At 66.4% G+C, this 57671-nt stretch carries 50 protein-coding genes, 1 tRNA gene and 1 pseudogene (1 of these 52 cut by a window edge); 10 read left to right on the forward strand and 42 right to left on the reverse strand.

Going from position 1 to position 57671, the window contains the following annotated elements; genetic code table 11:
- The 3 genes in view from F1193_RS07620 to F1193_RS07630 are tightly spaced (at most 10 nt apart) and all read left to right on the forward strand, a layout consistent with a single transcriptional unit that may run on beyond the window.
- Positions 1-236: the end of a type I secretion system permease/ATPase gene (locus tag F1193_RS07620; RefSeq protein ID WP_150097083.1), read on the forward strand. Its footprint begins 1753 nt before the window's first position; 236 of the gene's 1989 nt are visible here — the last part of the coding sequence; its start codon lies beyond the left edge, outside the window; its stop codon occupies positions 234-236.
- A gap of 10 nt (positions 237-246) precedes the next feature.
- Positions 247-1599, forward strand: a complete 1353-nt coding sequence (locus F1193_RS07625) for an HlyD family type I secretion periplasmic adaptor subunit (RefSeq protein ID WP_150097084.1) — start codon at positions 247-249, stop codon at positions 1597-1599.
- Positions 1600-1603: 4 nt separating this feature from the next.
- On the forward strand, positions 1604-3514 hold the full coding sequence (locus F1193_RS07630; protein ID WP_150097085.1) for a GNAT family N-acetyltransferase: 1911 nt from the start codon (positions 1604-1606) through the stop codon (positions 3512-3514).
- Between the two features lie 21 nt (positions 3515-3535).
- Here the strand turns inward: F1193_RS07630 and F1193_RS07635 are convergent, their stop codons facing one another.
- From F1193_RS07635 to F1193_RS07675, 8 genes are all read right to left on the reverse strand, one after another.
- Positions 3536-5464: a GH39 family glycosyl hydrolase gene (locus F1193_RS07635; RefSeq protein WP_150097086.1), complete on the reverse strand. Its 1929-nt coding sequence runs from the start codon at positions 5462-5464 to the stop codon at positions 3536-3538.
- Complete coding sequence (locus F1193_RS07640; RefSeq protein ID WP_150097087.1) at positions 5461-7320, reverse strand: GH39 family glycosyl hydrolase; 1860 nt, start codon at positions 7318-7320, stop codon at positions 5461-5463. Before F1193_RS07640 ends, F1193_RS07635 begins: the two co-directional genes overlap by 4 nt.
- 585 nt (positions 7321-7905) lie before the next feature.
- Complete coding sequence (scpB, locus tag F1193_RS07650) at positions 7906-8661, reverse strand: SMC-Scp complex subunit ScpB (protein ID WP_246164203.1); 756 nt, start codon at positions 8659-8661, stop codon at positions 7906-7908.
- Positions 8662-8696: 35 nt separating this feature from the next.
- Complete coding sequence (locus F1193_RS07655) at positions 8697-9506, reverse strand: segregation and condensation protein A (protein WP_150097089.1); 810 nt, start codon at positions 9504-9506, stop codon at positions 8697-8699.
- The gene (gene nagZ / locus F1193_RS07660) at positions 9487-10518 is read right to left on the reverse strand and encodes a beta-N-acetylhexosaminidase (protein ID WP_150097090.1); all 1032 of its coding nucleotides are present in this window, start codon (positions 10516-10518) and stop codon (positions 9487-9489) included. Before nagZ ends, F1193_RS07655 begins: the two co-directional genes overlap by 20 nt.
- Positions 10519-10612: 94 nt before the next feature.
- Positions 10613-12100 (reverse strand): SPOR domain-containing protein, encoded by a 1488-nt coding sequence (locus F1193_RS07665; RefSeq protein ID WP_150097091.1) that lies wholly within the window; start codon positions 12098-12100, stop codon positions 10613-10615.
- A gap of 83 nt (positions 12101-12183) precedes the next feature.
- A complete protein-coding gene (argS, locus tag F1193_RS07670; protein WP_150097092.1) occupies positions 12184-13944 on the reverse strand; it encodes an arginine--tRNA ligase in 1761 nt (586 codons plus the stop codon).
- Positions 13945-14080: 136 nt separating this feature from the next.
- A complete protein-coding gene (locus tag F1193_RS07675) occupies positions 14081-15259 on the reverse strand; it encodes a deoxyguanosinetriphosphate triphosphohydrolase (protein ID WP_150097093.1) in 1179 nt (392 codons plus the stop codon).
- A gap of 99 nt (positions 15260-15358) precedes the next feature.
- Between F1193_RS07675 and erpA the strand changes: the two genes are divergently transcribed.
- Both erpA and F1193_RS07685 read left to right on the forward strand, forming a co-directional pair.
- A complete protein-coding gene (gene erpA / locus F1193_RS07680) occupies positions 15359-15688 on the forward strand; it encodes an iron-sulfur cluster insertion protein ErpA (RefSeq protein ID WP_150097094.1) in 330 nt (109 codons plus the stop codon).
- A gap of 62 nt (positions 15689-15750) precedes the next feature.
- Positions 15751-16539, forward strand: coding sequence for an exodeoxyribonuclease III (locus tag F1193_RS07685; RefSeq protein ID WP_150097143.1), 789 nt, complete (start codon positions 15751-15753; stop codon positions 16537-16539).
- A 40-nt stretch (positions 16540-16579) separates the two neighbouring features.
- On the opposite strand, the gene F1193_RS07690 is transcribed toward F1193_RS07685, so the two are convergent.
- Both F1193_RS07690 and F1193_RS07695 read right to left on the reverse strand, forming a co-directional pair.
- Positions 16580-17428, reverse strand: a complete 849-nt coding sequence (locus F1193_RS07690) for a tetratricopeptide repeat protein (protein ID WP_150097095.1) — start codon at positions 17426-17428, stop codon at positions 16580-16582.
- Positions 17415-17816: a hypothetical protein gene (locus F1193_RS07695; RefSeq protein WP_150097096.1), complete on the reverse strand. Its 402-nt coding sequence runs from the start codon at positions 17814-17816 to the stop codon at positions 17415-17417. The genes F1193_RS07690 and F1193_RS07695 overlap by 14 nt, the downstream gene beginning before the upstream one ends.
- A 342-nt stretch (positions 17817-18158) precedes the next feature.
- Here F1193_RS07695 and F1193_RS07700 point away from each other — a divergent pair.
- A pseudogene (locus F1193_RS07700) lies at positions 18159-18724 on the forward strand (DNA-3-methyladenine glycosylase).
- A gap of 59 nt (positions 18725-18783) precedes the next feature.
- Here the strand turns inward: F1193_RS07700 and F1193_RS07705 are convergent.
- The 4 genes from F1193_RS07705 to F1193_RS07720 all read right to left on the reverse strand — a co-directional run bounded on the left by F1193_RS07705 (position 18784) and on the right by F1193_RS07720 (position 25087).
- On the reverse strand, positions 18784-21555 hold the full coding sequence (locus F1193_RS07705) for a valine--tRNA ligase (RefSeq protein WP_150097097.1): 2772 nt from the start codon (positions 21553-21555) through the stop codon (positions 18784-18786).
- Positions 21556-21679: 124 nt separating this feature from the next.
- Positions 21680-22324, reverse strand: coding sequence for a PopZ family protein (locus tag F1193_RS07710; protein ID WP_150097098.1), 645 nt, complete (start codon positions 22322-22324; stop codon positions 21680-21682).
- A 541-nt stretch (positions 22325-22865) separates the two neighbouring features.
- A complete protein-coding gene (locus F1193_RS07715; protein ID WP_150097099.1) occupies positions 22866-24263 on the reverse strand; it encodes a TolC family outer membrane protein in 1398 nt (465 codons plus the stop codon).
- A 164-nt stretch (positions 24264-24427) separates the two neighbouring features.
- Positions 24428-25087, reverse strand: a complete 660-nt coding sequence (locus F1193_RS07720) for a protein-L-isoaspartate O-methyltransferase family protein (RefSeq protein ID WP_150097100.1) — start codon at positions 25085-25087, stop codon at positions 24428-24430.
- A 533-nt stretch (positions 25088-25620) separates the two neighbouring features.
- Between F1193_RS07720 and F1193_RS07725 the strand changes: the two genes are divergently transcribed.
- Positions 25621-25695: transfer RNA gene (locus F1193_RS07725), tRNA-Asn, on the forward strand.
- 260 nt (positions 25696-25955) lie between these two features.
- Here F1193_RS07725 and F1193_RS07730 read toward each other — a convergent pair.
- Positions 25956-26972: a P63C domain-containing protein gene (locus F1193_RS07730; RefSeq protein WP_170263449.1), complete on the reverse strand. Its 1017-nt coding sequence runs from the start codon at positions 26970-26972 to the stop codon at positions 25956-25958.
- 821 nt (positions 26973-27793) lie between these two features.
- Here F1193_RS07730 and F1193_RS07735 point away from each other — a divergent pair.
- Positions 27794-28558 carry a L,D-transpeptidase gene (locus F1193_RS07735; RefSeq protein ID WP_150097102.1) on the forward strand — a complete coding sequence of 255 codons (765 nt, stop codon included), beginning with the start codon at positions 27794-27796 and terminating at the stop codon, positions 28556-28558.
- A gap of 110 nt (positions 28559-28668) precedes the next feature.
- Here the strand turns inward: F1193_RS07735 and F1193_RS07740 are convergent, their stop codons facing one another.
- The 20 genes from F1193_RS07740 to nifH all read right to left on the reverse strand — a co-directional run bounded on the left by F1193_RS07740 (position 28669) and on the right by nifH (position 47836).
- Positions 28669-29853, reverse strand: a complete 1185-nt coding sequence (locus F1193_RS07740; RefSeq protein ID WP_150097103.1) for a 4-hydroxybenzoate 3-monooxygenase — start codon at positions 29851-29853, stop codon at positions 28669-28671.
- 127 nt (positions 29854-29980) lie between these two features.
- Positions 29981-30286: a ferredoxin family protein gene (locus F1193_RS07745; protein WP_150097104.1), complete on the reverse strand. Its 306-nt coding sequence runs from the start codon at positions 30284-30286 to the stop codon at positions 29981-29983.
- Positions 30287-30617: 331 nt separating this feature from the next.
- Complete coding sequence (locus F1193_RS07750) at positions 30618-31925, reverse strand: FAD-dependent oxidoreductase (protein ID WP_150097105.1); 1308 nt, start codon at positions 31923-31925, stop codon at positions 30618-30620.
- An 11-nt stretch (positions 31926-31936) separates the two neighbouring features.
- Complete coding sequence (locus F1193_RS07755; RefSeq protein WP_150097106.1) at positions 31937-33043, reverse strand: electron transfer flavoprotein subunit alpha/FixB family protein; 1107 nt, start codon at positions 33041-33043, stop codon at positions 31937-31939.
- 22 nt (positions 33044-33065) lie between these two features.
- Entirely contained in the window at positions 33066-33911 is an 846-nt protein-coding gene (locus F1193_RS07760) for an electron transfer flavoprotein subunit beta/FixA family protein (protein WP_150097107.1), read from the reverse strand.
- 29 nt (positions 33912-33940) lie between these two features.
- The gene (locus F1193_RS07765) at positions 33941-34135 is read right to left on the reverse strand and encodes a hypothetical protein (RefSeq protein ID WP_150097108.1); all 195 of its coding nucleotides are present in this window, start codon (positions 34133-34135) and stop codon (positions 33941-33943) included.
- 101 nt (positions 34136-34236) lie between these two features.
- On the reverse strand, positions 34237-34587 hold the full coding sequence (nifW, locus tag F1193_RS07770) for a nitrogenase stabilizing/protective protein NifW (RefSeq protein WP_150097109.1): 351 nt from the start codon (positions 34585-34587) through the stop codon (positions 34237-34239).
- 14 nt (positions 34588-34601) lie between these two features.
- Positions 34602-35759 carry a homocitrate synthase gene (gene nifV, locus F1193_RS07775; RefSeq protein ID WP_150097110.1) on the reverse strand — a complete coding sequence of 386 codons (1158 nt, stop codon included), beginning with the start codon at positions 35757-35759 and terminating at the stop codon, positions 34602-34604.
- On the reverse strand, positions 35752-36954 hold the full coding sequence (locus F1193_RS07780; RefSeq protein ID WP_150097111.1) for an aminotransferase class V-fold PLP-dependent enzyme: 1203 nt from the start codon (positions 36952-36954) through the stop codon (positions 35752-35754). The genes nifV and F1193_RS07780 overlap by 8 nt, the downstream gene beginning before the upstream one ends.
- A gap of 17 nt (positions 36955-36971) precedes the next feature.
- Positions 36972-37310, reverse strand: coding sequence for a NifU family protein (locus tag F1193_RS07785; protein ID WP_150097112.1), 339 nt, complete (start codon positions 37308-37310; stop codon positions 36972-36974).
- An 11-nt stretch (positions 37311-37321) separates the two neighbouring features.
- Entirely contained in the window at positions 37322-37642 is a 321-nt protein-coding gene (locus F1193_RS07790; protein WP_150097113.1) for a HesB/IscA family protein, read from the reverse strand.
- A gap of 639 nt (positions 37643-38281) precedes the next feature.
- Entirely contained in the window at positions 38282-38986 is a 705-nt protein-coding gene (locus F1193_RS07795) for a nitrogen fixation protein NifQ (RefSeq protein ID WP_150097114.1), read from the reverse strand.
- A 5-nt stretch (positions 38987-38991) separates the two neighbouring features.
- Entirely contained in the window at positions 38992-39303 is a 312-nt protein-coding gene (gene fdxB, locus F1193_RS07800) for a ferredoxin III, nif-specific (RefSeq protein WP_150097115.1), read from the reverse strand.
- Between the two features lie 27 nt (positions 39304-39330).
- Entirely contained in the window at positions 39331-39810 is a 480-nt protein-coding gene (locus F1193_RS07805; RefSeq protein ID WP_150097116.1) for a NifX-associated nitrogen fixation protein, read from the reverse strand.
- Between the two features lie 167 nt (positions 39811-39977).
- Positions 39978-40475 (reverse strand): nitrogen fixation protein NifX, encoded by a 498-nt coding sequence (gene nifX, locus F1193_RS07810; RefSeq protein ID WP_150097117.1) that lies wholly within the window; start codon positions 40473-40475, stop codon positions 39978-39980.
- Positions 40444-41823 (reverse strand): nitrogenase iron-molybdenum cofactor biosynthesis protein NifN, encoded by a 1380-nt coding sequence (nifN, locus tag F1193_RS07815; RefSeq protein ID WP_425457220.1) that lies wholly within the window; start codon positions 41821-41823, stop codon positions 40444-40446. Before nifN ends, nifX begins: the two co-directional genes overlap by 32 nt.
- A gap of 15 nt (positions 41824-41838) precedes the next feature.
- Positions 41839-43410, reverse strand: a complete 1572-nt coding sequence (gene nifE / locus F1193_RS07820) for a nitrogenase iron-molybdenum cofactor biosynthesis protein NifE (RefSeq protein WP_150097119.1) — start codon at positions 43408-43410, stop codon at positions 41839-41841.
- 230 nt (positions 43411-43640) lie between these two features.
- Positions 43641-45176, reverse strand: coding sequence for a nitrogenase molybdenum-iron protein subunit beta (gene nifK / locus F1193_RS07825; RefSeq protein WP_150097120.1), 1536 nt, complete (start codon positions 45174-45176; stop codon positions 43641-43643).
- A gap of 193 nt (positions 45177-45369) precedes the next feature.
- Entirely contained in the window at positions 45370-46872 is a 1503-nt protein-coding gene (gene nifD, locus F1193_RS07830; protein ID WP_150097121.1) for a nitrogenase molybdenum-iron protein alpha chain, read from the reverse strand.
- A 67-nt stretch (positions 46873-46939) separates the two neighbouring features.
- Positions 46940-47836: a nitrogenase iron protein gene (gene nifH / locus F1193_RS07835; protein WP_150097122.1), complete on the reverse strand. Its 897-nt coding sequence runs from the start codon at positions 47834-47836 to the stop codon at positions 46940-46942.
- Positions 47837-48304: 468 nt separating this feature from the next.
- On the opposite strand from nifH, the gene F1193_RS07840 reads away from it, so the two are divergent.
- Entirely contained in the window at positions 48305-48670 is a 366-nt protein-coding gene (locus F1193_RS07840; protein WP_150097123.1) for a 2Fe-2S iron-sulfur cluster-binding protein, read from the forward strand.
- Positions 48671-49064: 394 nt separating this feature from the next.
- On the opposite strand, the gene F1193_RS07845 is transcribed toward F1193_RS07840, so the two are convergent.
- From F1193_RS07845 to nifB, 6 genes are all read right to left on the reverse strand, one after another.
- Complete coding sequence (locus tag F1193_RS07845) at positions 49065-49901, reverse strand: SIR2 family NAD-dependent protein deacylase (RefSeq protein ID WP_150097124.1); 837 nt, start codon at positions 49899-49901, stop codon at positions 49065-49067.
- A 402-nt stretch (positions 49902-50303) separates the two neighbouring features.
- Positions 50304-50510 (reverse strand): putative nitrogen fixation protein NifT, encoded by a 207-nt coding sequence (nifT, locus tag F1193_RS07850; protein ID WP_150097125.1) that lies wholly within the window; start codon positions 50508-50510, stop codon positions 50304-50306.
- On the reverse strand, positions 50507-50806 hold the full coding sequence (locus F1193_RS07855) for a nitrogen fixation protein NifZ (RefSeq protein WP_150097126.1): 300 nt from the start codon (positions 50804-50806) through the stop codon (positions 50507-50509). Before F1193_RS07855 ends, nifT begins: the two co-directional genes overlap by 4 nt.
- A complete protein-coding gene (locus F1193_RS07860; RefSeq protein WP_150097127.1) occupies positions 50803-51579 on the reverse strand; it encodes a 4Fe4S-binding leucine-rich repeat protein in 777 nt (258 codons plus the stop codon). The genes F1193_RS07855 and F1193_RS07860 overlap by 4 nt, the downstream gene beginning before the upstream one ends.
- Positions 51576-51767: a 4Fe-4S dicluster domain-containing protein gene (locus F1193_RS07865; RefSeq protein ID WP_150097128.1), complete on the reverse strand. Its 192-nt coding sequence runs from the start codon at positions 51765-51767 to the stop codon at positions 51576-51578. Before F1193_RS07865 ends, F1193_RS07860 begins: the two co-directional genes overlap by 4 nt.
- A 27-nt stretch (positions 51768-51794) precedes the next feature.
- Entirely contained in the window at positions 51795-53273 is a 1479-nt protein-coding gene (gene nifB, locus F1193_RS07870) for a nitrogenase cofactor biosynthesis protein NifB (RefSeq protein WP_425457217.1), read from the reverse strand.
- A gap of 292 nt (positions 53274-53565) precedes the next feature.
- On the opposite strand from nifB, the gene F1193_RS07875 reads away from it, so the two are divergent.
- Positions 53566-55722, forward strand: a complete 2157-nt coding sequence (locus tag F1193_RS07875) for a KAP family P-loop NTPase fold protein (protein ID WP_150097130.1) — start codon at positions 53566-53568, stop codon at positions 55720-55722.
- A gap of 51 nt (positions 55723-55773) precedes the next feature.
- Here the strand turns inward: F1193_RS07875 and nifA are convergent, their stop codons facing one another.
- On the reverse strand, positions 55774-57528 hold the full coding sequence (nifA, locus tag F1193_RS07880; RefSeq protein WP_150097131.1) for a nif-specific transcriptional activator NifA: 1755 nt from the start codon (positions 57526-57528) through the stop codon (positions 55774-55776).
- Positions 57529-57671 lie beyond the last annotated feature (143 nt).

Here is a 57671-nt window from a genome sequence, read left to right on the forward strand (position 1 = left end):
CGCTGGCCAACGCGCTGGTGCGCGCCAAGGACTTCCAGATCACCGTCGTCGCCATCACCCAGCGCCCCGCACTGCTGCGCAGCGTCGACAAGATCCTGATCCTGAAGGACGGCGCCGTGCAGGCGATGGGCAAGCGCGACGAGATGCTCGCCGTGTTGGCCGGCAACAAGTCCACCGCCGCCGCCGCGACGACGGCGCGACCTGCGCTCGATTCCTTCGCGATGGCGGAAACCTAAGGAGGGGGATGTGTCAATCGTTGAGTCCGCGCATCAGGCGCGCGAATGGTACTCGGACATCCCCCGACGGACCCGAACCCACACCATATTGGGTTTCAGCGGATTGCTCATCGGCTTTCTCGGTTTCGGCCTGTGGGGCGGCACCGCGCCGATCGCCGGTGCGGTCGTCTCGACCGGCTCGTTCGTCGCCACCGGGCAGAACCGGATCGTGCAGCACCTCGAAGGCGGGGTGATCAGCAAGATCTACGTCAATGAAGGCGACGTCGTCCAACCCGGCCAGACCCTCGTCCTGCTCGACGACACCACGCCGAAGGCGGAGCTGCGCCGCCTCCAACTGCGTCAGGCGCACCTGGTCGCGACGATCGCCCGCCTCCAGGCCACGAGCGAGGGACGCGAGACCTATAGCGAGCCCGAGGAGATCGCCAAAGTCACCGACGACCCGGACATCCTGAAGATCCGGGGAACGCAGCGGCTGCTGTTCGAAGCGCATCACAAGAGCATGGAGAGCGACATCTCCGCACTCAAGGATGGCATCAACGCGCTGCAGGAGCGCATCGACGGCACCACGACCCAGCGGCAATACGTGAAGAAGCAGCTCCAGCTCATCGAGGAGGAGCTTACCGGCAAGCGCAAGCTGCTGGAATCCGGCTTCATCCGCAAGCCGGAGGTGCTGGCCATCGCCCGCGCCCAGGCCAATCTCGAAGGCGAGATCGGCCGGCTGACCGGCGAGATCGGCGACGCCCGCGAGCGCATCGCCCGCTCCCGCGAGCAGATCCAGGGAATCCGCAGCACGGTCATCAAGACCTCGGTCGACCAGATGCACCAGTCGAATGCCGAGCTCTATGACGTGCGCGAGCGCCTGCGCGCCGCCCAGCGCGTGCTGGAGCGCATCGCCATCACCGCGCCGGTGCGCGGCGTCGTGGTGAAGAAGCGCTACCACACCGTCGGCGGCGTCATCGAGCCCGGAAAGAACATCCTGGAGATCGTGCCGCTCGACGAGGAGCTGGTCATCGAGGTGCGGGTGCGGCCGCAGGATATCGACCACGTCAAGCTCGGCCAGCCTGCCTCGGTGCGCCTGACATCGCTCAACCGGCGCACGACGCCCATGGTGGCCGGAGAAGTGGTCTACATCTCCGCCGACGCGGTCCAGGACGAGACGCGCGGCCAAACGCCGCTTTCGACCGCCGACGTCTACGTCGCCCGCGTGCGGCTCGACGCGGTCGAGGCTGCGGCGATCGAGGGCTTCAGCCCCACCCCCGGCATGCCGGCGGAAGTGTTCATCAAGACGGCCGAGCGGACGTTCTTCGAATATCTGGTCCGGCCAATCCACGACAGCCTGCAGCGTGCGTTCCGGGAGTCCTGACGCCATGCACATCGACGTCATCGACAGCGGAGCGGCACTGGCGGAGCTGCGCGAGCAGTGGGAGGACGTCTACGCGGCCGACCCGCAGGCGCATTTCTTCCTCTCGTTCAACTGGCTCAGCGACTGGCTCGATGCCGCCCGCAGCCCATGGTTCGTCCTCGCCGCCCGCCCGAGCGCGGCGCATCCGCGCCACGTCGCCTATCTGCCGCTGCGCTTTTCCAACAAGACGGGCAAGGACGGCAAGCTGCGCCGCGAATTCACCATGGCCGGCAGCCGCCTGTCGGACTACACCGGCTTTCTGTGCCGGCCCGAATATGAGGAGCTTGCGATCCCGGCGTTCGCCCATCACCTGAAGGCGCTCGACTGGTCGACGTTCCAACTGGAGAACATCCGCAACGCGCCGCGCCGGCTCGAACTGTTCACCGCGTGCTTCGAGAGCGACGTCTACGCCTCGAAGAACGTCGAGCACATCGACCGCATCGACGGCACCGACCACAATCTCTGCCCGCTCACCGAACTGCCCGACTCGTGGGATGCGTTTCTCGCCACCAAGCTCAGCGCCAACACGCGCCAGAAGTTGCGGCGCTTCCTGCGCGTCGTCGAGAGCCCGGACTCGGGCTTCCGCTTCACCTTGCCGGACGCCTCCACCATCGACCGCGACCTCGACGTGTTCCTGAAATTCTGGGACACGCGGTGGCGCCCGCGCAAGGGCGCCAAGACCGACGACATCGTGGCCATGAACCGCACGATGCTGAAGCGCTGCTTCGATGCGGGGACGCTGTTCCTGCCCATGCTGTGGCAGGGCGAGCGGCCGCTCGGCGGCCTGGCGAGCTTTCTCGATCCGGTCAAGCGCGCGGTGATGTTCTACATGGCCGGGCGCGACGAGTCGTTCGACACGCCGCCGCCGGGCCTGATGCTGCACGCCTTCAGCATCCGCCGCCTCATCGCCGACGGCTTCAAGATCTACGATTTCCTGCGCGGCAACGAGCCCTACAAATATTCGTTCGGCGTGGTCGAGCACCGCATCGTCCACATCACGCTGAGCCGGCAGAGCCTGGACGAGCGGGCCCGCGCCGCCGAGTTCGCCGCGATGTTCAAGGCGGCGACCGAGCACCATCAGCAGGGCCGCCTCGTCGAGGCCGAAAGTGGATACCGCCGCATCCTCGATGCCAATCCGCGCCACAGCGGCGCGCTCTACGGCCTGGGGCAGATGCTGGCCGCGCGCGGCGACCATGGCGCCGCCGAGCAGATCTTCAGCGTCTTCGTGTCGATCGACAAGAACTCGGCCAAGGGATGGCTTCGCCTGGCCGCGGCCCTGCAGGCGCGCGAGAAGTTCCAGGCGGCGGCCGACGCCTATCGCGAATCCATCCAGCACCGGCCCGATCTGGTCGAGGCGCACAACGGCCTGGGCAATGTGCTGGCGCGTCTCGGCCAGCGCGAGGACGCCGTCGTCGCGTTCGAGACCGCGCTGCGCCTGAAGCCGGATTTCCTGGAGGCCGAGGTCAGCCTCGGCAATGTTCTGGAATCGATGGAGCGGCTGACGCCGGTCAGCCGGGCCCAGTTCGCGCGCGCCAATCTCGCCCTCGCCGATCGCCGGCGCGCGGCCGGCGCCACCCGCCCGGCCGCCGTGCTCTATCGCCGCGCCATCGCCTTCGATCCGGCATCGGCCGCGGCCCATCACGGCCTCGGCCTGATGCTGCAGACGCTGGGCGAAGCGGGCCAGGCCGCGCAGTGCTATCGGCGGGCGCTCGAACTCGATCCGAACCACGCCGAGGCGCGCACGCTGCTGGCGATCGTCGATCCCGGCCGCGGCAAGCGCTTCAAGGCGCGCCCGCAGGTCGGCGCGGCGGCACGGGAGCCGTCCCCGCCCTGGGCCGTGCCGCCGTCCGAGACCGGCGCACCGCGGCTGAACTGACCGCGCCGCTGGCCGCGCGTTTCACTCGACGATGAAGACCGGCGCCACCGTCAGGGCGACGCTATTGCCCGTGATCGGGTGGAACGTGCCGGCGAGATCCTGGTAGCGGGTGAACCGGGGATCGACCGCGAGCGTCGAGCCGGCGGAGTTCGAATCCCAGGCCAGCATCAGCGCGGTGCCGTCCGCCTTGGTGTAGGTTCCCGTCCATTGCGTGCCGTCGTCGAGGCGCGGCGCGCTGAGGCGCAGCGTGATGTCGAACGGCTTTCCCGGCTCGTAGAGGAAGGCGAGGCCCGGCGTCACCGAGGCGCAGCCGGCGAACCGCGTCCGCGTCATCAGCAGGTTGCGCTGCCGGCGATGATCCAGCGCCGTCGCCGGCACGGTCTGCGCGCCGCCATGGCCGAGCGTGCGGCCGTCCTCGGCATATTCGACCACGCCGGCATGCACCGTCACGTGTTGGTAGGAGCCGGCGATCAGGCTCTGGTGGAAGCTGCCGAACCACTGCCGGTCCGGGCCGGAGCGGATGGCGCCGGCCGTCTCGAACTCCAGCCGCGTCATGCCGTTGGCGCCGGCGGCCGGCGTGCCCCACACCCGGATGTCGATATAGCCCGGCCCGGCGGCGATGCTGGTGTTGACGCCCCTGCCGGCATCGGGCGCGATCAGCGACCAGCCATCGGGCGGCGCGCCCGGCGTACCGGAGACGGCGCCCGCGGCCAGCGGATTGCGGATGCGGTTGGCGGTCTCCTGCCGCGCCACCGGCGCCACCGGCGTCGCGCCGATGAACTGCGTGGCCATCAGCCTGTAGGTGAGGCCGGCCGGATTGAGGCCGGTCCCCTGCCCGTCATCCGACCATTGCCACAGCATGCCGTGCCCCCGGTTGTCGTAGGAGTACCAGTAGGACCGCCCGACCCCGCCGGCCTGCATCAGCATGGTGGCCTTCACCGCAAACTGCCCCGTCAGCTCCCAGTTCTTGGGCGTGGACTGGTCCAGAACATCCTCGCGGGAGGTGCCCTTCACCGACCACACCGCAAGCCCGCCCTCAGTGTTCCACACCCCTTCGAGGCCGAAGGTGGCGGCGATGTTCCAGTATTTCTGGATGTCGATGATCGTCTGCTCGCCGAGCAGCTCGTAGCGCTGCGGATCGACCACCCCGCCCTCCATCAGGGTCTTGTAGTCGCCGAGCGAGAACCAGTGGAACGGATAGCCGTGGTAGGCGACGATGTCGGCGCAGGGGTCGCCGGTGCTGCAGCGGGAGAGAAAGTCGATCGTCCACTCCACGCCATCGTTCTCGTTGCCCCACGGCCCGGAATAGACGCCGGGGGTGAGAATTTTGGCGCTGGGGTCCGCCGCCTTGATGATGCGGTAGGCGCGGCGGGCGAGATCGACCATGGTCGCCATGTCGCCGCGCCAGAAGCCGTTATCGTTCGGCTCGTTCCAGATCTCCCAGTATTTCACCCGGCCGGCCGCCTGCCGCACGACGGCGGAGACCCAGGCCTCCCAGTCGGCCATGTCGCGCGGCGGATAGCAGGTGCCGTAATTGCCGTCCGGGCAGAACACGTCCGGCCGGCTGGAGGCCCAGCGCGGCATATAGAGGCCGAGATTGAGCAGCAGATCGGCGTCATGCGCCTGGAGGCGGGCCAGCCACGCCTCCAGGCCCCGCCAGTCGAACACGCCCTTGCGCGGATTGAGCGCGAACCAGTTCGGACCCGGATTGCCGCGATGGGAACCTACCGGCAGGTCCGGCCACTCCTTCGCATGGCCCTGGTTGTGCATGCCGAAGAACGCACGCGGGATTGGCGCCAGGGAGATTGACGACTGCGGGCTCGGCGCAGGTGGAGTCGGCGCAGGTGGGGTCGGCGCTTGCGCCGCCGCCGGCATGCACGCCCAGGCGAGGAGAAGCGGAACGGTCCAGCGAAGCGTCGTCCAGCGAAGCGTCGTCCAGCGAAGCGTCATGGCGCCCCCGCAATGATGAATACCGGCGACAAGGTGAGCGGAACGCTGTTGCCGGACACCGGATGGAACGCTCCGGCCAGATCCTGATACTGGGTGTAGGCAGGATCGACCGTCAGCGTCGAGGTTGCACCGCTGCTGTCCCAGGCCAGGATGAGCGATGAATTGTCCGGCTTGCTATAGGTGCCGATCCACCGGGTGCCGTCATCGAAATGCGGCGAGCTCAGCCGCAGCGTGATGTCGAACGCCTGACCCGCGACCTGCTGAAACGCCACGACCGGGGCCAGAGAGGCCGTCGCCGGATATCGCGTGGGCGTCATGAAGAGGTTGCGCTGCAGAGTGTGGTCGAGCGTCGTCGGCGGAACGGTCTGGGCACCGGAATAGGTCAGCGGTCCGCCGGGAGAAAACTCATAGACGCCGACATGGACCTGGACATTGTCGAGCGACCCGCCGACCAGACGCTGGTTGAAGCTGCCGAACCACTGCTTGCCGAGACTGGAGGCAATGACGCCCGCCTCCTCGAACAGAACATAGGTCAGGCCATTGTAGCTGGGCGTCCCCCACACCCGGACATCGACGTATCCCGACCCGGCCTCGACCACGGCCGTGTTGACACCGGAGTCGGTCTTGTAGACGGACCAATGCGTGGGCATCGTGCCGGGCTGCCCGACGACGGCGCCCGAAGCCGTGGGATTGCGGATGGCATTGGCCATTTCCTGCCGCGCCACCGGCGAGACCGGCGTGGCACCATTGAAATGTGCGGCCATCAGACCATAAGCGACACCAGCCGGGTTGAGGGCGGTTCCTTGCAGATCGTCCGACCACTGCCACAACAAACCGGTGAGCCGGTTGTCATAGGCGTACCAATAGGATCGCTCGACTCCCCCGGCCTGCATCAGCATCGTCGCTTTGACGGCGTACTGGGCCATGAGATCCCAGTTCTTGACGGTCTGGGGATCAGCCACATCGTAAATTGTCGCATTTGGAATGTTGGTCCAAACACTGAGTCCGCCTTCGGTGTTCCACACCGCTTCGAGCCCGAAGGTGGCGGCAATGTTCTTGTACTTCTGGGGATCGATTATGCTCTGCTCCGCCATCAGCGGAAAAGCCTGCGGGTCGATCACACCCTGCGCAATCAGTGCTCCAGCATCGCCAAATGAAAAATCATAGCTTGGATAGGCATGAAAGGCGACAATATCGGCGCAGGGATCGCCCGTGCTGCAAGCAGACAGGAAGTCGATCGTCCACTTGGCGCCGTCATAGGAGCCTCCCCAGGGCGCCGAATAAACCCCGGGCGTGACAATCTTGGCGCTGGGGTCCGCGGCCTTGATGATGCGGTAGGCGCGGCGGGCGAGATCGACCATGGTCGCCATATCGCCCCTCCACCAGCCCAGGTCATTAGGCTCGTTCCAAAGCTCCCAATATTTGATCCGTCCGGGCGCTCCCGGCGCGAGCCCCTCACGGACGTGCGCAACAATCGCGCTGACCCAAGTCTCCCAGGTCTGCATGTCCTTCGGCGGGTAACAGGTTCCATAATTCCCGTCCGGACAGTATACCCCCGGCTGGCTCGATGCCCAATTCGGCATATAGATGCCGAGATTGAACAATAGATCGGCATTGCGGGTTTCAAGAGCCGACAACAAGTTGTCGAGCTTTTGCCAGTTGTACGTACCCTCCGCCGGATTGATACCTCCCCAATTCGGGCCAACGATACTACGCCGCGAACCGACATGGAAAGTCGGCCACTCCAGGGCATAGTTGTGATGCATACCAAAATAGTGGGAGGGAATCGGTGATTGCGCCACCGCCGGAACAGGCAAGAGAGACAAACAGAACACAATCGATGCACGCAGATTCATTGTACACCTCCGTGTAAATATTACGTTCAATCGGCGTTACTTGGCCGAATTGACGATATTTTCACATATGAATGAGATACATGACACGCGCTGCAACGAACCAAATACACAGGAGAACGTAGGCGAAGAGCTCACACGCTCCCCCAAAGAAGAGGTATGAGACCACTTCCTTCGAGCGCATAAGACTTCGCGTGTTTGAACAATAGCCCGCGGCGATGTCCGGCGGATGACACCCCTAGAGCATTTCCCGCAAAAGTGGATACCGGTTTTGCGAAAGAAAATGCGACAAGCCAGAAACTTAGAGCGGCTTTCGTGGATCGGGATCTGTGGAACCAGGCGCCATGGCCGGAACAATCCCGGTCATCGCCGGGCTTGTCCCGGCGATCCCGACACCCTGGTCACCCCGCCCGCCGCCCTCTTGTCCGACACCGCCGCGGTCCGATCGAGATCGCCGGGACAAGCCCGGCGATGACCACGGCGACAGCGCGCAAGCATGCCGTGACAAGCACACCACAAGCACAGCATGCCCGGTTCGCCCTCGTGCAAAGGCAGCCGCGTCATGGCGCGGCGATACAGCCGCGGCCCTCAGGGCGCCGGCGCTGTCCCGGCCTCGCCGTCGTCGCTCTCGCCGTCGTCTCCGGCCTCGGCCTCGGGTTCGCGCGGCAGCATGCCGAGGTCGAGCTCGGCGGCCTCGCTGCCGTCCAGCGGATCCTCGTCCGGCCGCAGCGCCGGATCGTCGGAGGGCACCGGCACGGTGAAGCTGGCCGGCAGGCGGGCATCGAGGAAGCCCGCCCCCTTCAGCTCCTCCAGGCCCGGCAGGTCGCCGATCGACTCCAGGCCGAAATGGATCAGGAAGGTTTCCGTCGTGCCATAGGTCACCGGCCGGCCGGGGGTGCGCCGCCGGCCGCGCAGCCGCACCCAGCCGGTCTCCATCAGCACGTCGAGCGTGCCCTTGCTGGTCGAGACGCCGCGGACCTCCTCGATCTCGGCGCGGGTGACCGGCTGGTGATAGGCGATGATGGCCAGCGTCTCCAGCGCCGCCCGCGACAGCTTCCGGGGCTCCGGCGCGCCGCGCGACAGCAGGTAGCCGAGGTCCGGCGCGGTGCGGAACATCCATTTGCCGGCCACCCGCACCAGATGGACGCCCCGCGTGGCGTAGTCCTCGGCCAGCCGCGCCAGCAGCCCCGGCACGTCGGCGCCCGCCGGCAGGCGCTCGGCCAGCGCCGCCTCGGCCACCGGCTCGGACGCGGCGAACAGCAGCGCTTCCAGGATGCGCAGCGATTGCTCGCGCGGCGCCGGCCCGGTTGCTTCGGCGGCGGTCTCGTCGTCGTCGGTCGTCAAGGCTGTCGATACCATTCGCTGCACGGCCGGCCCCGTCATGGCGTATCCGCCGGGCGCCGCCGCACCCACACCGGGGCGAACGGGCGCTCCTGCGCGATGTCGATGGCGCCCTCGCGCACCAGCTCCAGGCTGGCGGCGAGGCTCGACGCCCGCACCGTCGCCCGCGCCTCGGGCGCCACGGTCCACTGGATCAGGTATGCGTCGAGGCAGGTCCAATCCTCCGCCACCCCGGCGAGGCGCTGCAGCAGCCCGCGCGCCTCGGCCAGCGACCACACCTGCCGCTTGGCCACGGTGACGCGGGCCTGCACCCGCTTCTGCCGCTCGGCGGCATAGGCCGCGAGCAGGTCGTAGAGCGTGGCGGTGAAGCCGGGCTTGGGCGTCACCATCGGCTCGGGCAGGCCGCGCGCGAACACCTCGTGGCCCAGCCGGTCGCGGGTGGCGAGGCTCGCCGCCGCGGCGCGGATCGCCTCCAGCCGCTTCAGCCGCAGCGCCAGGCCCGCGGCCATGTCCTCGGCGCTCGGCTCCTCGCCCTTGGGCGGCTCGGGCAGCAGCAGGCGCGACTTGAGATAAGCCAGCCACGCCGCCATCACCAGATAGTCGGCAGCCAGCTCGATGCGGAGCTGGCGCGCCCGCTCGACGAAGCCGAGATACTGGTTGGCCAGCGCCAGGATGGAGATCTTGGCCAGATCCACCTTCTGGGTGCGGGCGAGACTGAGCAGCAGGTCGAGCGGACCCTCGAAGCCGTCGACCTCGACGACGAGCGCCGCCTCCCCGTCCGCATCCACGGCCGGCGGGCTCTCGAACTCGGCATCGAGCGTCGTCAAATCAGGTCTCCGCGCCGCCATCTCCCCCGGCCATCATAGCCGAGAATGCCGCGCGTGCGCCGCCCGCGTCGAACGGCGCAGGCGGTCTTGCACAGGCCAGTGCGCGCGCCGCCCGCTCGCCCGCCCGCCCGGCAAGCGGCGGCGCGGCGGCCGCCACCTCCGCCATCTCCGCCATCTCGCCATTGCAGTGCAAAACGATGTCGCAGCCGGCCTCAATGGACGCCTGCACCCGGTCGCGGAAGCTGCCGCCGAGCGCCTTCATCGACAGATCGTCGGTGACCAGGAGGCCGTCGAAGCCGATCGTGCCGCGCACCACCTCGCCGATCACCCTGGGCGAGGTCGTCGCCGGTGCATCCGGGTCGATGTCGGCATAGACGACATGCGCGGTCATCGCCATCGGCAGGTCGGCAAGCTTGCGGAAGGCCGCGAAATCGGTCGCCTCCAGGGTGGCGCGCGCCACCGTCACCACCGGCAGTTCGAGGTGGCTGTCGGCGCTGGCGCGACCGTGGCCGGGAATGTGCTTGACGATCGGCAGCACCCCGCCCTCGATCAGGCCATCGGCCGCGGCGCGGGCCAGGGTCGCCACCGTTTCGGGATCGGAGCCGTACGCGCGGTCGCCGATCACCGCGTGGGTCTCGGGCAGCGAGAGATCGGCGCACGGCACGCAGTCGACGCTGATGCCGAGGTCGGCGAGATCGGCGGCGATCAGCCGCGCACCGAGCCGCGCCGCCGCCGCAGCGTCGTCCGGCGCCGCCGCAAAGCGCCGTCCGAACGCCGCAGCGGGGGGATAGACCGGCCAGTGCGGCGGCCTCAAACGCGCCACCCGCCCGCCTTCCTGGTCGATCAGCACCGGCGCATCCGCCCGCCCGACCGCCTCGCGCAGCTCGCCGACCAGCGCGCGAACCTGATTCGGCGTCTCAATATTCCGGGCGAACAGGATGAATCCCCACGGCTTTGCGTCGCGGAAGAACTCCCGCTCCGGCGCCGTGAGGCGGCAGCCGGCGAGACCGGCGATGAAGGCGCGCGCAGGCATCGATCAGATCCGGATGGAACAAACAAGGGAGTTCCGGGACCACCCCATGGCGGTCCCGGCTACAGGATCAAAGCGACATAGGCGAAGCAATTCGTCAGTTGCGCTGCTGCACGATGCAGTCGCCGCCGGCCGAGCGCAAATTGCTGCACAGGTCGTTGGCTTGGTCTCGCGTGGCAAACGGGCCGATATGGGCGCGGTAGAACGTGCCGCGGTCACCCAGATTGACCTTGCGCACGCTGGTCGGCTGCCCTGCCAGGACGTCGCTATACTTGCTCTGCACGGAGCGCAGCGCCGCCTGGGCTTCGGCCTGCGAACGGGCAGCCGACACCTGCACCACGAACCCGCCATTGGCGGGAATCGCGGCCGTGCGCTGCGGCTGGACCGGCGCCGGCGTGACCGGACGCGGGGTCGGCGGCTGCGGCTGCACCGCCATCGGCTGAACGGGCGCGACCTGGACCGGCGCCGCCGGTGCCACCGGCGTAGTGATCGGCCGGGCCGGCGTGGCGGTGGCGACGGGGCCCGGCGCGCTCGGCACCAAGGTTCCGTCGGCGCGCACGGTCATCGTACGGACCTTGCGCGGCTCGTTGACGGCGGGATCGACGCCGCCCGGCAGCACCACGCGCGGCTGGCCGGGACGTCCCAGTTCCACCGGCTGCTCCTCCCGCGACACCAGATTCTCGTTGCCGGAGCTGGCGGCGCCCCCGACCCGGTCATAGATCAGCTTCTGATTGATCGAATCTTGCGTCCCGGACGGCGCCACCTTGTTCGGGCCCGCCTCCGCCTTGATCGTCGGCGGTTCGCCGCCGCCGACCAGCGCGCGATAGCCGAACACGGCGCCGGTTCCCACCGCCGCCAGGCCGATGACACTGCCGACCAGCATGATTATCAGACGCGAGCGGCTGCGCTGGGGCAGTTCACCGAGCCCCTCCCCGTGCGGCGGCATGTTGCCGTCCTCGGAGTAATAGGGATCGTAGGCCGGCTCCTCGGCCCCGTAGTCGCGATCGTACTCGGCGACGTCCTCGTGCCGGCGGTACGGATCCTCGCGGTAATAGCTCGCCTCGGCCGCAGCCTGGCGCGGCGCGGGCGCTACGGGCGCCGAATAGGCCGGGGTGGACGGCGTGTAGGCCGGCGCAGCGCTCATGTCGGGGGCGGCCGGCGCACTCCTCTCCTGGGTGGCGTAGGCACCGGCACCCTGGCCGGCGGCCTTCGCGCCCGCACCATACGCTTGGCTACCCGCGCCATAGTCGTAGCGCTCGTACTCGCTCCGGCCAGAGTCGGGCTTGGCATAGTCGGGCCTGGAATAATCGGGTCTGGCGGCCTCGGTCTTGCCGAGCACCTGCGACGGGCGCGACAGCCGCTCGAACGCCTGTGCGGCGGCGGCAGCCGCCCGCGACGGCTCCTCCGCCACCGGCGGCGGCGCGGGTTCCGTCTTGTCGAAATCCTTGAACGGATCTTCCTGTCCGATCAGCCGGGCGAGTTCGGCCAACGGATCCTCGACGCGGTCCGGCCGGCCCGTTCCCGAGCCGGCGCGTTGCGCATCGTCATGGCCTTCGGCCGGATAGCGATAGCGAGATTCGGCCATATGCACGCGACCCTTCTCTCCCGGCATCCGCACCCTCGGTCTCGCGACAGGCGCAAGAACAGATACGAAGGCCGGACCGTCGATCAGCGCATCTCCTCGACAGGCTCGACACCGAGGATTTGCAGGCCGGCACCGAGAACCGCGACCACACCTCGGACGAGCGCCAAGCGCGCCCCTGTTATTAAGGTATCATTTTCAATAATAAAGCGTAAATGTGGCGTGTCCTTGCCTTTGTTCCATTGGGCGTGCAAGGCGCTGGCCAGATCGTACAGATAGAACGCTATACGATGCGGCTCGTGATGCATAGCCGCCTGCTCGACGATGCGCGGCCAGATCGCGATCTGCTTGATGATGTCGATCTCACCAGAATCGGTGAGTTTGCTCAAGTCGACTCCACTCATACCCTGCGGCGAAACATCCAGCGACGGCATTGCTGCCTGGGTATTACGAAAAACCGAGTAGCAGCGCGCGTTGGCATACTGGACATAAAAGACAGGGTTGTCGCGCGACTGCTCGATCACCTTGGCCAGATCGAAATCCAGCACCGCATCATTCTTGCGGTATAGCATCATGAAGCGGACGGCATCCCGCCCAACCTCATCGACGACCTCGCGCAACGTAACGAAATCACCGGAGCGCTTCGACATCCGTACCGGCTCACCGCCGCGGAACAGCCGCACGAGCTGGCACAACTTGACGTCGAGCGACGCCTTCCCGCCGGTGATCGCCGCCACGGCCGCCTGCATGCGCTTGACGTAGCCGCCATGGTCGGCGCCCCACACATCCACCAGATCGGCGAAGCCGCGGGTGAACTTGTCGTAGTGGTAGGCGATGTCGGATGCGAAATAAGTGTAGCTGCCATCCGACTTCTTCAAGGGGCGGTCGACATCGTCGCCGAACGCGGTGGAGCGGAACAGGGTCTGTTCCCGGTCCTCCCAGTCCTCGGGCGGCGCGCCCTTGGGCGGCGGCAGCCGGCCCTGATAGATGTGCCCGGCGCTCTCCAGCGCGGCGATGGCCTCGGCCACCCGGTCGGTGGCGCCGGTGGTCAGCGTCCGCTCCGAGAAGAACACGTCATGGCGGATGTTGAGGGCAGCGAGATCCTCGCGGATCGCCGCCATCATGGCGTCGATGGTCTCGGCCCGCACGATCGGCAGCCACTCGGCCTCCGGCAGATCGCGCAGCGCGGTGCCGTGGCCGGCTGCCAGCGCCTGGCCGACCGGCACCAGATAGTCGCCGGGATAAAGCCCTTCGGGGATCGCGCCGATGTCCTCGCCCAGCGCCTCGCGGTAGCGCAGGAAGGCCGAGCGCGCCAGCACGTCGACCTGGGCGCCGGCATCGTTGATGTAATATTCGCGGGTCACGTCATAACCCACGAATTCCATGAGGCTTGCCAGCGCGTCGCCGAACACCGCGCCGCGGCAATGGCCGACATGCATCGGCCCGGTCGGATTGGCCGACACGTATTCGACATTGACCTTGTGGCCACGGCCGAGATCGGCGGCGCCGAACCGCGTGCCGGCCGCCACCGCCGCCGCCAGCACCTCCGGCCAGATCGCCGGTGCCAGCGTCAGATTGATGAAGCCGGGCCCGGCCACGTCGACCTTGGCGACGTGCGGCGCCTTGCGCAGTTCCTCCGCCAGCCTCTCGGCGAGGTCGCGCGGCTTGGCCTTGGCCTCCTTCGCCAGCACCATCGCGGCGTTGGTGGCGAGATCGCCATGACTGGGGTCGCGCGGCGGCTCCACCACCACGCGGTCGAGGTCGAGCCCGACCGGGAGGAAGCCCTGGTCGGCGAGCGCGCGGACGGCAGCCCGCACATGATCGGCATAGGACGCGAAGATGTTCATGGGAGCTTCGGTATCGGAAAATGACGGTGGCGCCTAGAGCGTTTTCCGCAAAAGCGGGAACCGATTTTGCGTAATAAAACGCGATATATCAAAAGCTTAGAGCGCCAGACCTGACGCGCTCAGATCGGATCGCGCTCTAACGCAAGTCGGGGGTCGAGTCAAAGAAGCGGGCGTGCTCGACCATCAGGAACCGGTCGGTCATGCCGGCGATGTAGTCGGCGACGCGCCGTTTCAGCCGGCCCTCCTCCGCCCCCGCCAGCCCGCGCCGCCACTCCTCGGGCATGTCCTGCGGATTGGCGGCGAGATGGCCGAACAGCTCGCGCACCGCGCCGCGCGCCGCCGCCATCGCCTGCTCCACCCGATGGTGGCGGTACATGCGCGGAAACAGGAACGCCTTGATCGCCCGCTCCGCCGCCGCCATCGCCGCAGAGAAGCCGACCGCCGACCGGCCCGCGGCCCGCACCGCCGCAGCCGAATCGGGCGCGATCCCGGCGATCCGGCGGCCGGTCTCGGCCACGACATCGCCGACCAGCTCGGTGATCAGCCGCCGCTCCAGCTCGTGGACGCGCCGGCTGCGCTCCAGGCCGGGATAGTCGCGGTCGATGCCGGCGAAGATCCGCGCCAGCAGCGGCACCTCCAGCAGGTCGTCGGGGTCGAACAGCCTGGCGCGCAGGCCGTCATCGATGTCGTGGGTGTCGTAGGCGATGTCGTCGGCGACCGCGACCGCCTGGGCCTCGGCCGACGCGAAGCTCGCAAGCTCCAGATCCTGCAGCGCCTGATATTCGGCGATCGCCAGCGGAATGGCGCTGCCGGGCGCCAGCGGACCATTGTGCTTGACCACCCCCTCCAGGGTTTCCCAGGTGAGGTTCAGCCCGTCGAAGGTCGGATAGCGCCGCTCCAGCCGGGTGACGACGCGCAGCGACTGGGCATTGTGGTCGAAGCCGCCCCAGGGCGCCATCAGCGCGTCGAGCTCGCGCTCGCCGGCATGACCGAACGGGGTGTGGCCGAGGTCGTGCGCCAGCGCCAGCGCCTCGGCCAGATCCTCGTCGAGACCGAGCGCGCGCGCCAGCGAGCGGGCGATCTGCACCACCTCGATGGTGTGGGTCAGGCGGGTGCGGAAATGGTCGCCCTCGTCGAACACGAACACCTGGGTCTTGTGCTTGAGCCGCCGGAATGCGGTGGAATGGATGATCCGGTCGGCATCGCGCCGGAACGGCGAGCGCGGCGGGCTCTCCGGTTCGGCGTGCAGACGCCCGCGGCTGCGGGCGGGGTCGCTCGCATAGCGGGCGCGCGGAACGGGGGTATCGACGGCCATGGCAGCCTTGCGGATGAAGAGGGTTTGACAGCGTCGCCGCCGCACTTACCTTCAGGCTTCAAGAGGTTGCAACGGCCTCGCGACAGGAACCGCTTCATCATGGCGACAGGCATCACCGTCACCCCCCGCGCCGCCAAGCGCATTCTCAAGGTTCTGGCCAGCGAGCCCGCCGGCTCGGTGCTGCGCGTCAGCGTCGAAGGCGGCGGCTGCACCGGTTTTCAGTACACCTTCGCCTGCGATCAAAAGAAGGCTGCCGATGATATCGTGATCGAGCAGGATGGCGCGGTGGTGGTGATCGATCCCATCTCGCTGCAATACATGAACGGCTCGAATCTCGACTTCGTCGAGGATCTGATCGGCTCGGCCTTCCGGGTCGACAACCCCAACGCCACCGCAAAGTGCGGCTGCGGCACCAGCTTCTCGATCTGACGCGCAGCCGGCGCGTCCTGGCCGGGACGACCGAAACGCCCAACAACGGAAAGGCCCTGCCGGTGCGCGTCGCCACCTGGAACGTCAACTCCATCAAGCAGCGGGTCGACATCGTGCTGGGCTGGCTGGCCGACTGCCGGCCGGACATCGTGGCGCTGCAGGAGATCAAGTGCGTCGACGACGCCTTCCCGCGCGCGGCCTTCGAGGACGCCGGCTACAATGTCGCCGTCCACGGCCAGAAGACGTACAACGGCGTGGCGATTCTCTCGAAGCTGCCGTTCGACGAGACCGTCATCCGGCTGCCCGGCGACGACGCGGACGAGCAGGCCCGCTTCCTGGAGGTGGTGGTGTCGGCCGGCGGCGGCGCGGTGCGCTTCGCCTCGCTCTACCTGCCCAACGGCAACCCGCCCGACACCGACAAATACCGCTACAAGCTGGCCTGGTTCGACCGGCTGATCGCCCATGCCCGCGCGCGTCTGGAACTCGAAGAACCGTTCATACTGGCCGGCGACTACAATGTGATTCCGACTGCGGCGGACGCTCGCGATCCGGCCCAGTGGGTCGGCGACGCCCTCTATCTGCCGCAGACGCGCACCCGCTTCCAGGGACTGGCCGGGCTCGGCTTCACCGACGCCATCCGCGCCGCGTCCGACGAGCCGGAACTCTACACCTTCTGGGACTATCAGGCCGGCGCGTGGCAGAAGAACAACGGCATCCGCATCGACCATTTGATGCTGTCGCCCGAAGCCGCCGACCGCCTTCAGGCCTGCGGCATCGACAAGCAGGTCCGCGCGCTCGACAAGCCCTCGGACCACGTGCCGGTGTGGGCCGACCTGCGTTTGGAAGGTTGACTCGCCGAAAACTGAATCGCCAGGGACTCAGCGCACGGACTCAGCGATAGATCTTCAGCCACTGCTGGAGATAGCTGAGGGCCACCGCCCGCTCGTCCTCGGTGGCGACCTTGAAGGCGTTGTCGTAGGTATCGACGATCCAGCCGTCGTCCGCGGTGGCCGCCGCCTCGCGGGCCAGCGTGAGCCACATCAGACCGCGCGCCGCCTGGCGCGGCACGCCCTCGCCCTTGAACAGCAGGGCGCCCAGCAGCGCCTGCGCCTGATACTGGCCCTTCTGCGCCGCGAGCCCGAGCCAGCGGGCCGCCGTCAACGGCTCGCGCTCGGTGCCAACCCCCTCCAGATAGAGGCGGGCGAGGTGATACTGCGCGTCCGCGTCGCCGAACCATGACGCCGCATAGTGGAACATCTCGCGGGCGCGGCCGGGATCGCGCACCACCGCGGTATTGGGGATGCCGCGCAGGAAGAACCCGCCGAGCTCGACGAACGCATTGGCGACGAACGGCGCCTGCGGGCTGCCGGGCGCGTCGTCGGCGTGCAGATTGGCGATGCGGCGGAAGTATTCATACGCCTTGAGCTCGTCGCGGCGCACGCCGTCGCCGTCGGCATACATCCGCCCGAGCTTCCAGGTCGCCCCGGTGTGGCCCTGGTTGGCAGCGTACTGCAGCGACTTCAGCGCCTCGCCCTTGTCGCCGGCCATGTAGGACTTGGTGCCGGCGCGGAACGCCTCGATCGTCGAGCGCTCCCCGGTCCGGCCCGGCTCGATGGCGAGCACAGGGGCAACCGACGCCGACCGCTCGCCCAGTCCGGCGCTGGGATCGAGGGCGAACGCCACCGGCGCCGTCAGAGCGACGGCGAACAAGGCCGAGATCACGCCGTCAGATATCCGCATGGCAGTTCTTTTCGCCCTGTCCGCGAAGATGGCCGGCCGCGCCTTGGCGCCCAGAGCCGACCGTTCGCGCGAACATCACATGGGCCCCCGAACCAAGTTCAGCCTGGAGCCGGTTCTCGATTTTTCTGCGGCGCGCACCGCCCTGAATTCGGGCGCAGCCATTCAAATTCGTGTGTGTCGGATCTGCGAAAACGTCCGCGTCCGACGCCGCCTTGCCCACCCCGCCGAGGGCGGAGGCCATTTGCAGCCGATGATCGCCCGCCAGCGGCGTGACGCGAAAATCCTGGACGGGACCAAAGACGGGACCAAACCCGCGGCAATGCGCTCGCGCCGGCCGCATGGCCACGCCCATCACGCTCGCCCGATTGTCGATCATCCCGCCGCCCATGTCGTCTTCCCTGCCCCCGCTCCAGCGCCTCCCGTGGCCACGTCATCCGCGCGGAAGAGAGAAAAACGCCACCGTCCTGCAGCCACGCAGCCGTGCCCTCATTTTGTGGCGGGATCGCGGCCCGGAAAACCGGCTAATCTTGGAGTCTCTTGAAATGGTGAAGATGTTGCGAAAGAGCAACAACTGTGTTCCCTCCCTGCCCGCGGCAAGAACAATTCAATCGCCGAGTTTTCGTTCCATCCGGCGCAGTGCGCACCACCCCGCGCGCCCGTCCGACCGGCCACAGGCGAGCTGCCCTTCGTGAGCACACCGAAATCCGCCAGCGAACCGGGTCCGCAGACGCTGGACGCCGCCTTCTTCGCCCGCAGCGTCCATCGCGTGGCACCTGCCCTGATCGGCGCGACGCTCATCGTCGAGGGCGCGGGCGGCCTGATCGTCGAGGTCGAGGCCTACGACCCCGCCGACCCGGCAAGCCATGGCTATGGCGGGCGCACCGAGCGCAACGCGGCAATGTTCGGCCCGCCGGGCCGCGCCTATGTCTACCGCTCCTACGGCATCCACTGGTGCCTAAACTTCGTGTGCGAGCCGGAGGGTGTCGCCAGCGCCGTGCTGATCCGGGCGATCGAGCCCACGCAGGGCCTGGACGCGATGCGGGCGCGGCGCGGCCTCGACGATCCGCGCCTGCTGTGTGCCGGGCCGGGTCGGCTGTGCCAGGCGCTGGGCCTGACCCGCGCCCACGACCACGCGCCGCTCGACGCCCCGCCCTTCCAACTGCTGCCGGCCCGGCCGGGATGCCGGTCGTGACCGGCCCGCGCATCGGCATCAGCAGGGCCGCCGAGCAGCCCTGGCGCTACGGGCTGGCGGGGTCGAAGTTCCTGTCGAAGCCGTTTCCGAAAAGCCGGACATGAAAAAAGGCCGGCGCACGCAGCACCGGCCTTTCTCGATCCGACCGAACTGGAACGGCGCCCTATGCCGCGCTCTTCACCCGCGCCAGGGCCTCGCGCACCTTGGCCAGCAGCGCCACGTACTCGTCGCGCTTCTCGCGCTGCTCCTCGACCACCTCTTCCGGCGCCCGCTCGACGAAGGCCGGGTTGCCCAGCTTGGCGTCGAGCCGGGAGATCTCGCCGGCCACCCGGCTCTCCTCCTTGGCGAGACGGGCGGACTCCGCCGCGATGTCGATGACGCCGGCGAGCGGCAGCGCCGAGGCCTCACCGCGCACCATGAGTTGCAACGAGCCCTTGGGCGCGGCATCGGCGAAGCTCACGTCCGACAGGCGGGCCAACCGCTTCAGCGTATCCATGTGGCAAACGGCACGCTCGCGGGTGTCGGCGGAGGGCGCCACCAGCACCAGCGGCATCTGGGCGCCCGGCGGCACGTTCATCTCGGCCCGCACCGAGCGGATCTCGGTGACGAGATCGACCAGCCAGCCGATCTCCAGCTCCGCCTCGACGTCGCCGAGCCCATCGAGCTCAGGCCACGGCGCCAGCGCCAGCAGAGTACCGCGCGCCGGGCCGGTCTCGCCGGTGAGCCGCCACAGCTCCTCGGTGACGAACGGCATGAACGGGTGCAAGAGCTTCAGGATGACGTCGAGCGTCCAGGCGGTCACCGCCCGGATCTCATCCTTGGCCTCACCGTCCGGCCCGGTCAGCACCGGCTTGGCCAACTCCAGGTGCCAGTCGCAGAACACGTTCCACACGAAGCGATAGACCGCACCGGCCGCCTCGTTGAAGCGGTAGGCCTCGATCGCCGCCGTGGTCTCGGTGACGGCGCGCGACGCCTCGCCGATGATCCAGCGCGACAGCATCTCTTTCGTCTGCGCCGGGTCGAAGCCGGCGACGCGGGCGCAGCCATTGACCTCGCAGAAGCGGGTGGCGTTCCACAGCTTGGTCGCGAAATTGCGGTAGCCCTCGACGCGGCTGGTGGCGAGCTTGATGTCGCGCCCTTGCGCGGCCATCGCCGACAGGGTGAAGCGAAGCGCGTCGGCGCCGTACTGGTCGATCAGGTCGAGCGGGTCGATGACGTTGCCCTTCGACTTCGACATCTTGGCGCCCTTCTCGTCGCGGACGAGCGCGTGGATGTAGACGGTGCGGAAGGGCACCTCGTCCATGAAGTGAAGGCCCATCATCATCATCCGGGCGACCCAGAAGAAGATGATGTCGAAGCCGGTGACCAGCACGTCGGTCGGATAGTGGCGCTTGAGGATCGCCGTCTCGTCCGGCCAGCCGAGCGTCGAGAACGGCCACAGCGCCGACGAGAACCAGGTGTCGAGCACGTCCTCGTCGCGGGTGAGGAAGGCCGCGCGGCGGTCCGGATCCTCGGCGATGGCGATGCCCTCGCTGGGCTCGATCACTTCCTGCTCGGTGTACCAGGCCAGCGCGTCGGCCAGCGCCTCGTCCTCGGTCTCGGCGACGAACACCTTGCCGTCCGGCCCGTACCACGCCGGGATCTGGTGGCCCCACCACAATTGGCGCGAGATGCACCAGGGCTGGATGTTCTCCAGCCAGTCGAAATAGACCTTCTCCCAGTTCCTGGGCACGAACACCGTGCGCTCGTCGCGCACCGCGGCAAGCGCCCGCTCGGCCAGCGGCTTGACGTCGACATACCATTGGTCGGTCAGCCACGGCTCGATAACGGTGCCAGAGCGGTCGCCGTGCGGCACCATGTGGGTGTGCGGCTCGATCTTCTGGACGAGGCCGCGCGCCTCCATCATCGCGACGATGCGCTTTCGTGCCTCGAACCGGTCGAGGCCATGCAGCCCCAGCACCTCGTCGAGGTCGGCGCCGCCCTCGAGATGGGCCAGGAACTCCTCATTGCCGGCGAGCAGCATCTTCGCTTCGGCATCGAGGATATTGATCATGCGCAAGGAATGGCGCTTGCCGACCTCGAAGTCGTTGAAGTCGTGCGCAGGCGTGATCTTGACCGCGCCCGTGCCCTTCTCGGGGTCGGAATAGCTGTCGGCAATGATCGGAATGCGCCGCCCGGCCAGCGGCAAGAGCACGTCGCGGCCGACCAGATCCTTGTAGCGCTCGTCATCCGGATGCACGGCGACCGCGGTGTCGCCCAGCATGGTCTCCGGCCGGGTGGTGGCGACGGTGATCCTGATTGAGGGGTCGTCGGCCAGCGGATAGTCGAAATACCACAGGTTGCCCCTGATCTCGACCTGCTGGACTTCGAGATCGGAGATGGCCGTGAGCAGCTTGGGATCCCAGTTGACCAGCCGCTTGTCCTTGTAGATCAGCCCGTCGCGATAGAGCGTGACGAACACCTTGAGCACGGCCCGCGACAAGCCCTCGTCCATGGTGAAGCGCTCGCGCGACCAGTCGCAGGAGGCGCCGAGCCGCTTGAGCTGGCCGACGATCGTGCCGCCCGACTGCTCCTTCCACGCCCACACCCGCTTGAGGAACGCCTCGCGTCCCATGTCGCGCCGGCTCGGCTCCTGGCGCTCCAGAAGCTGGCGCTCGACCACCATCTGGGTGGCGATGCCGGCATGGTCGGTGCCGGGCTGCCACAGCACGTCGCGGCCGCGCATGCGCTCGAACCGGCACAGCACGTCCTGCAACGTATTGTTGAGGGCGTGGCCCATATGCAGCGAGCCGGTGACGTTGGGCGGCGGAATCACGATGGTATAGGGGGCCGCCTCTGCCCGGTCCGGCCGGCCTGCCTTGAACACCTCGGCCGCCGTCCAGGCATCGTGGATTCGGGCCTCGACTTCGGCCGGCGTAAACGTCTTTTCCATCATGATCGTGAACCCGTACGCGCTGGAACGGGCGCGACAGAAGCCGACCGCCGCTCCGGCGTCAATCATTAAGCGCGGCCATTCGGCGCGGCGCGCAGCGCCGGCGGCGACCGGTATCGGGTGGGCGTCAGCCCCGCCCGCGCGAGACCCGCTCGATCTCCGCCCGGACGAGCCGCTCGACCACCGTCGGCAGGTTCTCGTCCAGCCACTGCTTCAGCATCGGCCGCAGCATGTCCTGCACGAGATCCTCAAGCGTCCTGGCATTGTTGGACAGGATGGTATGGGTGAGCGAGCCGAAGGCGGCGGAGACAGCGGCACTCGCCGCCTGGGACAGCATCGGCGATCCCGCCGCGACCGCCCCCTGTACCGGAACGGAAGGTAGCGGCACGGACAGCGGCGCGGGCGGCGGCTCGTCCACCTCGCGGAACATCACGTCCTCGCGCGGCTCGATGCGGCTGATGCCGTTCGCCTTGGCCTGCACCGGCAACGGCACGGCATCGGTCAGTTCCAGCACCTGGGAGGAGACAGGCGCGGGCGCCGGCTCGGCGACCTTCTCGTCAAACCCAGACAGCAGCGCGTCGATGTCGTCCTGCCCCATCCCGGAATTGTCCTCCACGGGCGGCGCAGACGGTGGCGGCGACGGCGGGGCAACGCTCTCCGCCCGTGCGGGAGTCGTCGCCGCCTTGGCGGGCTCATCGTCGGCAATAATCCGGCGGATGGAAGCAAGAATTTCTTCCATCGACGGCTCCTGCACACGCGCACTTTGAGTCATGGCCTCTGCCTTCTTCCCGCCATCGACCCGACAGGGTTGCTCTTGGCGCGGCCTGGAGAGAATCGCTGCAATCTCGGGCTCTTACGCAACGAAGTATGTCATCGGAAGGCCCGAAGGCAAGCAACAGCCTGTGGATGGATCGGGATGAACCGGGACCTTGAGCGGTCTGGGCCGACATTTTGCGCAGATATTGGCGAACCTGCTCAGCCCCGCGTCAACCGCCCGGCGATCGAGCGCGCAAATCCCGCGGACGGCGGCCGGCCGCGAACTCCCGCCTGCCGCTCATCCGAACGCGGCCGTCAGTCCTGCTGTCTTGCGGCCCACTCTGTCTTGCGGCCTGTCTCGCCGTTTGTCTTGCCGTTTGCGGCCGACCAAGCCGGAAACCGCGCCCGGATCGCCAGGAATCCCGGTCCGATGATCGGATCTTCCGCGCCCGCAAAGCAAGAACCCGGCCCAATGGGCCGGGTTTCGCGTCAGGCTTGAGGCGCGGAACCGAACGCACGCGCCGTTTTCCCGGCGGCAAGCCCCGGGCGTCGGCGTGTCACTTGCCGTCCGGCGTGCGGACGCCGATCCAGGCATCGCGGACCTGCCGGTAATGGACCGTGTCGTCGTATTCTTGGACATTGAGGCCAAGCTGCTTGGCCGACAGCCGGCCGATGCCGCTGAGCACCGAATAGGATGCCACCACGCGGTCGCGCTGCGCGGTCACCAGGGCGACCTGGGAGTTGACCAGTTCAGTCTGGGCGTTCAGCACGTCGAGCGTGGTCCGCTGCCCGACCCGGGCCTCTTCCCGCACGCCTTCCAGGGCGATCTCGTTGGCGCGAACCTGCGCCTGCTCGGCCTCGATCTGCGCCTTGGCGGCCTGCAACTCGCCCCAGGACTGCACGACCGCCGCCCGCACCTGATCGCGCGACACGTCGACGTCGAGACGCTTCTGGCCGAGCGTTTCCTTGGCCTGACGGATGGTCGAGTACTCGGAGCCGCCCTGATAGATCGGCACGGTCAGACGTCCGACCACCTGCGCCGTCATCGAATCCTCAAGCTGCGACGACCCGTCGAACCGGCGCAGATAATTCGCTTCGAGGGTCACCACCGGCAGCAGGCTGCCCTCGGCGACCTTCACCTGCAGCATCGCCGCATCGGCGCCGTTCTTGGCCGCCTCGATCGCCGGATGGCGGGACAGGCCGGTGGCCACCGCCGCATCCAGGCTGGCCGGCAGCAGCTTGTCGACCGGGCGGCCGGGAACCAGCTTGCCGGGCTCGCTGCCGATGACCTGCCGATACTGGGCGCGCGAGGTCTGCAGCCGGGCATTGGCGGCCAGCAGCAGCGACTGCGACCCGGCCAGGCGGGCCTCGGCCTGCGCCACGTCGGTGCGCGTCACCTCGCCGACCTGAAAGCGGTCGCGGGTGGCGCGCAACTGCTCCTCGAACGACGCGAGAGACTGCTGCCGCAGCTTCACGATCGCGGTGTCGCGCAGCACGTTCATATAGGCGGTGACGCCATCAAGCAGGATGTTCTGCTCGGTATTGCGCAGCGTCTCGCGCGCCTGGATCACCTGCGCTTCGGCCTGACGAACATTGTTGGTCGTCTTGCCGCCATCATAGACCGTCTGCGACAGGCTCACGCCGTAGCCGCTCGGATTGATCGCGTCGCGATTGGTCTGGATCGTCCGCGGCGGCGTGGTGTTGGTCCAGGTCTTCGTCGTCAGGGACTGATTCCCGATATCGGCGGTGGCGTTGATGCGCGGACGATAGCCGGACAGCGCCTGCGGCACGTTCTCGTCCACCGCGCGCAGGGCTGCGCGTTGGGAATTGAGTTCCGGATTGCTCCGATAGGCCTGCGCCAGGGCGCTCTCGAGCGTCTGCGCCTGAACCTCACCCGCCAGAGCGAGCGCCAAAACTCCGAACACGGCAACCCTGATCCCCGTCGCCGTCGGCATGTGAAACCCCTTCTTCGTTCGCCCGAAACGAATCTCGATTGGAAACATGTTCCTCACTACGGGCGGAAAAATAGCCGCAGCGTGAGCGAAAAATAAGCCGGCAGATGCCCGCCCACGCCGTTTCCCGGGCCAGTGAAGCAAAAATGACACACAGACGCAGCGCTCTAAAACGCAAAGCCTTTCGGCTTTTCGAAGCCCGGCAGGGCCGGGATGGCAGCATTGAACAGGGCCTGGGAGGAGATCGTCCCGCCGAGCGAACGATACAACACCGCCCGCCCCGAGCCGCCACATCCCACCACTGCGATCAGCCGGCCATTGTCCTTCAGTTGACCGAACAATGCCTGCGGCACCTGTTCGACGGCCCCCTCGAGCAGAATCGCATCGAACGGCGCGGCCTTCGGCCAGCCGGCCGCCAGCGGGCCGCTTGCCACCGCGGCATTGCCGATCGCCAGCCGGTCGAGCAGGCGGACGGCATCGCCGGAAAGGACGGGATCGGCCTCAAGCGCCACCACCGACTGGGCGAGTCGCGCCACCAGCGCCGCCGAGTACCCGCTGCCGCATCCGACATCGAGCACGCGATCGCCCGGCTGCAGGCCCAGCGCCTGGATCATGCGGGCGAGCGTCAGCGGCTCAAGCAGATAGCGCGGCCCCACGCCGCCGATCGGCAGGTCGTCGTCGCGATAGGCGAGCGCCCGCTGCGACTCGGGCACGAACGCCTCGCGCGGGATCTCCAGCAGCGCCGCGATCAGCGCGGGGTCGGTCACCCCGTTCGTCCGCACCTGCCCGTTCACCATGTTCCGCCTGAGGGTGACGAAATCGATCATGAGAGCCCTGCCCCGCTGCTTCCCGGAAACGGTCTTAGAGCGTCCGCCGATCTGATTGGATCAAGCGGGCGCTCTAAGTTTCTCGTTTATCGCATTCTCTTTCGCAAAACCGGTTCCCACTTTTGCGGAGACTGCGCTAGGGAATTAGGCAGGATCCGGCCGCTGGCGCAACTGGGCGTGGCCTTGGCCATGCCGAATAAGACCGGCGGCCCAGGATGCTGACGCATCGGGCCGGCAGGACTCGCGGAGTCTCGTTGTGGAATTCAGCAATGTGCCCGCGCCTGGGCGGACCCTTCTCGCTCAGGCCCCTCTCGCTCAGGCTGTTGCGTCTGCGCGGGCGGCGGAACGACAGTTTCCACAGGCGGATCGCGCGGGGCGCGGATTCCGGCAGGAAGGGCCCCCGCGCGCGCTGCCGGCAGGCTTGTTTCCGGCAAGCCGGATCTGCCAGGCCGGATTCCGACGGGCTGAATTCCGACAGGTTCTTGGCAACAGCCGAACCGCTTGCTATATGCGCCGCACACCTTGGGTGCCGTTCCCCGGTAGCTCAGTGGTAGAGCAACCGGCTGTTAACCGGTTGGTCGCTGGTTCGAATCCGGCCCGGGGAGCCAACACTTTCAAGCGCTTAGCACAAAAGCTGAGACGTTGCCCAGCGCCTTGGCGCACCCAGGGCGACATCTGGGGCAAAAATCCGCAGAACTCGAAATGAGAGCCGCCCGGAGGCGGCTTCATCATGGCGATGCCGGGCCGGATCAGCGGCGGCGGGCGTAGAAGCCCCGCGGCTCGGGCAGCGTGGCCCGGTGGGCCGGGAACGAGGCTGGAGAATTGGTAACCGTCCTGTCTTAAGCTCTCGCGCCCAGCATCAAGCATTCTATTCAAGGTCGAGCCCGAACTGATGGCCGATGGGAACGGCCTCAGGAAAGGCACGGTAAAAACCGCGCTCGAACTGCCGGATGTTGGTGGACGCGCTGCCAATACCGATGACCTGCCAAAGATGAGCACGCAGTGCGGGAAGCCCGATCTCGTCTGAGAGGAATTGAAATAGTTTGAACCGCCTACCCCCATTTGCATAGACGACAGGGTTCTTCTCATCAAGAATTTCAAGAATTGCACCCCTGCTGTTTGCAAGTGGTGCGTAAATATATTTGCGAGTAAATCTTGAAAAGAATCTTGGGTGGCGCGTCGATTCTGGATTGAATCGCCTAATTCCGTAAAGTCTATATAGCATATCCGGAAACTTATCAGGAAACTCCTTCTCCCACTGAGCAAATTCTTCGCGTATAAACTGCTGAAAAAGCCTTCTGTATTCGTCTTTTGCACGGTCTGTAAACCCAACAGCTTCATCAATAAGCGCTGTTATGCCAACCTTTGCCGCAGATCGTATGATAATCTCAGACTGTATTGCCAGAAAATGCTGCGATTGCGTCAGAAGCCCGTATTTTGCAGCCTCGGTTATTGCAATGCAGACATCAATAAGCACGGTCCCTTCATATCCGTCTACAATTACGGACGTACCCGAATCGGGGGGTAAGCGCTTGAAATTCTGCGGATTCTCAATCTTAACCCACAGATCGTCATCAATCGCCGTCCGAAGCCCCTTGCGGGTCATCGAGCGGAGAAAGGCGTTGCCTCCTTCGGACTTGAGATTGAGAGCGCGAGCCATCGCGGCCTTCGAAATCATTCGCCGCCCGTCTCGAAGACGGTACGCCTCCACAGCCACATCACCTAAATGCAACAAACCTTGATGCGTTGCAGTCGGAAGCGATTCCGGGTCACCAATCTTCTGCCAGCGTGCCTCTGCTGCGCGCTTGGCGATCTCCCGCCGCTCTTCAGGAGATAGCTTTCTGGCGCGCGCATCGCCGCCTTTCTTCTGGGGGGTGTCCGACATTCCGCAGGCTCCATGCTTGCTTGACGGTTGTATATCGCATGCTTGCTTTAGGGCGGCAAGCATGCATCGCTACAACAATCAGCCCCGGCGCATGCTAAGCGGCGGCGCGGGCTCAGAGCCGCACCTCACGTCCTGCATTAAAGAGAACATCCCGGTCGATGTCGCGCCGCACTGGTCGAGACCCCCCGGCGCAAATGGGCATCCGCGCCCAAGGGGCACGGTGCAGTCATTTCCGGTCAAATGCCGTCGCTCTCGAAAACCCCTGATCTGGCGCCGCGGTCCCGGCACGCCGGCGTCGGGGATCGCGACGTGACCCACTGACCGCCCGGCATCCCGCAGGGATCGGCCGGAAACCGTATGGAATCGATCGACGCCCCGGACGCGCGACATCGGCTGTCCTCACATTGCATTAACCAAGACACGATGGCGTTGACGAAGCAGAAACCATCAAAACACATCCGATCTTGAAACAGACTTTGCTAAAAAACTTGAATAATCCAATTAACCACGTGGTTGCGCCTCAACGCTACCCTGCTCGTGCGGCTTGAGAACGACCGGTTTGGCCCCTCTGCCGGTCTTGACTGAGCCAGATGGACGCTCCGGAGCATCCGCCGATCTGATTGAACGGGGCGGACGCTCTAGGTGATTGAGTTAGCGCATTCTCCTTCGCGAAGCGGGCTCCCGCTTCCGTAGAGGAATGCTCCGGGTTCGGCGAAAGCGTATCGAGTACGTCGATGAAAAAATCAGCTTGGATTTGTTGCCTGCTGGCCGTGGCCGGCAGCACATTCGGTTCCGCCCAGCCTGGATGGGCTGGCCCCCTCATGATCTACGCGCCCGAATTGCGGGCCGAGCGGGCGCAGCCCGCCGTCGCGCGCGGCACCGGCCCCGTCCTCGCCACCGCCCCGGTCTACCAGCCGGAGTTCGCGCCGGACGTCATTGAGGTGGCGGCGCGCCAGCAGGAGCGCGCGCCCGGCTACGGCGGCGGCTTCATCGAGTTCCTGTTCACCGGCCGCGGCGACCCCGGCACGATGCAGCGCCCGGCCGCCAACCGCTCCTGGGGCGCGCAATCCTCGCGCAACGACGTCAGCGACCCGCGCTGGAATCGCTCGGGCGGCTATGACAGCCGTGCGTCCTCCGGATTCGATCCGCGCTTCGAGCGCCAGTTCGTCGACTATTCCGGCCCCTACGGCCCTGGCACGGTGGTGATCGATACGGAAAACCGCTTCCTGTTTCTGGTCCAGCCGGGCGGCAAGGCGATTCGCTATGGCGTCGGCGTCGGGCGGCCCGGCTTCCTGTGGCATGGCGTGAAGGAGATCACCGCCAAGCGCGAATGGCCCGATTGGCGGCCGCCGGCGGAGATGCTCAAGCGCCGGCCCGACCTGCCGGTGTTCATGGCGGGCGGACCGGACAATCCGCTTGGCGCCCGCGCCATGTATCTCGGCTCGTCGATGTACCGTATCCACGGTTCGAACGAACCGGAGACCATCGGGCACGCCGTCTCCTCGGGCTGCATCCGCATGCGCAACGAGGACGTCATCGACCTCTACGGGCGGGTGAAGGTCGGCACCAAGGTGGTGGCGCTGTAGGCCTGCCGCGTATGTAGACGTCACGCGAAACGGAATCCGGCCCAATGGGCCGGATTTTCGGTTTCGGCGAGAGAGTTTCCGGCATCCCAAGGGATCGACCGGAAACCGTCTCACGCGTGTTCCAGCGGCCGGCCGACATAGGCCTCGGCCAGGGCCGCCGCCGCGGCGGGCGAGCTGACGAGGCGATCGAGCTCGGCGAGTTGGCGGCGCTGGTCGAACGGCGTGTCGAACGGCCCCCGGTGCAGAAGCCGGGTCATCCACCAGGAGAAGTGCTCCGCCGCCCACACCCGGCGCAGGCAGATCTCCGAATAACGGTCGATCAGGGTCGTCTCGCCGGTCTTGAAGAAGGCGGCGAGCCCACGCGCCAGCACCGCGGCGTCGGCGATCGCCAGATTCATGCCCTTGGCGCCGGTCGGCGGCACCACATGGGCGGCATCGCCGACCAGAAACAGCCGGCCATAGCGCATCGGCTCCACGACGAAGGAGCGCAGCAAGGTGATGCCCCGCTGCAGCACCGGCCCCTCGGCAAGCGGAAACCCGCCATCCTCGCCGACCAGCCGCTGGTCGAGCTCGTCCCAGATGCGGGCGTCCGACCAATAGGCGAGATCCTCGCCGGGGCTGACCTGGAAATAGAGCCTGGAGACGCGCTGGGAGCGCATGCTGGCCAGCGCGAAGCCGCTCGGATGATGGGCATAGACCATCTCGTCGGCGGGCGGCGGCGCATCCGCCATGATGCCGAGCCAGGCAAACGGATACAGGCGCTCGAACACCTGCAGCACGCCGGCCGGGATCGAGGGCCGCGTAATGCCGTGGAACCCGTCGCAGCCGGCGATGACGTCGCATTCGACGACGTGGCTCTGGCCACCCTGCCGGAACCGGATGCTCGGACGCTTGCTCTCGATGTCGGAGAGCGCCACGTCGGAGACCTCGAAGCGGATGTCGCCGCCGACGGCGCGCCGGGCGGCGATCAGATCCTTGATCACCTCGTGCTGGCCCCACACCACCACGCCGCGGCCATCCACCAGCTCGGCAAAATTGATGCGGTGGGCGCTCCCTCCGAAGCGCAGCACGATGCCGTGCTGCACCAGCGCCTCCCGCTCCATGCGGTCCCCGACGCCCGACTGCGCCAGCAGCCGGGCGGTGCCGTATTCGAGAACGCTCGCACGCACCCGGCCTTCGACCGCAGCCTGGGACGAGGTTTCGAGGACGATCGACTCGATGCCTTCCCGCTGCAGCAGGTATGCCAGCAGCAGCCCACCTGCCCCGGCGCCGACGATCCCGACTTGCGTCCGCATGGTACCGCCCCAGTTCCGACAAGTCGAACTGGGCGCGGAGCTTAGCAGACTAAGCCGCGCTGCAATGGCCAAACACCAGCGAAGCGCAAAATGTCACACCGCAAAAGCGGTGAGCCGGGCCGTCCCGTCAGCCGAACTTGAACAGGACACCGTAACCGCCGCGCGGGTAACCCCACTCGATGTCGCCGGTCGGTTCGGCGATCACCCGGCAGGTGCCGCATTCCATGCAGCCGTCCGGCGCCACCTCGACCTGGCCCTTGGCGTTGAGCTCATAGCACCGCGCCGGACAGATCTTGATCAAGGCAAGAAGTTCCGGCGACGGCTCGACATGGGCGCGGATCTTCACGTGCGGACGACCGGCATCGACAAGATAGCGGTTATAGAACAGCTTGTCCTCGACACGCGGTTCATCGACTTTCGGGGGTTCTACCATGGTCAGTTCTCCAAGACCTAACGTCTCAACGAGATGACTTTCCGTCTCAACAAGACGACTGCCCGTCTCAACGAGACCTCCTGCCTTTCCAAGACATTCAGTCTCTCAAGGACCGTCCGGCGGCGCCGGTCTGCCGGTCCTGGCCGGACCGCAAGACCGCACACCTGTGTTTCCGTCATACGGTTTCCGGCCGATCGGGCCTTCGAGCCGTATTCCGACCGCCGAAACTCCCGCCCTCGAACAAGGGCCTTCGGCGAGGCTGCTTGCGGGATCCCGACGGGATCACCCGGAAACCGCGTCCGGCGTCAGCGCCAAATGTCTCCGCCAAGTGTCACCGCCAGGCGCGGGCGAAGCGGAAGGCGTCGCCGACCAGTCCGGCAAGCGAGCGGGCGGACTTGAACGACTTGACCGTCGCCTTCTCCTTGTCGATCTTCGGCACGCCGTCGACCCGCACATAGGTTTGCATCGCCTTGGCGATCAGCTCCGGATAGGTGAGGAAGAAGTTCTTGGACGACGTATGCAGCAGCGCCGGCATGTCCTTGTACTTCTTCAGATCCTTGATGACGAAGCTGTCATCGAGCATCTTCTTGTAGAGCTTCAGGTTCTCGGCGGTGAACGGATCCTTGCGCGACTTGATCTGGAAGATCGCCTCGCCGGCGATGCGTCCGGAGGTCATGGCCAGGTTGGAGCCCTCGCGGTGGACGGCATTGTTGAGCTGGGCGGCATCGCCCACCACCACCCAGCCGTCGCCATAGAGCTGCGGAATGGCGTTGTAGCCGCCTTCCGGGATCAGGTGCGCGGCATACTCCTTCACCTCCGAGCCTTCGAGCAGCGGCACCACCGAGGGATGACGCTTGAAGGCCTCCAGCAGGCCGTAGGGGGTCTGGCCGCTCTTCTTGAGGTCGGAGACGAGGCAGCCGAGGCCGATCGAGATGCTTTCCTTGTTGGTGTAGATGAAGCCGACGCCGGTCATCCCCTTGGAGATGGTGCCGGCCGCCTCGATCACCACGCCCTCGTCGCCATTGAGGTTGAAGCGGGCCTCGATGGTCTCGCGCGGCAGGAAGTGCATTTCCTTCACCGCCAGCGCCACGTTCTCGGGCGCGGGACGCTCGCGCAGGCCGGCGCGCGAGCCCAGGAGGCCGTTGACGCCCTCGGCCAGCACCACCACGTCGGCGTGGACCTCGCCGCCCTTGCGGTCGGTGCGCACGCCCAGCACCTTGCCTTGCGGATCCTGCACCAGCTCGATAACGGTGGTCTCGCACAGCACCACGGCGCCGGCCTTCTGCACCTCCTTCGAGAACCACTTGTCGAACTGCGCCCGCACGATGGTGTAGCGGTTCGGCTTCTCCTCGTTGAAGTCGTCGGAGCGGTACTGCAGCCCGACATGCGAGCTATCGTTCATCATCCAGAAGCGCTGCTCGACGATGTGGCGTTCGAGCGGCGCCTCCTCGCGGAAGTCGGGAACGATCTTCTCCAGCATGTCGGCGTACAGGATGGCGCCCTGCACGTTCTTGGAGCCGGGATATTCCCCGCGTTCGAGCTGCAGCACCTTCAGCCCGCGCTTGGCCATGGTAAGCGCGGCAGCGTTGCCGGCCATGCCGGCGCCGATGACGATCGCGTCGAATTTCTCTTCGATCATGGCTCTCTCCTTCAGCTCGCCAGCTTGTCGCTGATGTGCGGCGACAGGCGCTTGCGGAACGCCTCGGTGAGCGGGGGCAGCAGGCGAATGGCGTCGGCGACGATACCGACATGGGCGAAATCGAAGATCGGCGCGTTCTTGTCGGTGTTGATCGCGACGATCAGGTCGGCGCCCTCGACGCCGACGCGATGCTGGATCGCGCCCGAGATGCCGGCGGCGATGTAGAGCTTGGGCCGGATGGTCTTGCCGGTCTGGCCGATCTGGCGGTCGGCGGACACCCAGCCCTTCTGCACCAGCGGCCGCGAGCAGCCATATTCGGCGCCGAGCACGCCGGCGAGCTGCTTGATGAGTTGATAGTTCTCGGGCGAGCCGAGGCCGAGGCCGCCGGCCACCACCACGTCGGCGAAGGCGAGGTTGGACTTCGCCGAGTCGCGGTCGGGGATGTAGGACAGCACCTTGGTGACGATGTCGTCCTCGACCATGCCGAGCGGGTGGGTGACGATCTTGCCGATCGGCTTCTCGACGCGATCGGGCATCGGCATCACGCGCGGGCGCACCGTCGCCATCTGCGGCCGGAAGTTCAGCGTGTAGATGGTGCACAACAGCGAGCCGCCGAAGGTCGGGCGGGTCGCGGCGAGCGAGCCGTCGGCGTCGACCTCAAGCTCGGTGCAGTCGGCGGTGAGGCCGGTGAGCAGCGTCGTCGCCACCGAGCCGGCGAGGTCGCGGCCGAGCGTGGTGGCGCCGAGCAGCAGGATCTCGGGCTTGTAGGTGTTGACGACGTCGGTCAGCGCCTTTGAGTAGGGCTCGTTGCGGTAGTTCTCCAGCACCGGGTCGGAGACCACATAGACGAGGTCGGCGCCGTAGCAGAACGTCTCGGCCACCGCGTGGTCGGTGGCCTCGCCGGGGGCGCCGAGCACGACGCCGGCAAGCTCGACGCCGAGCTTGTCGGCAAGGCGCCGTCCGGCACCCATCAGCTCGAAGGACACCGGATGAACGTGTCCGCGTTCCTGCTCGATGAACACCCAGACATGCTTATACGCCTTGAAGTGCTCGGGCAGATCTTTTTTGGCGGCGGCGCGGCTGTTCGCCGGGGCCGGGGTGGCGGGGTTTTCTGCCATGTGACGTGCTCCCGTTCGGCGTTCAGTAGCCGCGCGACAGCTCGGCCAGTTCGGCTTCGAGCTTGGGCGCGCGCTTGAAGATGGCGTTGATCAGGGCGTCGGCCGGCGGCTCGCCGGCGGGGTCGACGAACTGGGCTTTTTCGGCGCGCGGGGTCGGCGCGAACACGCGCTTGACCACGGTCGGCGAGCCGCGCAGGCCGCATTTGGTGACGTCGGGAATGCCGGCGTCCTTGGCGCTCCAGGTGACGACCTCGGCGCGAGCGGCGCGCAGCGCGTCCATCATCGAGCCGCGGCGGATCTCGTTGGTGCCCTCCAGCATGGTGATCAGGCAGGGCAGCGGCGACTTCAGCACCTGCACGCCGCCTTCGGCGCGGCGGTGCACCTCGATCGAGCGGCCGGCGAGATCGAGATCGGCGACCTTGGCGACATAAGTGAGCTGCGTCAGGCCAAGCCGCTTGGCGATGCCGGGGCCGACCTGGGCGGTGTCGCCGTCGATGGTCTGCTTGCCGGTGAACACGATGTCCGCCGCGCCGAACACCTCGCCGATCTTGGTGATCGCCGACGACAGCGCGAACGAGGTGGCGAGCGTATCGGAGCCGGCGAAGAAGCGGTCGGTCAGCAGCACCGCGCGGTCGGCGCCGAACGTCAGCGCCTTGCGCAGCGAGTCCGAGGCCATCGGCGGACCCATGGTCAGGATGGTGACCTCGCCGCCGAACTTGTCGCGCAGCCGAAGGGCCTCCTCGATCGCGAACAGGTCGTACGGATTGATGATGGTCGGCACGCCCTGCCGCATGATGGTGTTGGTGACCGGGTGGACGCGGATCTGCGCCGAATCCGGAACCTGCTTGATGCAGACAACGATGTGCATCGTGTCGCTCTCCTGGTGAGTGCTCGATTTCAAACTAGCAATTCGCGTACCAACTCGGCCGTGTTTATCGGATTCGCGCGCCGCAGGAAGCGCTTGCACGCCATGCGGCGAATTGACCGCACCGCGCCCGACACGTCGAACGCGACACCGTGTCGGGAAGCCGACACAAGGCGACAGAGCGCGAAAATGATGGAGACTGAAGCAACCGAGCAGATCGCGAGCATGCAGGACATCGGTCCGTGGAGGCCTCAAACGGCAATGCCGCCGCAGCCGAGTTCCTCCGGCGGCGGCGACACGACAGACAGACGGCGGATGTCGATGGTGATTATTTCAGCAGCGAATCGAACGGCACGAAGGCCGGCGGCTTCGCAGGCTCCACCGCGGTCTTGAGCACCTTGAACACCCGCGCCTCCAGCGGCGAGGAGGTGACGAACTCCTCATAGGCACGCTGCAGCATCGAGCGGCACCGCGCGGCGGCAACGCGATCGGGCAGGCCTTCGACATCCTCGCCCGAGAGGTATTCGCCCATGCGCTTGAGGATATGCAGGCGGGCGACATTGAGCACCTTGGGGTCGTACTCGACGCCTAGCACGGTGAAGAAATCTTCGGCCGCCGCCGCCGTCCTGAGCTTCGTCATCACGTCGGGCGGAAAATCGGGCGTGTGGGTGCAGCTCATGATGGTCTCCAATTCTATGCGCAGGCCGCGACGTCGCTGCCGCAAATGTCGCGCCAGATGCCCGAGAGTTCCTCGGCATTGACGGTGTGCTTTGTGGCGGCGGCGCGGCGGCGCACCTGCGCCAGGATGGCGCGGGTCTGGCTCGGGCTCGCATCGAGCCCGAGTTCGCCCAGCGCGGCGCTGATGCCGGCGGTGCCCGAGTGCTTGCCGACGACGATCACATGGTCGCGGCCGAGCAGCGCCGGGTCAAGCGCCTGGTAGGTCCGGCGATCCTTCATCAGGCCGTCGACATGGATGCCGGATTCGTGGGTGAAGATGTGCTCGCCGACGATCGCCTTGCCCTTCGGTATGATGCGGCCGGCGGCCTTGGCCACCACCATCGCCAGCGTGCCCAGCTTGTCGAAGACGATGCCGGTTTCGCAGGCATAATGCTGCGACAGGCCCATCGCCACCTCCTCCAGCGCCGCATTGCCGGCCCGCTCGCCGAGCCCGAGCACGGTGACGGAGGCGTGGGTGGCGCCGCCGCGGACCGCCGCCAGCGAATTGGCGGTGGCGAGGCCGAGATCGTCATGGGCGTGGATCTCAAGCTCCAGGTCGGTCGCGGCGGCCAGCCGCGAGAACAGCTCGAAGGTCGCGAACGGCTCCAGCACGCCCAGCGTGTCGGCGATGCGCAGGCGCCGCGCGCCGGCCGCCTTGGCCGCGGCGGCGAGTTCGAGCAGGAAGGCCGGGTCGGCGCGCGAGGCATCCTCGCAGCCGACCGCGACGTCCAGGCCGCGCCGGCGGGCATAGGGCACGACGCGGGCGATGGTGGCCAGCGCATGGGCGCGGCCGGCCTTCAGCTTGGCGGCAAGCTGGATGTCGGAGGCGGGAATGGACACGTTCACCATGGGGACGCCGGTGGCCAGCGCGGTGTCCACGTCGCCCTCCGTCATCCGGCACCAGGCGATCGGCATCAGCGGCAGGTTCTCGGCCACCACCGCGCGGATAGCGGCGATCTCGTCCGGCCCCATCACCGGGGCGCCGACCTCGATCTCGCACACCCCGGCCCGCGCCAAGGCACGGGCGATGGCCAGCTTCTCGGCGGCGGTGAAGGCCACGCCCGGCGCCTGCTCGCCGTCACGCAGCGTGGTGTCGGCCAAAACCACTCGGCGATGGGTCAGCGCGTCAGGCATGGAGTCTCTCCGGGGCAGCGTGGGAGCGGCGGCACGGCGGCCGCAGATCGGCGACGATATCGGGCAGCACGGCCACCACGCGGCTGATGTCGGCGTCGGCGGCGTCGCGCAGCAGCGACAGGCGGATGGCGCCGCGCGCGAAGGTATCGGGCACCGCCATGGCGCGCAGCACGTGCGACGGCTCGACCGAGCCCGCCGAGCAGGCCGCGCCCGAGGCGGCAGCAATGCCGGCGCGATCGAGCCGGTGCAGAACCGCCTCGGCATCGGCCCCGGCGAAGGCGATGCAGGAGGTGTTGGGCAGCCGCGCGGCGCGGTCGCCCAGCACCATGGCGGCGGGAATGCGGGCCATCAGTTCGGCCTCCAGCCGGTCGCGCAGGCCCTGAACCCGCGACAGATCGCACTGCGCGGCGATCTCGGCGGCGACGCCCAGCCCGACGATGGCCGGCACGTTCTCGGTGCCGGCCCGCCGCCCCCGCTCCTGCCGGCCGCCGGCGATCAGCGGGTGAACCTTCAGGCCGCGGCGGACATAGAGCGCGCCGGTGCCCTTGGGGCCGTGCAGCTTGTGTCCGGAAAACGACAGCAGGTCGATGGCGGTCGCCGCCACGTCGATGCGCAGCTTGCCCGCCGCCTGCACCGCATCGGTGTGGAACAGCGCGCCCGCCGCCTTGGCCTTCTCGGCCAGTTCGGCGACCGGGAATATCGTACCAGTCTCGTTGTTGGCCCACATCGCCGAGACCACCGCGACGTCATCGTCCAACGCCGCCTCGAAGGCGTCGAGGTCGAGCGCGCCGGTGCCCTCCACCGGCACGCGCCGCACGACAACCCCTTGCGCCTCCAGCCGGTCGGCGAGCGAACGCACCGCGGCGTGCTCGACGGCGGTGGTCACCAGCACCTTGCGCTTCGGATCGGCCTCAAGCGCGGTGCGAATGGCGGCATTCACGCTCTCGGTGCCGCCTGAGGTGAACACGATCTCGCTTTCGGTGGCGCCGATCAGCGCGGCGACCCGGGCGCGCGCCTCGGCGAGCGCCGCCTTGGCCTGGCGGCCCGCCGCATGCGGCGAGGACGGATTGCCGAAGATGGACGAGAAATAGGGCAGCATCGCCGCCAGCACCGCGGGATCGACCGGTGTCGTGGCGTTGGCGTCGAGATAGACGGGCGGCCGGTCGGCGACCGTGCCCAGCGCTGCCTCGCTCATGGCCCCTGCCCTTCCCGTCAGCTGCGGCCCATCCCGACCGGAATGACGCGCACCGGCACGCCGATCACCTCGATCAGCTTCATCTGCACGCCGCTGACCGACACCGCCGCGAGCTGGCAGGCGACGCAGGTGCCGGTCATGCGCACGAACACGGTGTTCTCCTCGACGCGGTCGAGCTCGATGTCGCCGCCATCGCACTGGAATCGCGGGCGCATCGCCTCGATCGCCTCGGCGACCAGGGCGATCTGCGCCTCGCTCAGGGTGAAGCGCGGCGGGGCCGGGCGCGGGGCGGACGGCGCCGCCGGGCGATGGCCGATGTCGAGCGTGGTACGGCGGGGTTCGGCGGCAGCAAGCATGTCCCCCTCCCTCAACCGAACGACTTGCCGCACGAGCACTTCGCGCCGGCATTCGGGTTTTCGAAGGTGAAACCGGAGCCCTCGAAGCTTTCGACGAAGCCAACCCTGAGTCCGGCGATCAGCGGCTGCGATTCCGGATCGATGAACACCTTGACGCCGCTGCTTTCGACCACCGCATCGTCTTCGCGCGGCTCATGATCGAGGCCGATCAGATATTTGTAGCCGGCGCAGCCGCCCGCCTCAACCATGATGCGCAGTCCGGCGCCTTCCTTGCCGGTCTTGACCATCGCCGACTTCACGGCGTCCGCCGCTTCCGGGGTGAGCACGATCATCGCTGGCTCCTCGACCAATTGCTTCGCAAACAGCAAAGCAAACTCCATGCCGCCCCTCGCCCTATCCTAAGATACTGATTTCGCAGGGCTTGATCGATTGCGCGAAACCCGACACAGGCCCTCCGTCGCAAACGCGACGCAGCCGGGTTGTCGGGTTTGTCCGGCAGTTGCCGCGTCGTTCCGGGCGAGGCGAAGCCGAGACCCGGAACCGTCTGCGAAACAAGGCCATTTCGGAAAACGATCCCGGCTCGCGCGCGCCTTGCGCGCTTGGCCGGGATGACGCGGAACCGACACGTCGCCCCGGGCGGGCGGGAGCGGGAGCCCGCCAACGCCCGGGGCCGTTTGGCAAGGGAGGCGAACGCTTGCCGAACGATCCCGGACCGCGCCGCGCGCACGGCCCGAGACAACCAGGGCAATCGGGTGAACGATCTCGTTCATGCGCGTTCTCGCGTGGGGCGGTGACACGGACCTCGGGAGATGCCGATTTTGCTACCTAGCAACGGTGCGTGCTATCGAGGTTCATCTTGCGCGAGTCCGGAACCCTCCCTCTGGGGGTGTGCCGTCATCTCGGATTAGGCATTCATTCCTTCACCCGATTCCCCTGCGAGACAACAGGAATGACTGTAAAAAATCGTTACGCTACAATGAAATAGCACTCTCGACCGTGCGCCGGATGTGGGCCAGCCGGCTTTCGCCGGTCTCCTCGCCGAAGCAGGTCTCGAAATCGCCGCAGCCGGTGCAGGTCGGCGTGGCGCACAGCACGAAGCCATCGTCCTCGCACAGCGTGCGGTAAAAAAACCTCTTCCACCGCATATTGCGTGTGTTTTTTGCCGCGAGCGGCGCGAAATGCCGCTCCAGCAGCCGCGTCAGCTCGACGCGTGACCTGAGGCCCAGATCCTCCCACAGATGGTTGGGCTCCAGCGCCCGGCGGGCGACGATGGCCGCCAGCCAGTCCGTCTCGGACCCGGCGCGCGAACGGTGCGCGAGCAGCAGGTCGCGCACCATTTCGAACTCGTCGCCGGGCGCCGTTGCGGCGCCGTTCGCAAGCGTTGCGGCGTCGCCGGACCGCGCTGCGGCGGCCGCCAGCGCCGCTACGACGCCGCAGGCGTGGGGGAAGTACGCCGCGAGCATCGCATCGCGCGCCGCCAACGACAGGCCGAGCCCGGCCGCCACCCCGCCCGGCCCCGCGGCCGCGGCGACGATGGCGCAGGCGAGGACGTGGCGGTCGAAGGCGGCGTCCGTCGCGATGTCGGCCACGGCCGGGTCGACGCCGGTCAGGCGGCGATAGAGGGCGGCCGGCGATGCCGCCCCCGTTGCGAACCTGTCCTCGACCGGCGCGAACATGGCCGTTACGCCGCTGCCGCCAACGCGCTGGCCTTGGCGTGGGTCTGGCAGCCCTTGGGACAGACCCGGTAGCAGGCGCCGCAGCCGATGCAGTTGCCCTCGGCGTGCAGCACCATCACCTTGCGCAGGAACTCCTCGTCGTCGTCATCCTCGTCCTCGGCGCAGGCGACCAGCTCGCCGTCTTCATTGACGCCCATCAGTTTCATGACGTCGCGCGAGCAGACCTTGAAGCAGCGGCCGCAGCCGATGCAGGTCTTGCCGTCGATGGCGGTGATGTATTCGGGCTCCCAGGGGGTGCCGTCGCGGGTGGTGAACATCGGCGTTTTCCAGTGTGGTGGGTGAAGTCAGGCCTCGACGACCTCGGGGAAGCGACGGATCAATGCGACGCCGGCCGCCACCTGCTCGCTGCCGGCGGCCGCCAGCGCGGCCAAGCTGTCGAAGCCGAAGCGGTGGACGTCGCGCAAATGCTTGGAGATCACCACCAGGCGGCCGGCGGTGAGGATGACGCGGCCGAAGCCCTCGTGGTGCATCTTCATCATCGGGCTGGCGACGTGGCCGGTCTCCTGCTCGATGCTAAGCCCGATCGCGGCATAGTACTGTTCGATCCGCCACAGGATGTCGGGGTCGGGATCGCCGATGATCGGCATGGCGCGGCGCTGGTCCTTGGTCAGCACGTAATCGCCCAGCAACTCGGCGTCCGACTTGCGCTCCCAGTTGCCGAACGAGTCCTGGGCACGCAGCAGCCGCACCAGCACCTGCAGGAACGGCGTCGCCAGCGCCTCGGCGTCGGACATCAGGGCAGCGACCGGATCGGACTTGGTCATGTGGTTCCCTCTGTTGGGATCCGAAAGATCATACGGTTTCCGGCTGAACCACCCCTCACCCGCCTCGCGATCTTACGATCGCTCGTCACCCTCTCCCGCAAGGGGAGAGGGAAGAAGAGGCCGTGCTGATCAACCGGAAACCATGTCATTCCGTGATCCGCATCCGCTCATTCATCATCGACGAAGGACGGCTTGGCCGGGCCGGCGCCGGCGTCCGCCAGCACCTTGCGCAGCCAGGGCGGCGGCGTTCCTTCCAGCATGGCGCGGGTGCGCTCCAGCACCGCCTCGATCGGCTGCGCCGCCGGCACCTTGATCGGGTGGATCTTGGCCCGCACCACCCGCGCCGCCGAGGGGCCGCCGATGGCGAGGCAGAACATGAGGTGCACGCCCTCCAGCGCCTCCACCTTGGAGGCGATGCGGTCGTCGCCTTCCTTGCCCTCCTTGTTGTGCACGCCCTGCTGGTCGGACACGTCGTCGAAACTGATGGTCTCGATCAGCGTCCAGCCGGAGATGCGCACCTCGTAGACGGCGAAGTGGCGCGCCGAGCCGAAATGGGCATCCAGCGTCTTCAAGTCCTGCGTGGCGATGGCGACGCGGATGGCGCCGCCCTCGGTGGGCGCATCGTCTGAGGAGTCAATGAGCCGCAGTCTGCGGACGGCCGACATGGGTGTCTCCGTGGTCACGGAAGGGATCGAGCTCTGCCGGCGTGCGGGGGACGTGGTGAGCCTGGACGATATTGGCGACCTCGAACACCAGGTCGCGGGTGCCTTCGTAGAGCGCGGTGTGGCGGTGCTGGGCACCGAGCCGGTCGAAGATCGGAAAGCCGATGTGCATCAGCGGAATGCCGAGCCGCTCGGAGGCCTGGCGGCCATGGCTGTGGGTGACGAGGAGATCGCAACCCTCCGCGCGGGTCTCGAAATCGTCGAGGTCGCCGACCACAACGTCTGCCGCCGGCACCGCCTCCAGGATCGGCGAGGCGCCGGAGGCGGACACCGCGCACGAAACCTCGGCGCCGAGGCCGGCGAAGAAGCGCGCCATGGCATAGAGCAAATCCGGCTCGGCGGCGATGGCGACGCGCTTGCCGCCGAAATGGAAGTGGCCGTCGAGCATCGCATCCTCAAGCTGGGCGCGGGCACGGCGCACCCGCGCCGGCACCGGCCGGCCGGAAATCTCGGCCAGCAGCGCGACGAAGCGGTCGGTGGCGGCAAGCCCGGTCAGCGTGTCGAACAGCGTGTAGGGCACCTTGGTGCGCGCCTTGAGCGCCTCGGCGGGGCGGCGCATCTGCTCACCGATGGCGATGGTGTGGACCGCGCCCCCCATGGTGCGGATGTCCTCCACCGCCACGCCACCATTGGAGGTCGGGATCCAGCGCTCGGCCACCTTGCCGTCGAGCGAGCCGGAAATGTCGGGCAGGATGGTCGGCTCCAGGCCGAACGCCTCCACCGTGTCGCGGATCGCCTCGAGGTCGGCGACCGTCAGGTGGCTGCCCGGCAGGATATTGATGCGCTCGGGCGACACCCGCGTCTCGCCCTTCGGCACCACGCCCTCGATGATGGCGGTGGTTGCCTTCGACCAGCCCTCCTCGATCGAGCCCGCGAAATCCGGCGTCTGCGCCAGCACGATCTCGGTGCCGGCCAGCTCATTGCCGCGGCGCTCGTGGATCAGCTTGAGCTCGCCGGCGAAATCCTCGCCGCGGGTTTCCACCAACGCGGTGGTGCACACGCCGATCAGCGCCGGGTTGGTGCGCTTCTTCAGGTTCAGGATCGCCTCTTCGAGATGGTCGGCGCCGCCAAGGATGGCGGCGACCTCGTCCATCGCCGTGGTCTGGATCGGGATCACTTCCTTGTAGTGCCGCCCGATCAGCACCAGCGCGAACGAGGTGCAGCCCTGGGTGCCGTGGAACAGCGGCATGGCGTTGGCGACGCCGAGAAAGGCCAGCGCCGCGCCGAGCGGCTGCGACGACTTCAGCGGATTGACCGTGGCGGCCTTCTGCGTGTGGGTGACCTTGGACAGCGCGTCGGTCATGGCTCAATCGTCCCCGATGTCGTCGGCGGCGTGCCCGGCGAACTTCTTGCGGTGGTGGGCGAGATATTCGGGGTCGGTGTTGTCGACGCGGGAATTGGCGAACTTCCGGCGGTGGCGCGCGGCGAAGGTGGGGTCAGCCGCGTCGGCGTCGTCATCCATGGTGAAATGGCTGACGTGGCGGTCGGTCAGCCGCCCCTCAGTGTCCCACGGCGCCGGCGCGCGCACCTCGTCCCACACCGGGTTGCTGATGGAAATGTCGATCTGGCGCACCAGCTCGACGGTGCCGTCATAGCCGGCATAGGGGTGGATGCGCTCCTGGTTGATGTCGAGCCAGGGCACGCGCGCCTTCAGCGCGATGAACTGGGTGCGGCCGCCCGACAGCATGATGTCGGCATCGCCGCCCTTGAGCTGGGCGTAGAGGTCGCGCGGCGCCATGCCCTCGAAGGCGTGGGCCTCCTCGCGCAGCAGGATCTGCACCCGCATCTTGTCTTCCACGGTCGACTTCTTGACCGAGGTGCCGACGAACTCCATGCCGAGCTCCATCAGCGCCGCGACGATCGACCACGACTTGACGCCGCCGGTGTTCAGCAGCACGCGCTTGCCGGCCAGGCGGGCGCGATAGGGCTCCAGCCGCGCCCAAGCGCGCGCCTCCTCGGCGGCGATCAAGGCTTCGGTGCGCTCAACAAGGTCGGCCGGCGCGCCGCGCTCGACCAGCAGGCGGGCAAGACGCCGCAACGATTCCGAGGTGTCGGTGATGCCGTAGAACGAGCCCTCGAAATAGGGGATGCCCCAGCGCTCCTCCATCCGCCGGGCAAGCCCGATCAGCGCGGTGGAGCACACCACCATGGTGACATTGGCGGTGTGGGCGGCCGCGACGTCGAGATAGCGCGCATCGCCCGGCACGCAGGTGCGCACGCGGATGCCGAGCTTGTCGAGCAGCGGCTTCACCATCCAGAACTCGCCGGCGAGGTTGAACTCGCCGAGGATGACGACGTCGGTCGGGCTCACATCGTCGGGCTGGTGCGTGCCGATGACGTGGTCGAGCAGCGCGTTGCCGGCCAGCTTGTTGCCGAGGTTCTTCGAGCCGGCGAAGCCCGGCGAATGCACCGGGATCACCGGCAGGCCATACTTGGCGGAGGCGTGCTTGCACACCGCGTCGATGTCGTCGCCGATCAGCGCCGTGACGCAGGTGGAATAGACGAACACCGCCGCCGGCTTGAAGCGGGTCGAGATTTCGCGGATGGCCTTGTAGAGCTTCTTCTCGCCAGTGCCGGTGACGATGTCGAGTTCGGTGAGATCGGTGGTGAAGCTGCGCCGCCAGATGTCGGAACCCGACGAGCCCGAGCCGCGATTGTCCCAGGAATTGCCCTCGCAGGCCAGCGGGCCGTGGACGAGGTGTGCCGCATCGGTGATCGGCTGCAGCGAGATCTTGGCGCCGTCATAGGCGCAGCCGCCGGCCGCGGCACCCGGCGTGAGCGGCTTCGAACAGCCCTTGGCACGCTCCCCCGCCGCCTTCGCCCGGTTGGTCGGGCACGCCGGCTCGTCGAACGCCGCCTTGATCTTGTCCTTCAGCATGTCCGTCCCCGGTGGCTGGGGGCGGCTGGGGGCGGGAAGACCCCGGCCGCGTGGTGTTCGGTCGCTCAAAGCCTAGCAAGAGCCGTGCCGCGAGTGACGAAAGAGAGGCTGTCGTCCCGGGCAAGCGTGCGAAGCGCGCGCGACCCGGGACCGTTTTCAGGAAGGGGTTTCCCATCCTGCAGCCGATCCCGGGTCTCGGCTTCGCCTCGCCCGGGATGACGGAGCCCCGTTCACCGCGTCAGGTCGAACGACACGTCCTTGCCGGGCTGCGAGGCGTCGGCATCGAGCTTGTCGAACACCTTGTCGAGGATCGACGTCAGGACGCGCAGGCCGCCCTGGTAGCCGATCACCGGGAAGCGGTGGTGGTGGTGACGGTCGAAGATCGGGAAGGCGAGGCGCACCAGCGGAATGCCGGTGTCCTTCTGCAGGAACTTGCCGTAGGAGCTGCCGATCTGCAGGTCGACCGGCTCGGTGAACAGGATCGAGCGCAGGTGCCACAGGTCCTTGCCGGCCCACACGTTGCAGTCCTTGCCGAACGGCGAGGAAGCGAGCAGCTTCTTCATGTCCTCGCCCCAGGCGGTGGTGCCGTTGGTGGCGAGGCAGTGCGTCGGCTCGCCGCCCGTCTCCATCACGAAGCGGGCCATCGAGTAGACGAAGTCCGGATCGCCGAAGATCGCGTACTTCTTGCCGTGCAGGTAGGACTGGCTGTCGGCGATGGCGTCGACGAGGCGGCCACGCTCCTTGGTGATCGAGTCCGGGATCGCCTTGCCGGAGAGCTCGGAGATCTTCATCAGCAGGTCGTCGGTGGCGCCGACGCCGAGCGGATAGTTGAAGCTCGCGGTCTCCTGGCCCGCCTCGGCGGCGTAGTCGAGCGTCTTGCGCGAGCACCAGTGCTGCAGCGAGATCGTCGCCTTGGCATTGAGCGCGTCGGCGACGTCCGCCAGCTTGGTGCCGCCGTCATACATGCGGAACTCGCCGTCGGAGGGCGTGTCGAACTGGTCGGACGCGTCCTGGATCAGCGTGTATTCCACGCCCATCTCGTCGAGGATGCGCTTCAGCTCGCGATTGTTGCCGACGCAGAAGCCGTCGAAGCCCGGGATGATGTTGATCTTGGCGTTGACGGTGCGGGTCTTGCCCTTCCAGAAGTGCTCCAGGATGCCCTTCACCGCCACGTCGTAGCCGTCGACATGGCTGCCGACGAAGGCCGGGGTGTGGGCGAACGGCACGGAGTAGTCCTCCGGCACCGAGCCCTTCTGGCGCGCGGTCTCGATGAAGGCGTGCAGGTCGTCGCCGATGACTTCCGCCATGCAGGTGGTCGAGACCGCCAGCATCTTCGGCGCGTAGAGCTTGTAGGCGTTGGCCAGGCCGTCGATCATGTTGTTGAGGCCGCCGAACACCGCCGCGTCCTCGGTCATCGAGGTGGAGACCGCCGAGCACGGCTCCTTGAAGTGGCGCGACAGGTGCGAGCGATAGTAGGAGACGCAGCCCTGCGAGCCGTGCACGACCGACAGCGTGCCCTCGAAGCCGGCGGCGGCGAACACCGCGCCCAGCGGCTGGCAGGCCTTCGCCGGGTTGATCACCGCCGCCTCGCGGGCGAGGTTCTTCTCGCGGTATTCCCAGCCCTTGAGATAGTCGGCCTGCTTCGCGACGGCGTCGGCGGAGCTGGGGCACTCGAACTGCTCGCGCTTGCGCGCAAACATTTCCTGGTATTCGGGCTCGTGGAATAGCTTTGCGTGGTCGAGCACCTTTTCGGCGGACTGCGGCATGGACGTGATCCTTCTCTCACAGCGGCCGCGCCAGACGGCGGCACGCAGCGGATGCATTGCTTTGGCACTGGCGCATTCTCCGCAAAGGCGCGAACCGGTCTTGCGAACGAGAATGCGTCAACTCGAACCTTGTGGCGGCCGGCGCGATGAGCGCGCCGCGTCGGCCGCTTGATGCCTGTCGAAGCGGCGCCGGTTATTCGGCGGCTTCGAGGAATTTCTGATCCGCCTTCTTCCACGGCGGATCGAACAGGCCCCACACCGGATTGTTGATGGCCAGATCCATGTCGCGGGCGAAGATCGCGAAGCCGTCATAGCCGTGGTACGGACCCGAATAGTCCCACGAATGCATCTGGCGGAACGGAATGCCCATCTTCTGGACCGGATACTTCTCCTTGATGCCGGAGCCGACGAGGTCGGGCCGGATCTTCTCGACGAACTTCTCCAGCTCGTAGCCGGTGACGTCGTCATAGATCAGCGTGCCGGCGTTCACGTAATGACCGGTGCGCTGGTAATCGTCGTTGTGGGCGAACTCGTAGCCGGTGCCGACGATCTCCATGCCGAGGTCGGTGTAGGCATCGACGACGTGGCGCGGGCGCAGGCCGCCGACGTACAGCATCACCGACTTGCCTTCGAGCCGCGGCTTGTACTTGGCCAGCACCGCATCGACCATCGGCTGGTACTTGGCGATGACCTTTTCCGCGTTCGCCTCGATCTCGGGGCCGAACTGCTTGGCGATCTTGCGCAGGGACGCCGCGATCTGGCTCGGGCCGAAGAAGTTGTATTCGAGCCAGTGGACGCCGTGCTTCTCTTCCATGTGCCGGCAGATGTAGTTCATCGACCGGTAGCAGTGGATGAGGTTGAGCTTGGCCTTCGGCGCGCGCTCCATCTCGGCCAGCGTCGCGTCGCCCGACCACATGCCGATGACGCGCAGCCCGATCTCTTCGAGCAGCCGGCGCGAGGCCCAGGCGTCGCCGCCGATATTGTAGTCGCCGATGATGTTGACGTCGTACGGCGTGGTCTCGAACTCGATCGCCTTCTTGTCGAGCACCCAGTCGCGGATGGTGTCGTTGGCGATGTGGTGGCCGAGCGACTGCGACACGCCGCGGAAGCCCTCGCAGCGCACCGGGATGATCGTCTTGTTGATTTCCTTGTTCTTCTTCTTGGCCACCGCCTCGATGTCGTCGCCGATCAGGCCGACCGGGCATTCCGACTGGATGGTGATGCCCTTGGAGAGCGGGAACATCACTTCCAGCTCGTCGATGATCTTTTCGAGCTTCTTGTCGCCGCCGAACACGATGTCGCGCTCCTGGAAGTCGGAGGTGACATGCAGGGTGACGAAGGCGTCGACACCCGTGGTGCCGTTGTAATAGTTGCGGCGCTGGGAGCCGGAATAGTGGCCGCAGCCGACCGGGCCGTGGCTGATGTGGACCAGATCCTTCACCGGGCCCCACACCACGCCCTTGGAGCCGGCGTAGGCGCAGCCGCGGATGGTCATCACGCCCGGGATGGACTTGATGTTGGATTTGACGTCGCACTCGGAGAGCACGCTCTCGCCTTCGGCGGCGGTCTCTTCCGGCGCCTTGGAGACCGCGAGGTGCTTGCGGCGGCGCTTGGCGAACTTGTCGGGATAGGCGGACAGCACCTCCTCGATCAGCTTCTCGCGGAAGGCGGCGTCGTTTTCGGTGTCGCGGCTCATACTATTTCCCCTCTCGGGATCTCGGCGGATTCCGGGCCGGCCGCGTGACCGGCCCGGAGGTGATGGCTCAGCGGGCCGCGGCGGCCTTGGCAGCTTCCTTGGCGGCGAGCTCGGCGAGCTGCTGCTCCTCGGTCTTCATGATGCCGAAGTCGAGCAGCATCTGCTCCAGCTCGTCCATCGACACCGGGGTCGGGATGGTGCCCTTGCCGCAGTTGGCGTGGATCTTCTCGGCGAGCGTCCGGTACTCCTTCGCCTGCTGGCAGTTCGGCGAGTACTGGATCACCGTCTGGCGGCGCAGCTCGGCGTGCTGCACGATGTTGTCGCGCGGCACGAAGTGGATCATCTGGGTGTTGAGCCGCTTGGCCAGCGCCTCGGCGAGGTCGAGCTCGCGGTCGGTCTGGCGCTCGTTGCAGATCAGCCCGCCCAGGCGCACGCCGCCGGAGTGAGCGTACTTCAGGATGCCCTTGGAGATGTTGTTGGCGGCATAGAGCGCCATCATCTCGCCGGACATGACGATGTAGATTTCCTGCGCCTTGTTCTCGCGGATCGGCATGGCGAAGCCGCCGCACACCACGTCGCCGAGCACGTCGTAGGAGACGTAGTCGACGTCGTCATAGGCGCCGTTCTCTTCGAGGAAGTTGATGGCGGTGATGACGCCGCGGCCGGCGCAGCCGACGCCCGGCTCCGGACCGCCGGACTCGGTGCACTTGATGCCCTTGTAGCCGATCTTGAGCACGTCCTCGAGCTCGAGATCTTCCACCGAGCCGGCCTCGGCCGCGAGGCTCAGCACCGTATCCTGAAGCTTGGTGTTCAGGATCAGGCGGGTGGAGTCGGCCTTGGGATCGCAGCCGACGATGAGGATTTTCTGACCCATCTCGACCAGGGCCGCGAGCGTGTTCTGAGAGGTGGTCGACTTGCCGATACCACCCTTGCCGTAGAATGCGATCTGCCGCAGAGAAGCCATGGAGACCCCCGTGTCCTTCCGTGTGGCGCGCCCGATGCGACGCCGTTGAACCCGACGGCTCGATGCCGCCTCGCAGACCTGTAATTCAAGTCGCGTGCCAACTCGCGTCAGCCCCCCGAGACGGAGCGTTTAACGGTTCTAAATCAATGACTTGTCGGAACGACCGATCGACACATCGCCCGCCGCGGGGCTGTCAGATCTCCGACAAAACACGACACGTCTGTCGCGCACGCCGCCGACACGAAGGCGGACATTGCCGGCGATCGGCTTCGTACAATGTCGAAGACCGGCCTGCGCCGACCCAGTCTGCGCAATTGATAGGCAACGGCCCGCAAGCGCGCGGATAGCGTTGGACGGACGCGTACGAACTCGTGCACCTTGCGCCTTGCTGGCCCGCGCCTTGCTTGCTGTGGGCGGCGCGTGGTCGTCACGTCACGCAGCACGGACATCAACACGGGGGACTATTTGATGCCCAACGTCACCTTCTCTTCGCCTCGCCTGCACAAGGACGTCACCGTCTACGCCGTCGCCGGCGACCGCGGCACCGTCCTGGCGCTCGCCCAGAAGAACAACATCCCGATCCCATTCGATTGTCAGAACGGCGAGTGCGCGTCCTGCCTGATCGAGGTCGTCCCGCTGTCCGACAAGACCATGGGCATGGACCTCACCGAGAAGGAGAAGACCGTGCTGAAGTCGCTCGGCAAGATCACGCCGGAGGAGATCGCGCGCGCCGAGAACGACGACCTCCCGCCGCGCTTCCGCCTCGCCTGCCAGATGATCGTCCGCGACCAGGACATCCTGGTGCGCTTCACCGGCGAACCCGGCGGCGCGTGAGGCCAGCCCGTCGTCCCGGACGGCGCCAAGCGCCGAGCCGGGATGATGCGGGCAGAGTCTCGTAGGGCGCAATAGCGAATGCGTATTGCGCCGAGGCGACGCCGAGCGCCGAGCCGGGACCGTGAGGCCAGCCTGTCGCCCCGGCCAAGCGAAGCGCGAGCCGGGGCCGTTTTCCGGAAGTGGTGCCTTTTCTGAGCACGATCCCGGGTCTCGCTGACGCTCGCCCGGGATGATGCGGGCAGAGATCGTCGTCCCGGGCAAGGGCCGAAGGCCCGCGACCCGGGACCGTTTCCCGGAAGGGCGCCCTTTCTGCAAACGATCCCGGGTCTCGCTGACGCTCGCCCGGGACGACGAGGCACGTAGAAGCGGGAAGTCGCCGGCGATGACGGGCGCCCTACCCCGCCAGCGCCGCGAGCGCCTCGCTCAGCGGCGCGTCGATCAGCACCATCGACTGCTCTTCGACGAAGAGGCGTTCGTTGCGGGTGAGCGAGGCCTCCTCGGCCACCCAGGCATGCGGCCCAGCCGAGCGCTTGGCGATCTGGCGCGCGAAGATGCGCAGCATCTGGTCGTCGAACCGGCAGCCGAGGAACACGAAGCCGAGCGTCGCGCGCCGGGCCTTCACCACCTCGGGGATCGGCGTCTGGATGTCGATTTCCGTCAAAACCTCGACATAGTCGGAATCCGACACCAGCACGGTGCCGCGCGTGCCCACCGCGCCGTGCGGCTTGTAGAGCACGGTGGCGAACTGGCCGGCCGTGTCGGGGTCGATCTCGGTGCCCGCGGCGTCGAACGCACGGGTCCAGATGTCGCGGTTCTCGCCCGATCGCGTGATGCCCTGGATCTCGCACCAGTCGGTGCGGCCGGCATCGAGCAGCGCGGCCTGCATCGCGCCGTCGTACCAGATGTCGACGATCAGCGGCAGCGGCAGGCGCGCCAGCCGCCGATGCAGCGGCGTCGGCTCGATCTCGGGCCGGAAGATCTCGGCCATCAGCGCATTCAGCGTCTTGCGGTGGCGCCGGCTCTCGATGAATTGTGCGGTCTGCCACAGATTGTCGCGAATGCGCCCCGACACCGCCACCCGCGCGTTCAGCGCATGCGACAGCGCGATCGGCGTCGTCGGCACCGCGCAGTCCGGCCCGAACACGCCAGCGCCGAGATAGGGCACCAGTTGGCCGGCGGCAAAGCCGTCCCGGATGTCGGAAATCGTGAGCGGGGCCGGAACGCCGGTCATCTTGTCAGAGCCTCCCAAGGTCGTCAGCGATTGCGTCGCACGGCATCTTGCGTCGCACGGCATCTTGCGCGTCGTCCCGGGCAAGCGGCGAAGCCGCGCGACCCGGGATGACGAGGCCCAGGCTGTCGTCCCGGGCAAGGGCCGAAGGCCCGCGACCCGGGACCGTCTTCCGGAAGGGCGCCTTTTCTGCGCACGATCCCGGGTCTCGGCTTGCGCCTCGCCCGGGATGACGAGGCCCGCAGAAGACGATCCCGGGTCTCGCTCACGCTCGCCCGGGATGACGAGGCCCGCAGTCTCGTAGGGCGCAATAGCGACAGCGTATTGCGCCGAGGCCGACAACGGGCGGCAGGCATGGCGGAATACGCTTCGCTATTCCGCCCTACGCCCCTCGCCCGACGTCGCTCAATCGCCCATCTTCTTGGCTTCCACCGTCACCGGCAGGCGGGTGTCGGCGGGCATCTCGGGCAGCAGCAGCACCCAGCCGTTCTTCAGCTTCACCCAGCCGCCCCACAGATCCTCCTTCTCGGTCTCGACGATCGGTTCTTCGAGATCCTTCTTGGGGGCGTAGGCGGACAGGCCCTTTTCGGTCTTGCGGATCATCAGCTTCATGGATTGCGTTCCTCGGTCGCGGTCTCGGTGGCGGCTTTGTCGAGGCTGACCAGTTCCCGGCCCCGCATGCCGACAATGGTGCCGCGGTCGACGAACTCGACCGCATAGACGTAGAAGCGCTGCAGGTACGTGCCGATGTCGCGCACATAGCCGACATCGCCCTTCTTCACCAGGATCTCGCCGATGTCCTTGAGCGGATAGGTGCCGTCGTTCTTGACGTATTTGGTGGCGCACACCTTCTCGCCGGGCTTGAAGGCCGGCGGGTCGTAGACCTCGATCGCTTCGTCGGTGATCATGCCGGCGTCTTCCCAATTGAGAGGTCCGCCCAGCGGGCGCGGGCCTTGGCCTGCACCTCGGGGTCGGGATCATCGATCAGCTTCACCAGCGCCGCCGTCTCGCCGCGTTCGGCGACGACGTAGCGCACCCGCAAATCGGGGTCGGCGGCCAGCGCCAGGAGCTGCGCGGACGGCAGCCGCTCGGCGACGGCCAGCCGCACCAGCGGATTGTCGTCCACCGCCATCGCCGGCAGGAATTCCTCGCCGATGCGCTGGACCACCTCGCAGCGCACCTGCGGGTCTGGATCGCTCATGGCGATCGGCAGCGCATCCGGCGGCGCGCGCCGCACCGCCAGGATCCGCACGAGATAATCCTCGTCGCCGAACATGGCGACGAGCGTCGCACCCTCGACGCGCTGGGCGACGACGGCGCGAACCTTGCGGTCGGGATCATGCTGCAGCGGCAGGATGCGGGCGATCGGCAGCCGATAGGCCGCCATCGCCCGCACGTCCGGCTCCGGATCGGTGAGCAGCGGTGTCAGCGCGAACACGCTGGCATGCCGGGCCGCCAGCACCCGCACCTCGAAATAGGGATGATCGAGGTAGCGCGTCGCCAGATCCGGATTGGCGGCGAAGAAGTTGCCGATGCGCTTGGAGCGCCGGTCGCGGACACAGACCCGGCCGAGGTCGCAGCGACCTTCATGCCGGATCTCATCATGGGGGCAGTCGCCGCAGGACACCGGCCGGCCGAGCCAGTCGACGGTGTCCTGCTCCGGTGCCGCCCCGGCACTCATTTCGCCGGAACGCAGGTATTCGGCACAGGGCACACTGCCGCGCACTTCGGCGCCTCGCCATCGCACTCGGTGCACTTGGCGGCGTCGATGATGTAGATGTCGCCCTTCATCTTGATGGCGGCGTTCGGGCATTCGAACTCGCACGCGCCACACACGGTGCACTGCGAAGCAACGATCTTGTAGGCCATGGTTCACTCCTGTCTCAACGTTTGGGATCACGCCGATAACGCGCGCGGCGCGGCACCGAACTTCCGGGCGTAATAATCGGAAATCGCGGTCTCGATGTAGTCGTGGGCATACTCGTCGCTGACATTCAATCCAGCGCCTTCGAGTTTGCCCTTCGGGGAATCGCCGATCTTGCCGACCAGCACGAGATCGACACCCTGAAGCGCAGCGATGATCGACTCGAGAATATTAGCCTCGCCTTCGCCGTCTTTGCAGTAGGCGTCTTCCAGACGGCGCAGGCCCATGAAGGCGATTCCCTCCGGCGTCGCCCGGTAGAGCTGGAACTCGCGGGCGTGGCCGAAATGCTGGTTGACGCGGCCGCCGCCGCGCGTCGCCACCGCCACCAGCAGCTCGGCCGCCGCCGCCGTGCTGCCGAGGTTCTGCATCGCCGCCTCCTTCGCCTTCTCGCGGTCCTCGCGCTCGCGCGCCACCACGTCGCGATAGGCGTCGCGCTTGGAGGCGTCGTAGGTCACGGTCTCGGCGATCCGGTCGAGCGTGAAGGACTGGCCGCGATCCTCGCCGAGCAGCCCCACCGCGTCGGCGCGGCACTGCCGGCAATGGCGCATCAGCCTGGCGCCGCCGCCGCATTCGGCCTGCACCGCCTCAAGCTCGGCATGCGTCGGGCCGCGCTGGCCGGTGAGGCCGAAATGCGTGCCGTGCGCAGGGTCGGAGATCAGCGGCATGATGTTGTGCAGGAAGGCGCCGCGCTTGGTCACTTCCGCATTCACCGCCGGCAGGTGCGCGTCGTTGATGCCGGGGATCAGCACCGAATTGACCTTCACCAGGATGCCGCGCTTCACCAGCATCTCCAGGCCCAGCATCTGCCGCTCGTGCAGGATCTGCGACGCCTCGCGCCCGGTGTAGCGGCGGCCCTCGAAATAGATCCACGGATAGATCTTCTCGCCGATGGCGGGGTCGACCATGTTGATGGTGATGGTGACGTGGTCGACCTTCATCGCCGCCAGCTCCTCGACATGGTCGGGCAGCGCCAGGCCGTTGGTCGAGACGCACAGCTTGATGTCGGGGATGGCCTCGGACACCATTTCGAAGGTGCGCTTGGTGCGCGTCCAGTCGAACAGCGCGTCGCCCGGCCCGGCGATGCCGAGCACCGAGAGCTGCGGCACCTCGTTGGCCACCGTGACGACCTTGCGCAGCGCCTCCTCCGGGCTCAGCCGCTCGGAGACCACGCCCGGCCGGCTCTCATTGGCGCAGTCGAACTTGCGGTTGCAGTAGTGGCACTGGATATTGCAGGCGGGCGCCACGGCCACGTGCATGCGGGCGAAGAAGTGGTGCGCCTCCTCCGAATAGCACGGGTGGTCCTTGATGCGCGCCCACACGTCCGGCGGCAGGTCGGCCGGGCCGGCGTCCGAGCCGCAGGAGGTTGAAGAGCAGCCGGTCTTCGATATCGCGTCGCGCATGGCCTCGGCCGAGGTCGTCGTGGTGAGGGCATCGAGCGGGACGAAGGCCATGGCGGGCATCTCCAGGGATGGGTGCCGACATCTCCTTCAAGCAGCGTGCCATGATAGAAAATGCGTTGGTGGCAAAGGGTGTTGGGGCGATCGGACGCTGTGACGGCCGCGACATCGTGTCGGAACTCCGACAATCGCGACGTTGGGCCGACATTGAGGGTTCGATGACAGTCGCGAAACCACCAGCACCGCGCTTTCGCGTGCTAAATGGCTTTTTAACGGTCGCCTCGTCAACCCGTCGGCCTCCCGGGTAAGTTTCAGTTTATCAGCAAATTAATCTGGACAAACTCAGATGACAGCCAACTACTTCAATGATTCTCCAATCACCTCGCCCAAAGAGGATCGATTCGGTATCGACCACTTCGCCCGTGCACTCGCTGGCAGCATCAGTGAGTTAAGTACGCCGATAGGTTCGGCCATCGCGATCAATGGCCCGTGGGGGTCTGGCAAAAGCAGCGCGGTAAACCTCATACGACATCATCTCCGTTCTCTCCAAGGCGAGGACAAACTCGGCATCATCGATTTCCAGTGTTGGTGGTTTCGCGGTGAGGAGGCACTTACACTTGCCTTCTTACAAAGATTATATTCTACGCTCGAAAAAAGTCTTGGCGAAAAGGCCAAAGACCTCATTCCGAAGATCGGAAAAAAGCTCTTGCAAGCGGGCCCTGTGGTTGGACCCGCCATAAATCTCGCAACCGGCGGCGTCTGGGGTAGCCTTGTTGGCAACTCGGTAGATTTTGCGAAGCGCTTTTTCTCCGATAGCGACACTGTTGAAACGCTATTTCAGCGCTTATCCAATGCACTAGAATGTCAAAATCGACGCTTTCTTGTGATTATTGATGATATCGATAGATTAACGCCAGACGAAGCGTTATTGATATTCCGGCTAGTAAAATCGGTCGGACGTCTGCCAAATATCATGTATCTCCTTGTTTTTGATAGAGAGTTAGCGGAAAAAGCAGTTAAACAAATATACCCCTCTGAAGGCCCGCAATTTCTTGAGAAAATAATTCAAGCCAGCTTTGAGTTACCACTACCTGCGCGTGATGACCTCAACAGCGCTTTCTTGTTGGAAATAGATCGAAGGTGCGGATCACCTTGTGATGAGGAAGAAGTGCGCCGGTTTATGAACATTTTTTATGATACCGTTTCACCCTATCTCAATACGCCGCGCGATTTGGCCAGGATTTTAAATGCGATTGCAGTGAGTTGGCCGCCCGTTGCAAAGGAGGTCAATCTTGCTGATTTTGTGGGACTTGAAGTTATTCGGGTCTTCGAACCTACCATTTACAACTCAATTCGAACCAATAAAGAGCTGCTATGCGGCACTAAACCTACATATCATACAGGCGCAAAAGATAATAATATCGAATTTTTTATTGCTTTATGTCCCGAAAAATACCAAAGTAATATTAGTTGTGCATTGAAACGCCTATTCCCGCGCCTTGAGAACATTATTTACGGAACTGATTCTCTGCAGCAATGGGAGGAGCACAGACTTGTTTGCACTCAGAAGCATTTCGACACATATTTCCGGATGGCAGTTGGCGACAACACCCTTCCTATAAATGAGATAGAAAAACTTATCCAGCGCTGCGGTGATCAAGATTACGTTAAAAATACCTTCAAACATGCAATTAATGTGGTTCGCAAAAATGGCAAATCGAGAGTTCCCCTGCTGCTTGACGAACTGAATGTTCATGCTGGCAAGGTCGATAAGGCAAATTTCCAGCCGTTGATATCGGCCATTTTCGAGATTGCGGATGACATTGATCTCGCTGCCGATAAGGAGCATGGCTTCTCTATCGGGGACAATCACCTAAGAATTCACTGGCTCATTCGCAAGCTGACATTTGAACGCTGCGACTTGCCGGAGCGAAGCTCTATTTTGTGGGAGGCAACTCAAAAATCACAATTGGGATGGCTCGTCGACTTCACGCGATCAGCCATAGGAGATTATCACCCTAGGGTCGGCAGACAGCCCGAGCCGCCCGAGAAGTGCCTAATTGAAAAGAAGCGCATTGGCGAGCTCAAGGCACACGCGATAAAAATGATTGAAAATTCAGCGGAGAGCGATTGCCTTATCTCCCATCCACGCCTGTTATATATACTGTTTTGTTGGCGTGATTTCGTTGAAGACAATACAGACATCACGAGAGAATGGACAGCCAGACAGCTTTCAATCAACACTTCTGTTGCGTTGCTCGCAAAGGCTTTTACATCGGAAAGCTGGTCGCAAGGGATGGGGATGTTCGGACTCGGCGACAGGGTCGCAATACGTCACACTCAAGCCGCAGTAGATAGCCTGAATTTACTCATGGATGTAGAAGCCTTTCGCCGTCGCCTCGAAGAACTCGAAAAGAGTCAGGCACTTGAAGAGCCATATAATTCATACGTACTCACCTTCCTTGACGCTTGGCGAAAGAGGGACCGCAGGGAAGACGATTGATAAGGAACTCAACGAGACGGGGGCGTTTAATGGCAATAGCAATCTTGTCTCTCAGAACCGCTTGATCGGGATGCCGTGCTTCTTCAGCGCGTAGCCGATCTGGCGCGGCGTGATGCCGAGGATGCGTGCGGCCTTCGCCTGCACCCAGCCCGAGCGCTCCATGGCGTCGAGCAGCCGCTCGCGCTCGGCCGCGCCGCGGTGGCCGTCGAGCGGGTAAGCGTCGGGCAGCGGCTCATCGCGGACGGGCGGCGGCGGCTCCGCCTCGGCCACCGGCGCGCGGGGGTGGGTGTGGGTCTGCGGTGCCACCGGCAGCGGGATTTCCGGCAGCGGCCGGTTGCCCGAGGCTGCCGCCTGCCCCTTCCACAGCACCGACGACAGGCACTGGTCGAGCCGGCAGGCGAAATCGTCGTGGGTAATCACCGGCCCGTGGGCGAGCGTGGCGGTGCGCTGCACGCAATTCTCCAGCTCGCGCACATTGCCGGGGAAGTAGCAGTTCGACAGCACCTGGAGCGCGCCCGGCGCGAACGTCAGCTTGCGGTCGTTCTCGGCGTTGAAGCGCTCCAGGAACGCCGCGGCGAGCAGCGGAATGTCGGTCTTGCGCTCGCGCAGCGGCGGCAGCAGCAGCGGCACGACGCTGATGCGGTAGTAGAGGTCGGCGCGGAAGTCGTTGCGCGCCACCGCCTCCTCCAGATTGCGGTTGGTGGCGGTGACGATGCGCACGTCGACCTTGATGGTCTTGGTGCCGCCGACCCGCTCGAACTCGCTCTCCTGCAGCACGCGCAGCAGCTTGGCCTGGAAGGCCGGCGAGATCTCGCCGATCTCGTCGAGGAAGAACGTGCCCTTGTCGGCGAGCTCGAAGCGGCCCTTGCGCGCATTCAGCGCGCCGGTGAACGCACCCTTCTCGTGGCCGAACAGCTCTGATTCCAGCACCGACTCGGGCAGCGCGGCGCAATTGACCTTGATGAACGGGCCGTCGGCGCGCGGCGACATCTCGTGGATGGCGCGGGCGAACAGCTCCTTGCCGGTGCCGGATTCGCCGCGCAGCAGCACCGGCGAGTGCGACTTGGCGACGATCTCGATCTTGCGCAGCACCGAGCGGATGGCCGGGCTGTCGCCGACGATGCCGCCGACCTTGACGGGCTTGCCGCTGTCGGGCGGCACCTTGAACTCGGAGAGCTGCTTCTGCAGCCGGTGGGTCTCGGCGATCAGCCGGTCGCGGTCGCGCGCCACCACGCGGTGGAGCTGCACGGTCTGGCCGATGAGGTTGGCGACCATGGTGAGGAAGCGCACATCGACGTCGAAGCGGAACACCGCCTTGCCGTCCCAGATGCGGTCGATGGTCAGCGTGCCCACCACCTTGGCGCCGATGCGGATCGGCACGCCGATGAAGGAGACGGTGGAGGCGTCGTCGCCGCCCTGCATGGCGGCAATGTCGGCTTCGCTGAACAGCGGATGGCCGGCGATGTTCTGGGCCACCAGCGGCACGCCGGTGGCGATGATCTGGCCGACCGCCAGTTCCGGCAGGCGGGCGCGGTAGCGCGCGTCCGACCCCTCGCTCCAGCCGGCGCCGACCACGATGTCGGGCACGCCGTCGTCGGCGAGCAGCGAGATGATGCCGTGGCGCATCTGCATGAAGGACCACAGAAGGCCCATCACGTTGGACAGCGTGGTCTCCAGCCGGTTCGGCGAGGCCAGGATCTTCGAGATCTCGTAGACGCCGGTGAGCGCGATCTCGCTGAACGGCACGGAAGCACCTGCAGTTGCGTGCGACGTCGGGACGAGAACATCAAGGGGACCGTGGTTCATCGTTTCATTCCCGTCGCTCGTGGGCGCTTCGCTCCCCCGTTGTTATGTTTGTTCGGTGCATGTTGGATTTTAAAATACATTCAAATTGACGTTTTGTCTTGTCCGTTATGCCTGCAGCCCGTCACGCCCCCGTGCGGGCTGCA

Origin of the sequence: Blastochloris sulfoviridis (genome assembly GCF_008630065.1) — a bacterium.
Lineage (GTDB): Bacteria > Pseudomonadota > Alphaproteobacteria > Rhizobiales > Xanthobacteraceae > Blastochloris > Blastochloris sulfoviridis.

Excerpts from the sequence above, each read along its gene's own strand:
- nifW (WP_150097109.1), bottom strand. The coding sequence starts at position 34,587 with ATGAGCTGCACCCACACGCCCGATTTTCCGCCCGACGTGATGACGAAG.
- F1193_RS07805 (WP_150097116.1), bottom strand. The coding sequence starts at position 39,810 with ATGACCAAGTCCGATCCGGTCGCTGCCCTGATGTCCGACGCCGAGGCG.
- F1193_RS07845 (WP_150097124.1), bottom strand. The coding sequence starts at position 49,901 with ATGACCGGCGTTCCGGCCCCGCTCACGATTTCCGACATCCGGGACGGC.
- F1193_RS07790 (WP_150097113.1), bottom strand. The coding sequence starts at position 37,642 with ATGATCGTGCTCACCCCGGAAGCGGCGGACGCCGTGAAGTCGGCGATG.
- nifA (WP_150097131.1), bottom strand. The coding sequence starts at position 57,528 with ATGAACCACGGTCCCCTTGATGTTCTCGTCCCGACGTCGCACGCAACT.
- F1193_RS07715 (WP_150097099.1), bottom strand. The coding sequence starts at position 24,263 with ATGCCGACGGCGACGGGGATCAGGGTTGCCGTGTTCGGAGTTTTGGCG.
- argS (WP_150097092.1), bottom strand. The coding sequence starts at position 13,944 with ATGAACATCTTCGCGTCCTATGCCGATCATGTGCGGGCTGCCGTCCGC.
- F1193_RS07875 (WP_150097130.1), top strand. The coding sequence starts at position 53,566 with ATGACAGCCAACTACTTCAATGATTCTCCAATCACCTCGCCCAAAGAG.
- F1193_RS07855 (WP_150097126.1), bottom strand. The coding sequence starts at position 50,806 with ATGATCACCGACGAAGCGATCGAGGTCTACGACCCGCCGGCCTTCAAG.
- F1193_RS07665 (WP_150097091.1), bottom strand. The coding sequence starts at position 12,100 with ATGGCCGAATCTCGCTATCGCTATCCGGCCGAAGGCCATGACGATGCG.
- F1193_RS07760 (WP_150097107.1), bottom strand. The coding sequence starts at position 33,911 with ATGCACATCGTTGTCTGCATCAAGCAGGTTCCGGATTCGGCGCAGATC.
- fdxB (WP_150097115.1), bottom strand. The coding sequence starts at position 39,303 with ATGTTCACCACCCGCGACGGCACCCCCTGGGAGCCCGAATACATCACC.
- F1193_RS07765 (WP_150097108.1), bottom strand. The coding sequence starts at position 34,135 with ATGCTCGCGATCTGCTCGGTTGCTTCAGTCTCCATCATTTTCGCGCTC.
- erpA (WP_150097094.1), top strand. The coding sequence starts at position 15,359 with ATGGCGACAGGCATCACCGTCACCCCCCGCGCCGCCAAGCGCATTCTC.
- F1193_RS07780 (WP_150097111.1), bottom strand. The coding sequence starts at position 36,954 with ATGAGCGAGGCAGCGCTGGGCACGGTCGCCGACCGGCCGCCCGTCTAT.
- F1193_RS07630 (WP_150097085.1), top strand. The coding sequence starts at position 1,604 with ATGCACATCGACGTCATCGACAGCGGAGCGGCACTGGCGGAGCTGCGC.
- F1193_RS07865 (WP_150097128.1), bottom strand. The coding sequence starts at position 51,767 with ATGGCCTACAAGATCGTTGCTTCGCAGTGCACCGTGTGTGGCGCGTGC.
- F1193_RS07675 (WP_150097093.1), bottom strand. The coding sequence starts at position 15,259 with ATGGCCGTCGATACCCCCGTTCCGCGCGCCCGCTATGCGAGCGACCCC.
- nifE (WP_150097119.1), bottom strand. The coding sequence starts at position 43,410 with ATGCTGAAGGACAAGATCAAGGCGGCGTTCGACGAGCCGGCGTGCCCG.
- F1193_RS07750 (WP_150097105.1), bottom strand. The coding sequence starts at position 31,925 with ATGATCGAAGAGAAATTCGACGCGATCGTCATCGGCGCCGGCATGGCC.
- F1193_RS07755 (WP_150097106.1), bottom strand. The coding sequence starts at position 33,043 with ATGGCAGAAAACCCCGCCACCCCGGCCCCGGCGAACAGCCGCGCCGCC.
- F1193_RS07730 (WP_170263449.1), bottom strand. The coding sequence starts at position 26,972 with ATGTCGGACACCCCCCAGAAGAAAGGCGGCGATGCGCGCGCCAGAAAG.
- nifD (WP_150097121.1), bottom strand. The coding sequence starts at position 46,872 with ATGAGCCGCGACACCGAAAACGACGCCGCCTTCCGCGAGAAGCTGATC.
- F1193_RS07640 (WP_150097087.1), bottom strand. The coding sequence starts at position 7,320 with ATGAATCTGCGTGCATCGATTGTGTTCTGTTTGTCTCTCTTGCCTGTT.
- F1193_RS07710 (WP_150097098.1), bottom strand. The coding sequence starts at position 22,324 with ATGACTCAAAGTGCGCGTGTGCAGGAGCCGTCGATGGAAGAAATTCTT.
- F1193_RS07705 (WP_150097097.1), bottom strand. The coding sequence starts at position 21,555 with ATGATGGAAAAGACGTTTACGCCGGCCGAAGTCGAGGCCCGAATCCAC.
- nifK (WP_150097120.1), bottom strand. The coding sequence starts at position 45,176 with ATGCCGCAGTCCGCCGAAAAGGTGCTCGACCACGCAAAGCTATTCCAC.
- F1193_RS07860 (WP_150097127.1), bottom strand. The coding sequence starts at position 51,579 with ATGAGTGCCGGGGCGGCACCGGAGCAGGACACCGTCGACTGGCTCGGC.
- F1193_RS07840 (WP_150097123.1), top strand. The coding sequence starts at position 48,305 with ATGCCCAACGTCACCTTCTCTTCGCCTCGCCTGCACAAGGACGTCACC.
- nifH (WP_150097122.1), bottom strand. The coding sequence starts at position 47,836 with ATGGCTTCTCTGCGGCAGATCGCATTCTACGGCAAGGGTGGTATCGGC.
- F1193_RS07635 (WP_150097086.1), bottom strand. The coding sequence starts at position 5,464 with ATGACGCTTCGCTGGACGACGCTTCGCTGGACGACGCTTCGCTGGACC.
- nifT (WP_150097125.1), bottom strand. The coding sequence starts at position 50,510 with ATGAAGCTGATGATCCGCAAGACCGAAAAGGGCCTGTCCGCCTACGCC.
- nifV (WP_150097110.1), bottom strand. The coding sequence starts at position 35,759 with ATGCCTGACGCGCTGACCCATCGCCGAGTGGTTTTGGCCGACACCACG.
- nifB (WP_425457217.1), bottom strand. The coding sequence starts at position 53,273 with ATGGCCTTCGTCCCGCTCGATGCCCTCACCACGACGACCTCGGCCGAG.
- F1193_RS07740 (WP_150097103.1), bottom strand. The coding sequence starts at position 29,853 with ATGCGGACGCAAGTCGGGATCGTCGGCGCCGGGGCAGGTGGGCTGCTG.
- F1193_RS07795 (WP_150097114.1), bottom strand. The coding sequence starts at position 38,986 with ATGTTCGCGCCGGTCGAGGACAGGTTCGCAACGGGGGCGGCATCGCCG.
- F1193_RS07695 (WP_150097096.1), bottom strand. The coding sequence starts at position 17,816 with ATGGGCGGCGGGATGATCGACAATCGGGCGAGCGTGATGGGCGTGGCC.
- F1193_RS07785 (WP_150097112.1), bottom strand. The coding sequence starts at position 37,310 with ATGCTTGCTGCCGCCGAACCCCGCCGTACCACGCTCGACATCGGCCAT.
- nagZ (WP_150097090.1), bottom strand. The coding sequence starts at position 10,518 with ATGCCTGCGCGCGCCTTCATCGCCGGTCTCGCCGGCTGCCGCCTCACG.
- nifX (WP_150097117.1), bottom strand. The coding sequence starts at position 40,475 with ATGTCGGCCGTCCGCAGACTGCGGCTCATTGACTCCTCAGACGATGCG.
- F1193_RS07745 (WP_150097104.1), bottom strand. The coding sequence starts at position 30,286 with ATGGTAGAACCCCCGAAAGTCGATGAACCGCGTGTCGAGGACAAGCTG.
- F1193_RS07655 (WP_150097089.1), bottom strand. The coding sequence starts at position 9,506 with ATGGCGGCGCGGAGACCTGATTTGACGACGCTCGATGCCGAGTTCGAG.
- F1193_RS07690 (WP_150097095.1), bottom strand. The coding sequence starts at position 17,428 with ATGCGGATATCTGACGGCGTGATCTCGGCCTTGTTCGCCGTCGCTCTG.
- F1193_RS07735 (WP_150097102.1), top strand. The coding sequence starts at position 27,794 with ATGATCTACGCGCCCGAATTGCGGGCCGAGCGGGCGCAGCCCGCCGTC.
- F1193_RS07720 (WP_150097100.1), bottom strand. The coding sequence starts at position 25,087 with ATGATCGATTTCGTCACCCTCAGGCGGAACATGGTGAACGGGCAGGTG.